The organism is Nostoc sp. UHCC 0302 (assembly GCF_038096175.1).
GTDB lineage: Bacteria > Cyanobacteriota > Cyanobacteriia > Cyanobacteriales > Nostocaceae > UHCC-0302.
In genome coordinates this window covers 6,347,848-6,405,518 of the sequence record NZ_CP151099.1, presented here as the reverse complement: position 1 = coordinate 6,405,518, position 57,671 = coordinate 6,347,848, and the positions used below count along the sequence as shown (strand labels likewise).

48 protein-coding genes and 1 tRNA gene (2 of these 49 only partly in view) are annotated in these 57,671 nt (G+C 40.4%); 16 read left to right on the top strand and 33 right to left on the bottom strand.

Annotation, left to right across the window (positions count from 1 at the left end; all coding sequences use genetic code 11):
- The 11 genes from WKK05_RS27640 to WKK05_RS27590 form a co-directional block, all read right to left on the bottom strand.
- On the bottom strand, positions 1–1,500 hold the 5' portion of the coding sequence (locus WKK05_RS27640) for an MFS transporter (RefSeq protein ID WP_341531212.1). 153 nt of this gene lie to the left of the window's left edge; the window shows 1,500 of its 1,653 coding nt (coding positions 1–1,500); it begins with the start codon at positions 1,498–1,500; the stop codon falls past the left edge of the window.
- Complete coding sequence (recO, locus tag WKK05_RS27635) at positions 1,487–2,419, bottom strand: DNA repair protein RecO (RefSeq protein ID WP_341526225.1); 933 nt, start codon at positions 2,417–2,419, stop codon at positions 1,487–1,489. Before recO ends, WKK05_RS27640 begins: the two co-directional genes overlap by 14 nt.
- Before the next feature lie 187 nt (positions 2,420–2,606).
- On the bottom strand, positions 2,607–3,287 hold the full coding sequence (gene deoC / locus WKK05_RS27630) for a deoxyribose-phosphate aldolase (protein WP_341526224.1): 681 nt from the start codon (positions 3,285–3,287) through the stop codon (positions 2,607–2,609).
- Between the two features lie 170 nt (positions 3,288–3,457).
- Positions 3,458–4,642 carry a DNA cytosine methyltransferase gene (locus tag WKK05_RS27625; RefSeq protein WP_341526223.1) on the bottom strand — a complete coding sequence of 395 codons (1,185 nt, stop codon included), beginning with the start codon at positions 4,640–4,642 and terminating at the stop codon, positions 3,458–3,460.
- A gap of 75 nt (positions 4,643–4,717) precedes the next feature.
- Complete coding sequence (locus WKK05_RS27620) at positions 4,718–6,151, bottom strand: DUF697 domain-containing protein (RefSeq protein ID WP_341526222.1); 1,434 nt, start codon at positions 6,149–6,151, stop codon at positions 4,718–4,720.
- Between the two features lie 102 nt (positions 6,152–6,253).
- Positions 6,254–6,330 (bottom strand) — tRNA-Met (locus WKK05_RS27615).
- Between the two features lie 47 nt (positions 6,331–6,377).
- A complete protein-coding gene (locus WKK05_RS27610) occupies positions 6,378–7,331 on the bottom strand; it encodes an asparaginase (RefSeq protein WP_341526221.1) in 954 nt (317 codons plus the stop codon).
- Positions 7,332–7,408: 77 nt separating this feature from the next.
- Positions 7,409–7,909: a CGLD27 family protein gene (locus WKK05_RS27605; protein ID WP_341526220.1), complete on the bottom strand. Its 501-nt coding sequence runs from the start codon at positions 7,907–7,909 to the stop codon at positions 7,409–7,411.
- The gene (rsfS, locus tag WKK05_RS27600) at positions 7,906–8,364 is read right to left on the bottom strand and encodes a ribosome silencing factor (protein WP_341526219.1); all 459 of its coding nucleotides are present in this window, start codon (positions 8,362–8,364) and stop codon (positions 7,906–7,908) included. The genes WKK05_RS27605 and rsfS overlap by 4 nt, the downstream gene beginning before the upstream one ends.
- An 819-nt stretch (positions 8,365–9,183) precedes the next feature.
- A complete protein-coding gene (locus tag WKK05_RS27595; RefSeq protein WP_341526218.1) occupies positions 9,184–10,452 on the bottom strand; it encodes a glycosyltransferase family 4 protein in 1,269 nt (422 codons plus the stop codon).
- Between the two features lie 610 nt (positions 10,453–11,062).
- A complete protein-coding gene (locus WKK05_RS27590; protein WP_341526217.1) occupies positions 11,063–12,112 on the bottom strand; it encodes an exopolysaccharide biosynthesis polyprenyl glycosylphosphotransferase in 1,050 nt (349 codons plus the stop codon).
- 197 nt (positions 12,113–12,309) lie between these two features.
- Between WKK05_RS27590 and WKK05_RS27585 the strand changes: the two genes are divergently transcribed.
- Positions 12,310–13,107 carry a 7-carboxy-7-deazaguanine synthase QueE gene (locus WKK05_RS27585; protein WP_341526216.1) on the top strand — a complete coding sequence of 266 codons (798 nt, stop codon included), beginning with the start codon at positions 12,310–12,312 and terminating at the stop codon, positions 13,105–13,107.
- Positions 13,108–13,326: 219 nt separating this feature from the next.
- On the top strand, positions 13,327–14,811 hold the full coding sequence (locus tag WKK05_RS27580; RefSeq protein WP_341526215.1) for an esterase-like activity of phytase family protein: 1,485 nt from the start codon (positions 13,327–13,329) through the stop codon (positions 14,809–14,811).
- A 49-nt stretch (positions 14,812–14,860) separates the two neighbouring features.
- Here the strand turns inward: WKK05_RS27580 and WKK05_RS27575 are convergent, their stop codons facing one another.
- Positions 14,861–15,505: a DUF3318 domain-containing protein gene (locus WKK05_RS27575; RefSeq protein ID WP_341526213.1), complete on the bottom strand. Its 645-nt coding sequence runs from the start codon at positions 15,503–15,505 to the stop codon at positions 14,861–14,863.
- 77 nt (positions 15,506–15,582) lie between these two features.
- A complete protein-coding gene (locus tag WKK05_RS27570; RefSeq protein ID WP_341526212.1) occupies positions 15,583–16,140 on the bottom strand; it encodes a hypothetical protein in 558 nt (185 codons plus the stop codon).
- Between the two features lie 559 nt (positions 16,141–16,699).
- Here WKK05_RS27570 and WKK05_RS27565 point away from each other — a divergent pair.
- The 4 genes from WKK05_RS27565 (at position 16,700) to WKK05_RS27550 (ending at position 20,755) form a co-directional block, all read left to right on the top strand.
- Positions 16,700–17,767 (top strand): amino acid ABC transporter substrate-binding protein, encoded by a 1,068-nt coding sequence (locus WKK05_RS27565; protein WP_341526211.1) that lies wholly within the window; start codon positions 16,700–16,702, stop codon positions 17,765–17,767.
- 65 nt (positions 17,768–17,832) lie between these two features.
- Positions 17,833–18,759: an ABC transporter permease subunit gene (locus WKK05_RS27560; protein ID WP_341526210.1), complete on the top strand. Its 927-nt coding sequence runs from the start codon at positions 17,833–17,835 to the stop codon at positions 18,757–18,759.
- 62 nt (positions 18,760–18,821) lie between these two features.
- Positions 18,822–19,973 carry an amino acid ABC transporter permease gene (locus WKK05_RS27555; protein WP_341526209.1) on the top strand — a complete coding sequence of 384 codons (1,152 nt, stop codon included), beginning with the start codon at positions 18,822–18,824 and terminating at the stop codon, positions 19,971–19,973.
- A 41-nt stretch (positions 19,974–20,014) separates the two neighbouring features.
- Positions 20,015–20,755: an amino acid ABC transporter ATP-binding protein gene (locus WKK05_RS27550; protein ID WP_341526208.1), complete on the top strand. Its 741-nt coding sequence runs from the start codon at positions 20,015–20,017 to the stop codon at positions 20,753–20,755.
- A gap of 123 nt (positions 20,756–20,878) precedes the next feature.
- Here the strand turns inward: WKK05_RS27550 and WKK05_RS27545 are convergent, their stop codons facing one another.
- Both WKK05_RS27545 and WKK05_RS27540 read right to left on the bottom strand, forming a co-directional pair.
- Positions 20,879–21,466: a methyltransferase domain-containing protein gene (locus tag WKK05_RS27545; protein WP_341526207.1), complete on the bottom strand. Its 588-nt coding sequence runs from the start codon at positions 21,464–21,466 to the stop codon at positions 20,879–20,881.
- A gap of 27 nt (positions 21,467–21,493) precedes the next feature.
- Positions 21,494–22,548 (bottom strand): IS630 family transposase gene (locus WKK05_RS27540; RefSeq protein WP_341525019.1). Its coding sequence is split into 2 segments (ribosomal slippage): positions 21,494–22,153 and positions 22,156–22,548, totalling 1,053 coding nucleotides; the frame shifts between segments, so codons are not numbered across the junction.
- Between the two features lie 543 nt (positions 22,549–23,091).
- On the opposite strand from WKK05_RS27540, the gene WKK05_RS27535 reads away from it, so the two are divergent.
- On the top strand, positions 23,092–23,976 hold the full coding sequence (locus WKK05_RS27535; protein ID WP_341526206.1) for a hypothetical protein: 885 nt from the start codon (positions 23,092–23,094) through the stop codon (positions 23,974–23,976).
- Positions 23,977–24,396: 420 nt separating this feature from the next.
- Here WKK05_RS27535 and WKK05_RS27530 read toward each other — a convergent pair whose 3' ends face one another.
- From WKK05_RS27530 to WKK05_RS27495, 8 genes are all read right to left on the bottom strand, one after another.
- The gene (locus WKK05_RS27530) at positions 24,397–25,434 is read right to left on the bottom strand and encodes an Npun_R2821/Npun_R2822 family protein (RefSeq protein WP_341526205.1); all 1,038 of its coding nucleotides are present in this window, start codon (positions 25,432–25,434) and stop codon (positions 24,397–24,399) included.
- A 25-nt stretch (positions 25,435–25,459) separates the two neighbouring features.
- Positions 25,460–26,350, bottom strand: a complete 891-nt coding sequence (locus WKK05_RS27525; protein ID WP_341526204.1) for an Npun_R2821/Npun_R2822 family protein — start codon at positions 26,348–26,350, stop codon at positions 25,460–25,462.
- Positions 26,351–26,353: 3 nt separating this feature from the next.
- Positions 26,354–27,331, bottom strand: a complete 978-nt coding sequence (locus WKK05_RS27520) for an Npun_R2821/Npun_R2822 family protein (RefSeq protein WP_341526203.1) — start codon at positions 27,329–27,331, stop codon at positions 26,354–26,356.
- Between the two features lie 3 nt (positions 27,332–27,334).
- A complete protein-coding gene (locus tag WKK05_RS27515) occupies positions 27,335–28,294 on the bottom strand; it encodes a glycosyltransferase family 10 (protein WP_341526202.1) in 960 nt (319 codons plus the stop codon).
- Positions 28,295–28,365: 71 nt separating this feature from the next.
- Entirely contained in the window at positions 28,366–29,577 is a 1,212-nt protein-coding gene (locus WKK05_RS27510) for a glycosyltransferase family 4 protein (protein ID WP_341526201.1), read from the bottom strand.
- Between the two features lie 4 nt (positions 29,578–29,581).
- Entirely contained in the window at positions 29,582–31,903 is a 2,322-nt protein-coding gene (locus tag WKK05_RS27505) for an ABC transporter ATP-binding protein (protein ID WP_341526200.1), read from the bottom strand.
- 255 nt (positions 31,904–32,158) lie between these two features.
- On the bottom strand, positions 32,159–33,322 hold the full coding sequence (locus WKK05_RS27500; protein ID WP_341526199.1) for a glycosyltransferase family 4 protein: 1,164 nt from the start codon (positions 33,320–33,322) through the stop codon (positions 32,159–32,161).
- Positions 33,323–33,338: 16 nt separating this feature from the next.
- Entirely contained in the window at positions 33,339–34,181 is an 843-nt protein-coding gene (locus WKK05_RS27495) for a putative nucleotide-diphospho-sugar transferase (protein WP_341526198.1), read from the bottom strand.
- Positions 34,182–34,607: 426 nt separating this feature from the next.
- Here WKK05_RS27495 and gloB point away from each other — a divergent pair, with 426 nt between their 5' ends.
- Together gloB and WKK05_RS27485 are read left to right on the top strand one after the other, a co-directional pair.
- The gene (gloB, locus tag WKK05_RS27490) at positions 34,608–35,381 is read left to right on the top strand and encodes a hydroxyacylglutathione hydrolase (RefSeq protein WP_341526197.1); all 774 of its coding nucleotides are present in this window, start codon (positions 34,608–34,610) and stop codon (positions 35,379–35,381) included.
- Positions 35,382–35,654: 273 nt separating this feature from the next.
- Positions 35,655–36,752 (top strand): DUF2817 domain-containing protein, encoded by a 1,098-nt coding sequence (locus tag WKK05_RS27485; RefSeq protein ID WP_341526196.1) that lies wholly within the window; start codon positions 35,655–35,657, stop codon positions 36,750–36,752.
- Between the two features lie 310 nt (positions 36,753–37,062).
- Here the strand turns inward: WKK05_RS27485 and clpB are convergent, their stop codons facing one another.
- Entirely contained in the window at positions 37,063–39,681 is a 2,619-nt protein-coding gene (gene clpB, locus WKK05_RS27480; protein WP_341526195.1) for an ATP-dependent chaperone ClpB, read from the bottom strand.
- 402 nt (positions 39,682–40,083) lie between these two features.
- Between clpB and WKK05_RS27475 the strand changes: the two genes are divergently transcribed.
- From WKK05_RS27475 to WKK05_RS27445, 7 genes are all read left to right on the top strand, one after another.
- Positions 40,084–41,502 carry a DUF2157 domain-containing protein gene (locus WKK05_RS27475; RefSeq protein ID WP_341526194.1) on the top strand — a complete coding sequence of 473 codons (1,419 nt, stop codon included), beginning with the start codon at positions 40,084–40,086 and terminating at the stop codon, positions 41,500–41,502.
- 19 nt (positions 41,503–41,521) lie between these two features.
- Positions 41,522–42,181: a GDYXXLXY domain-containing protein gene (locus tag WKK05_RS27470; protein ID WP_341526193.1), complete on the top strand. Its 660-nt coding sequence runs from the start codon at positions 41,522–41,524 to the stop codon at positions 42,179–42,181.
- A 105-nt stretch (positions 42,182–42,286) separates the two neighbouring features.
- A complete protein-coding gene (locus WKK05_RS27465) occupies positions 42,287–42,526 on the top strand; it encodes a TIGR02450 family Trp-rich protein (RefSeq protein WP_322658987.1) in 240 nt (79 codons plus the stop codon).
- A gap of 579 nt (positions 42,527–43,105) precedes the next feature.
- On the top strand, positions 43,106–43,972 hold the full coding sequence (gene bchL, locus WKK05_RS27460) for a ferredoxin:protochlorophyllide reductase (ATP-dependent) iron-sulfur ATP-binding protein (protein WP_341526192.1): 867 nt from the start codon (positions 43,106–43,108) through the stop codon (positions 43,970–43,972).
- Between the two features lie 28 nt (positions 43,973–44,000).
- A complete protein-coding gene (locus WKK05_RS27455; RefSeq protein WP_341526191.1) occupies positions 44,001–44,714 on the top strand; it encodes a DUF5331 domain-containing protein in 714 nt (237 codons plus the stop codon).
- Positions 44,715–44,849: 135 nt separating this feature from the next.
- Positions 44,850–46,253 carry a ferredoxin:protochlorophyllide reductase (ATP-dependent) subunit N gene (locus WKK05_RS27450; protein ID WP_341526190.1) on the top strand — a complete coding sequence of 468 codons (1,404 nt, stop codon included), beginning with the start codon at positions 44,850–44,852 and terminating at the stop codon, positions 46,251–46,253.
- A gap of 179 nt (positions 46,254–46,432) precedes the next feature.
- Complete coding sequence (locus tag WKK05_RS27445) at positions 46,433–47,194, top strand: ferritin-like domain-containing protein (RefSeq protein WP_341526189.1); 762 nt, start codon at positions 46,433–46,435, stop codon at positions 47,192–47,194.
- A 39-nt stretch (positions 47,195–47,233) separates the two neighbouring features.
- On the opposite strand, the gene WKK05_RS27440 is transcribed toward WKK05_RS27445, so the two are convergent.
- The 9 genes from WKK05_RS27440 to WKK05_RS27400 all read right to left on the bottom strand — a co-directional run.
- Positions 47,234–48,288 (bottom strand): IS630 family transposase gene (locus WKK05_RS27440; protein WP_341525019.1). Its coding sequence is split into 2 segments (ribosomal slippage): positions 47,234–47,893 and positions 47,896–48,288, totalling 1,053 coding nucleotides; the frame shifts between segments, so codons are not numbered across the junction.
- Positions 48,289–48,394: 106 nt separating this feature from the next.
- Positions 48,395–48,769, bottom strand: a complete 375-nt coding sequence (locus tag WKK05_RS27435) for a hypothetical protein (protein ID WP_341526188.1) — start codon at positions 48,767–48,769, stop codon at positions 48,395–48,397.
- A gap of 60 nt (positions 48,770–48,829) precedes the next feature.
- On the bottom strand, positions 48,830–50,554 hold the full coding sequence (locus WKK05_RS27430) for an AarF/ABC1/UbiB kinase family protein (protein ID WP_341526187.1): 1,725 nt from the start codon (positions 50,552–50,554) through the stop codon (positions 48,830–48,832).
- A 471-nt stretch (positions 50,555–51,025) separates the two neighbouring features.
- Positions 51,026–52,411 (bottom strand): oligosaccharide flippase family protein, encoded by a 1,386-nt coding sequence (locus tag WKK05_RS27425; protein WP_341526186.1) that lies wholly within the window; start codon positions 52,409–52,411, stop codon positions 51,026–51,028.
- A 349-nt stretch (positions 52,412–52,760) separates the two neighbouring features.
- The gene (locus tag WKK05_RS27420; protein WP_341526185.1) at positions 52,761–53,714 is read right to left on the bottom strand and encodes a glycosyltransferase; all 954 of its coding nucleotides are present in this window, start codon (positions 53,712–53,714) and stop codon (positions 52,761–52,763) included.
- Positions 53,715–53,749: 35 nt separating this feature from the next.
- Complete coding sequence (locus WKK05_RS27415) at positions 53,750–54,709, bottom strand: glycosyltransferase (protein WP_341526184.1); 960 nt, start codon at positions 54,707–54,709, stop codon at positions 53,750–53,752.
- 18 nt (positions 54,710–54,727) lie between these two features.
- Positions 54,728–55,930, bottom strand: coding sequence for a glycosyltransferase (locus tag WKK05_RS27410; protein WP_341526183.1), 1,203 nt, complete (start codon positions 55,928–55,930; stop codon positions 54,728–54,730).
- On the bottom strand, positions 55,927–57,348 hold the full coding sequence (locus WKK05_RS27405; RefSeq protein ID WP_341526182.1) for an O-antigen ligase family protein: 1,422 nt from the start codon (positions 57,346–57,348) through the stop codon (positions 55,927–55,929). The genes WKK05_RS27410 and WKK05_RS27405 overlap by 4 nt, the downstream gene beginning before the upstream one ends.
- Positions 57,349–57,350: 2 nt before the next feature.
- On the bottom strand, positions 57,351–57,671 hold the 3' end of the coding sequence (locus WKK05_RS27400; RefSeq protein ID WP_341526181.1) for a polysaccharide biosynthesis tyrosine autokinase. The gene runs 1,830 nt beyond the window's last position; the window shows 321 of its 2,151 coding nt (coding positions 1,831–2,151); its start codon lies off the right edge, out of view; its stop codon occupies positions 57,351–57,353.

Here is a 57,671-nt window from a genome sequence, read left to right as displayed (position 1 = left end):
ACCAAAGACTTTACCACGCATTTCTGGTGGGGTTTCTGTTTGGATTGCGGTTTGCATGGGTATACCCACCAGTGCGCCAAAGATACCCAACAGTGTCACCAACAGCAGGACTAATAAAAGATGTGTTGTGAATACTGATAGACCAATTAGTGATGCTGCCATGCCTAGACAACCGCATAGACTTAATTGAGTATAGGAGAAGCGTTGACCAAATTGTCCGAGAATTGTAGCTCCAGCAGCGATACCAACCCCACCAGCTGCTAGTAAAAACCCGAATTGTGAGGCTTTCAAATTAGGGATTATTTCTGCCATGCGAACGGCTAAAACAGTTAATGCCGCAAAGACAGAAAACAAAATGATCAGCTGAAATAAGGCATTACGTATGCGAGAATTTGCCTTGAGGTAGCCCAAACCATCCCGTAAGTCAGAGAATACGTGAGGAAATTCTGTTTCAGGGGCATGGGGCTTTTCATTAGTTCTCAAGAGGAATAAAATTATGCCTGCGATCGCATAACTGCCACCAACTAAAAATTCTTTACCAAGTCCATTACTACCAGTTACTTGTAGCCAAATACTATCAGCTATTGCTAACAAAGGTTCCCCGATAGCAAACCCAACTATTACCGATGCCATCATCGTCGTTGTGTACAGAGAGTTAGCAGAAAGTAAATGCTGTTCTTCTACTACTAAAGGAATTGCCGACTGTTCTGCTGGAGCAAAAAACTGCGTTAGGGTAGAAACTAAAAAAGTTACGCCCAGAATAATTAGAAAACCAACTGGTATCATTCCTATTGGTTTCCAATTATGAGTCAACCACAACAACAAAGGAATTGACAGAACCAAGATGCCGCGCCAAACATTAGTTGCCACTAACACAGCTTTTTTCGACCAGCGATCAACAAAAACACCAGCAACAGAACCAAATAATACAGCTGGAATAGTAAAAGACATCATCAACGCTGATACCCAACCACTAATGCTTTGATTGCCACTTTTAAATAGAGTATTAATCAAAGCAATCATCAGAACTAGATATACTTTATCTGCTAGTTGGCAGAAAACTTGACCACCCCAAAGAGCAAGAAAATTCGGGTTTTTCAACACAGGTAAAAACCCCTGCTGTTGCCCATTTTTTGATAAAGTATCTCTCCCCAAAGCAGATTTATCTAATTCCGGTGGCTCTTTTTCTGAAATAGTGTTTCCTGGCAAACTATACCCGTTGCTGCTGTTGCCACTATCTCCGTTATCATCAGTTAATTGGTCGTCAGATTGTTTTTCTGATTGACTATTAACATCAGTTTTTGGTATTTCTGCCGTACCTGTTTTTTCATTTTTAGAAATATCTTTTGGGGATATTTCTTCGCTATTGATTTGATTAGATGTAGACTTAGGAACGGTACTTAAGTGATTGGGTACTGTAGGATCTGATGCCCTATTCTGTTTTTTGACGTAGCTTGGTGATAAAGGCAGGATTTTTGTATCCAAATCAGACGGTTGCATCATGGTAGGGAGCAAAATAAGAGTCAATCAAGGTAGCGGAGCGAATAGGGCGACCTAAGTGATATTGAGTATACTGACGTAAAATGTGCTCAACAGATACCCAACCATAATCTGTGCTTGTATTGCTCTGCATGATCTCTGGTTGTGACAAAAGCTGAAGCATAGCCAGTTCTGTAGCACTCAGGCGACTAGAAATCACAGGTATTTCTTGCCGATGGACAACTACTGTTTGGTTGCTAGGTTTTGGCGAAGATGAACTTATATTAGGGTGATGAATTGATGAAGGCAAAGAAGGATTTTTTTGTCTACCCCTCTCTCCTTCTCCCCCTCTTCGCAAGCTTTCCCAAGTTTCTAAGCAAACTGTTCCACCCGCCGGGATGCTAAATCCTACTTGCCAGTTGGAATCTGTAAAGTCCGGCGTTATGGGCTGCTGAGTTAAGCAACAGACTTGTACTTGAGGCGTCAGTCCAGCCAAAGCTAAAAGGTGAAACACCGCATGAGCCAAATGCGCCAAGATACTATAACTTTCTGTCTTGGGCAATGCCTCTAATCGGTTGAGATGTTCATTGAGTATCTCATAAAGTTCTTCTTGAGGTTGTTCACTTAAAGCCTGACACAAGACTATTTCTGCTAAATACTGACTAGCAGCTAATTTTGCCAAATCTTTAGCCAGACCTGGATAAGTTTTTAACGTCTGTGCTTGAGTAATTTTATCGAGCGATCGCCCTTTGGCAATTAATAGTTCATTTACCACAAACATTCCACTTCTACCGCCCAGGCTGGAGTTGTGCTTGCGTGCGCCTGGGGCTACTGCTCGAATCAGACCAAATTCTCGTGTCAAGATAGTCACTATTTTATCCGATTCTCCCAGAGCTTGGGCTTTGAGATTAATTCCAGTTGCTGTATAGGTTCTGCTCATTTAGTCATTAGTCATTAGTCATGCGTCATTAGGCATCGGTTATTAGTCATTAGTCATCGGTTACTAGTCATTAGTCAAAGAACAAATGACAAAAAGAGAAGTCGGAGCGCCGGCTTCCGGCGTAAACGCGCTAGCGGCTTGCCGTAGGCATCTGAACTTCGGAGACAAATTGACAAAAAACAAATGACTACTCACCCTTTCCCAGGTTATCGCGCTGGCGGATTAAATCGATACCGCGAGATGTTCCTAATCTAGTAGCACCCGCTAATATTAAGTCTAAGGCTTGCTTAACGGTGCGAATACCACCTGATGCTTTAATTCCAACTCTTTCTTTTGCCAGTTGCTTTAATAGCTGCACATCTGCGACTGTGGCTCCACCATTCCAACCTGTACTGGTTTTTAAGAATGCGGCCCCCGCTTCCATAGATAATTCTGCTGCTAGTTTTTTCTCATTATCTGTCAGCAGATTAGTTTCCAAAATTACCTTGACTGTTTGCCCAGTCTCTTCACAAATGGTCGCTATTTCTCGGTGGACTTCTTCAGTTTTGCCAGCTTTTAACCAACCTAAGTTGATGACTACATCCAATTCTGTAGCTCCATTCTCTACTGCTTCTTGAGCTTCATACAACTTAACTGTTGAAGTAGTAGCTCCAATAGGAAAGCCAATAACTGTACAAATTTTAGGGTTTTTGCCGTGAAGAAGTTCCGCCGCTTGGCGTACATAAGAGGGGTGTAGACAAACCGCCGCAAAATGAAATCTGTCTGCTTCTTCACACCATTGCTCAACCTGCTCTGGAGAGGCCGTTGGCATTAATAGGGAGTGATCGATAAATGGCGCAATATCAATGTCTGGATAGTCTGCTGCCATCGCGTCTTCTGCCAGTGATTGATTATTAAACTTTATAAAAAATTAAAACATTTCTTATATATATATTAAACCACACTTATTACGAGTTTATCCCGAAAATAGACTGCTTGGTTAGCCTTGTATGCCAACTTTCCAAGCTTACCGAATTATTGTAAGTATTCGAGTTTACATTAAATCGATATTAGCGCAGGCAGATTAACAGTTTCTTTTTCGCCAGGGGCTAAAAATTCAAGAATATTTTGAGCTAACACTTTTGATGCCAAATATGGCACACCATTACCAATAGTTTTAAACATATTAGTAAGTGACATATTCTCTGGAAGTACAAAATTTGTAGGTAAAGATTGTATTGCTAAAGCTTCTGCAACAGATATTCGCCGGACTTTGTAGGGATGTAAATGTACTTCATTATTTCCATAGCAAGCTGTTGGAGAGTAACGCCATCTGTGCAGACGCTTGAAAGACTTTTTAGAATCATCTCCTTCATCAACAGCAGCAAATTTAGTAATACCCGCCCTTGGTTGAAAATAGTGTTCAGTATTAGGATGATTTAGCACATTATTTTTTCTGAACCAGTATTCAACTGTTAATTCTTCAGGAATATCATTAGGACAAGGCAATATAGAGTCTGCTTTAAATGGTTCGCACTTAGTCCAAGGATAAGCAAAAACCCTTTCTTGAGGATAAATAATCTGTTTTGTCCAAGGGAAAATACCTTTAGGTAGTAACTGTTCTTTCTGTAGTTTTATTCCTATATCATTAATAAAATTATTCCGAAAACCAATAAGAATAATTCTTTCTCTATCTTGTGGTACGCCATATTCAATAGCATTAATTAATCGCTCTGTTAATATATAGCCAGCTTTATGTAACTTTTGCTTCAGCAATTCAAAAAATAAACGGTGTTTTTTCGTTCTCCATAAACCTTTAACATTCTCGAATAAAAAGAAATCTGGTAAATTCTGACAAATTAATTCCACATAAGAAGCTGATAGCTTGCCATTATCTCCCAAATGTCCCTTATTTTTACCACCTATAGAAAAATCAGGACAAGGAGGGCCACCAATAAAGCCCACTATATTATTAGATTTGTGGCAGTCTTGTACTAATTGCCGTAGGTGTTGTGCTTGTACTCCATCAATAAGTTTTGATACGTCTGCCGCTTCCCCGTGATGATATCCGTATTCTGGTAATGCTAGCTTGAGAACTTCCCGTGAATAACGGTATGCTGCCATGAAAGGGGAGAAAATTTCATTAACATAAACAATATTAAAACCGCTGGTTTCAAAACCTAAATCTAGGAAACCTGAGCCTGCAAAAAAAGAGAATATACAAGGGCGATCGCTTGCCAGCATTATTTTTTGATATTAAAGAAACAAAAACACAAAGACACTAGGAAACTCTTAGCGCCTTTGCGTCTTTGCATGAAATTATTTCACTAGTTCAACTTGTTGCACTTCTGGCAACAAACGCTTCACACCTTGCTTAACAAACCCTTGCAGAAAACCCATCTGCTGATTTTGTTGAAATACCTTTTGCAAAGTTTGCCGCAAGTTATCGAGATTTAAAGCACTTCCAGAATCTATAGCTATTTCCTGTTGTTGGAAATACTCGATTAGACTTAACCCCGCTACCCTAGTAAGATAAGCCGCGCTAACTCCTTGCACCACGCCACCAGCAACAAAGGTTACGGCGTTGCTTTTCAAGACTGTGCCAATAGCTTTAGTAGAAATTTCCACTAAACCGAGTTTCAACATCAAACTTCCCATAGTTCCAGCTACGGTTTGCGCCTGTTCCAGGGAAAATTTCTGCTGATAGATATTACCCAAATCCATCACCATCTGGGCATTAATTGCCGCAGTTGCCAGGATATCAAGTGCTGGGACTGGGTTAGCAAAGGCAGCAGCAGCAGCTATCCATTGATATTGTTCAATAACTGGAGTAGCGCGATCGCGTCTGGTTCCATTTAGCCAGTTTTTAGCCTCAGCTTTCAAGAAACCAGCTTTCCTCATAGTGGTTCCCCACACCAGCTTTTCTCGTTGCTGTGCCAAAGTTTCAGTTAACTGCTGCGTCAACTGTTGGATGTCTGGTGCTGGTTGTTCCATCCACTCTTGTACAGAACCATCAGCTTCATGCTTCCGCACTTTGATGGGAATGGGAGAGGCCGCAGTTGCAATTACATTTTCTTGCATCCGCTGTTTCAATGACAGCAACACACTAGCGCGTTCATCTGCTAAATGCTGGTCTTGTTTATTAAAAACCAGGATTTTCGGCTGATTAGTTGCTTTTAGCTGCTGTAAACTTTGAAATTCTGAATCAGTCAAATCACCATTGGTGAGGAATAGGACAAAATCTGATTTTGTCAATTCTGCCAAAACAGCAGCATCTGATTTGTCACTAGCTTCTCTAAACAAAGGTGCTGTCTCTTGGAAATCTACAGAAGTTGCATACAACTTCTCTAACAGTTGAATCAAAGTACTTTTACCTACAGATTTACCGCCAGTAACAGCAATTTGAATTTTTTGCCTGTCTAATTCCACTAATAACTGGACAACTTGCCCTCGCAGTGTCTCTAAGGCTATGTGGTTTTCGGCTTCTTGTGCCAGTTGATTAATTACGACTTCAGCTTTAGCGATCGCACTTTCCACACTCGCCCGATCTACAGGCATAGCATTTAGCTGCTCTAAACTGTCTTTTGAGCGATGATGCTGGAATAACCACAAACCACCGCCTACTGCTAAAGCACTCAATAGACTAAACTCGCCTAACTGCACTATTGAATCATGCCAACTTTGTAGCATCCATAGGGAAAAGGACAGTCCCAGTCCTCCCACTAAAATTGGTCGCTGCAACTTCACAACCATGTTTCTCCGCGCTTTTTGGAAGGTTCCTACTCCAGAATAGATCAAAATAAAACAAACCCCTGCAAACTTTCTTTATTGCAGGGGTTTGTTTTATTTTTTATTTGGTGGCGGGAAGTGGATTTGAACCACTGACCTTCGGGTTATGAGCCCGACGAGCTACCAGGCTGCTCTATCCCGCGTCGCCTCTTGACTTTTAAAGTATAACCTAAAGTCAAAAGTTTGGCAACTACAAAAACGATAATTCTCCAATGACTTCTAAACGCTTGTATTTTCCCAAAGTCATAAACTTTTCTGACAAGCTTTCTGCTGCACTGGGGCTAATCCAACCCATCTGCTGGAGCAGGTGGATAGCAACAGCGTATTTTGCGCGTTTTGCCCCATCCATAACTTTAATTGCCAATCCCATACCCTCACCAAGCCTACCAATGCACTGCACTCCTTCAGCACCAGCTTTACTTACCAGTTCCCCTGGAGTTAAGCGCATCAGTTCCGTATCAAATTCTCCATCTCCTGCCACCATAGCCGGGTGATGAGTCATTGCCCGGACAATGCGTTCCATATCCAAATTATTACTAGAGGCTAGTAGGGCATACAAAGACGCCATTTGACTGAGTTGCATGAGATAAGTTGGTGCGCCGCAGTCGTCGTGAGCGCTGATAAATTCCTCTGCTGGCATTCGCAGCAACTCTGCTACTTTACCCAAAATCAATTGCTGTATTGGGTGCTTGCGTTCCAAGTAGTTATTCAAAGGCCAATGGCGTTGTTGACAAACGGCTAACATCCCTGCGTGTTTACCAGAGCAATTGTATTCCAGTGGACTTTGTTTACCTTCAGGAATCGGACATTGGAGGGCGGTAGGGTCAAGATCAGCCCGCCAAAGGATGTTAAATACCTGTCGTACTTGCTCTATTCTTCCTCTATGGGAACTAGTAATAATTGCTAGGTCGCGATCGCTCAGGTCGTAACGTTCCAGTGTACCTGTAGTAGTGACTGCCAGTGCCTGAAATGGTTTCAGTGCTGAACGGACAAATGTAGCAGTCTCAGAATTGCCTGCAACAGTCAACACCCGTCCTCGTTCATCGCATACAACAGCCTGGACTATATGCCTCGATTCAATAATACCTTCACGCAGCAGCCGGACTTCCAGTGCTGTAGCTTGAGTTCGTTTGCCCATTGTCATGGGTTAAATTTTATACCTTTTTCTTATTTATCATTAGTCATTTGTCCTTTGTCATTTGACTAATGACCAATGACTATTTACAGCAAATGCCAAACTATAGTACCAATAACGAACATTCCCGCCAAGCCAGCAAAGGTAAATTTTAACCGTTGGAGAATGGGTTTAATTTCGTAGGTGACAATTAAGCGATCGCGAGTTAAGACTTCTTGCGGCTTCGTCCAAATTTGACCGTCGTACCAGCCGGACTCTTCGTAAAATACTGTGGAATTGTAAAGGCGATCGCTCACGTAGAACCAGCCCAAGTACAATCGTACTAGCGCCAGTACTACCCCTACGGTCGCTCCTGCTGCACCAGAGAGGAGAAAATGTCCCAGATACTTGTGTGGCGGAAAACTCGCAGATGCTACAGGTCCTGCTACGAGCCAAGATAAACCCCAAATCCAAGCCATTTTTGTGATATATTCACGCCAATCTGAGGTGCTATCACGAAACAGCCAAGATGTTTTTAACTCTTCGTACTCATTTAGGGGTTGCTGCTCTGCGGGAACTGGACAATTGGAAACCGAAGACCTAATCATGTTGGCTTACCCCCGCCGTCATCGGATGTTGGCAGCGAAATGCGTTCTGCATGAATCCAGAATGCTTCTAAATTATAAAACTCTCGCTCCTTAGGCATCATGACATGAACGATCACTTCGCCGTAGTCTAGCAGCACCCAACTCCCTTCAGCTTTTCCTTCTGTTCTTAAGGGACGCCGTTGCCATTCCTTCTCAACTTTATCTTCAATTGCGTCAGCGATCGCCCTTACTTGTACCCGAGAATAGCCTGTCATCATCACAAAGTAATCAGCTAGGTAAGACACATCTGCTACTCTAAGCAATAAAATCTCACCAGCTTTGCGGTCTGATGCGGCTTCAGCAATGGTTATAGCTAATTTTCCACTCGCATCTTCTATTTCAGAGGGGCTTCGTAGCGCACTCTTAATTGCTGAGCCAGGTTGTACTTGGAAATCTCCTTGGAAATAATCAGACATTAAACCTCAGTGCTTTCTTCCTTTTGTAACAATTCTTACATCTACTTACAAAATTGAACTGCAACTGTGTAAATAGGTTTTTTTGAATACTAACAAAAAAACACGTGTCTATGCGGCTGATTATTCGATCGGTTATAGGGATTTTGCTACGAGCAAGCACTAACTGCGAGTCTGTATTATGTGGGGAGCAATGACGCAATGGCTTGTCAGCAAAAATCTTCAGAAATAATTATAAACGAACTAGACAACTTGATGGCTAAAGCTTGTAATTGTTTAGTGTGCCGCATCTTGGCTATCAGCTATAAGTTAAGAGTACGATACAGCAGACTAAATTATCCTTAATCTACCTAAAGTGTGGTTTACACCAGTGTTATAGCTATTAGCTAGCTTGTTATACTCCAGAATTTAGGCAAATTATGGAAAGAGATGAAGTCTAATTATTTACTAGGTTGGGTAGAACGAAGTCAAACCCTAAATAAAGCTTGGATATTTCCAAATCTCTTTTATGGTGACGTCTACTTAGTCATTCCATTAGAAGGCTTCAGCTATAGTCGGGTTAAATTGGACTCAGACCCCAAAATACCCTAGTAGATGCACTGAACAACTTAACTCTTCCACAGCTTTAATGAAGTGGAGCCGTCAAATTTTAGTTAGATGAAGTACCCAAAAACTTACGTTGTCTATTGCACTATGTTTTGAGAGCGAACTTCACGAGGCTTAAAATCTCTTGCTATCTAGATTTTAAGTCTATTTTTTTGACTCTTAGTACTATGATTTTACTGCAAAGAGTGGTATACAGTCTGACTCTGTTAGGGTAGGTTAAACTTCTTGTTTCCTCACAATTGCTGACTTAATTTCTCTATCTGCTATCAGCGAGTAACACAAATTCTCATACTGATTTAAAGCTTGCTCAAAAGCATAATGTTCTACAGCATATTGACGACTTTTATAACCTAGAGTTTTGACTTTTTCTGGGTTTTGATACAAGTTTAAAATTGCCATTGCTAATGATTGAGGATCTTCTGGCGAAACAATAATTCCGCCGCCACTTTGCCTAATAGCTCTAGCTGCCGTACCATTATCAGGAACAGATGCAACCAATGCCCGACCACTGGCTAGTAGGACTTGAATTTTCGAGGGCATATTGAAAGATACGACATTTTTCTTTTGCACCACTAAACCTACATCCGCAGCTGCCAACATCTGGGGCAAATCTTTTCGGGGTTGAAACGGCAGTAAAAGAACGTTATCTGCGCCACAGGCTAGACATTCCTTTTGCAATCGTTGCAAACCTTTTGGTTCTCCAACGATGACAAAGGCAATATCTGGGATATGCCGCAATAAAGAAGCAGCTTTAATAACGCTTTCTAAGCCTTGAGTCAGGGCAATGTTACCAGAATACTGCACTATAAATTTGCCATCTAGGTTATGTGCCGCACGGAAAGGGTTATTTTCTTTGGGCAAAGGGCGGATGAAATTCACATCAACCCAGTTGGGAATTTGCACAATTTTCTTAGCTTTGACACCCTTAGATAATAAGTTTTCCACAAACCCATCAGCGATAACGCTAATTTTGCTGGCACTGCGGTAAGCAAATTTTTCTAATGCTTTAAATACCTGAATCAGCAATTTATTTTTCAGTAGGCCGACGTGTACAGCGGCTTCTGGCAATATATCTTGTAAATTTAAGATTACTGGGCAGGCACGCAACCATCCTACTAGAGCAGCTGGTACGCAAACTGGCAGAGAAGGTGATGTTGAGAGAATAATATCTGGACGCCAGCCAAAAAGAGCTGGGATAAAACTGCTCACAACAAAACTAGCATCTAGCAATACCCGATCTAGTAAGTTGGGTTGCGGGCGAGTCCAAACATAACTGCGTTGAATTTCAACGCCATTTTTGTATTCTGTGACAAACCATTTACCTCGGTATTCTTGGTAAATTTGACGCTCAGGGTAGTTGGGCATAGCAGTAACTACGCGCACTTGGTGTCCGCGCTTAACCAATCCCTCTGCTAATTCAGTCATCAGCGGAGCGATACCAATTGGTTCTGGGTAGTAGTTGTATGAGTAAATTAAAATCCGCATAAAAAATTAGCCAGAAGTAGTCGAGGTACTTAATTTAATGACAATATGTTTTTTAAACATCTTTTGGTGCTTGGTAGCTCCTATATTTAATTGTCTCTTCTGACTCTTTTTATGTCAGGTATTTTAATTAAAGATTAAGTAAAATTTGATATCAAGTACTTAAAGTAATCTAATACTTTTTTTACTACTTTAGGAGCGTTTAAAGTGTTAAATTTAATCTATGTCTAAGTATAAATTCTGGTATCACTTGACATTCACTATTAGTTAAATATACTTTCAACAGTAATCAATAGAGCTTGATTAAAATTTGGAAATATTATATTGTGGTCAATTCTTGGGGAAAATTTCAAATTGAAAACGCTATCACTTACTCTGGAGAAGATAAAATTAATATAATTACTCAGAAAAAAGTAGGGCTTAATAAATAGCCCTAAACAGTAAGAAAATTTTCTCCTAGTAAGTTTTTAAAGAAGCATAAATAAAAAAAATATTCTTATAAGATTACTGTACGTAAAACTAATATACACCCAAGCCAAAATGGTCTTGGGTGTACTTAACGATTCTCGTAGGAGTTGCCAGTTCCTAGCAAATTGTAAATAAAGGTAATAGGCTAAACAGCACCACTGTTTTTGTGAAACAGGATAGCTACTGTTTTGAAAATTAGCTTTAAATCGTATACTAAACTCCAATTTTGTTGATACTGCAAATCTAGGCGAATTACATCCTCAAAACTACGTACTGTAGACCGACCATTAACTTGCCACTCGCCAGTCATCCCAGGTTTAACATCTAAACGTTGCCACTCTGGTACTTCATAGCGTTCTACTTCATCAGGTGTGGGTGGTCTAGTACCTACTAGGCTCATCTCTCCTTTGAGGACGTTCCAAAATTGGGGGAGTTCATCCAGACTAGTTCGCCGCAAAAAGCGTCCTATCTGCGTAATTCTTGGATCGTTCTCATTCTTGAAAAAAGCACCTTGCGCTTGGTTCTTGACTTGGGATTTCTTTGCTTCCGCATCTACACACATAGAGCGGAATTTCCAAATCTTAAAACGCTTCCCCATCCAACCACAGCGGGTTTGGCTAAATAAAATGGGGCCTGGATCGTCTATTTGAATAGCGATCGCAATGGGAATTAACAAAACTCCTGTAATAATTAAACCAATCAGTGAGCCAACAATGTCTATGAACCGTTTCATCCAAGACGCCATAGAAGGATGAGTAGTAGGTAACTGCTCTACCTGCCGAGAAGCTGTTTTACGAGTTTCTACGATATCATTTTGTTTTATTGGCGGCTCTTCATCAACAGATTCAATAGGAAAAACTTCATCCAAACCTGTGAGTTTTAGGACTGCCATTACCTGAGGGGTAACATTCCGGAGTGTTAATGCAATCCTTTTTTCCTGAGCATATTTAAAATTACTGACTAATGCGCCTAAACCACTACTATCAATAAAAGTAGTTTGGTGAAAGTCTATGATGATTTGCTGAGGATGTGAATTGGCTTGGGTTAAGCCTTGGCAGGTTTGCTTAAAGCTTACAGCCTCAAGTACGCTCAACCGCGCGGGTACCTGCACTATAGCCGTGTCATTTAGGGAAGTAACTGAAAAATCTACCTCAGTGGATTGGCTAGTCATGAAGCTCTGCACTTTCGTTGCCATGTATAATTTAATCTGCCAAACATTATTTTGTCCTAAAAACTTACCTAACCCAATGTTTAATTAGTAGGAATAAGGACTAATCGCTGGTTAACTTGGTTTGAGACTCGAGATCGCTAGCGACGATTCACAATAGAGAAGGAAGCCAAAAACATCCTTGCTGTTGTGCCGACGCAGCGCGATCGCGTTGCTCTCATCAAATGATTGCTAAAACTACGGTTACATCTAATGCACGCCTGGTTGAAGTCTTTTCTGCCATTCAAGGAGAAGGGCTGAATGTTGGGACACGCCAGATTTTTATTCGTTTTGCTCTTTGTGACTTACGCTGTCATTTTTGCGACAGTGCCCATACTTGGAATCCACCCTCTACCTGTAGGATAGAGCGGTACCCAGGATTACGCGACTTTGAAATTCACTCTAATCCTGTCCCACTACCCATATTAATAGAATGGGTTGAAAGGCAAAATCTACCTTGTCTACACGATAGCATTAGCTTAACTGGGGGCGAACCACTTCTTCATGCTTCATTCTTAACTCAATTTCTACCGGAAGTGCGAGCTAGAACTGGTTTACCTATATACCTCGAAACAGGCGGACATCGCCCAGAACAACTGGCTATGATTCTTCCATACTTAGATTCTGTAGGTATGGATTTTAAGCTGCCTAGTGTCAGTGGCGAAACTTATTGGCAAGAACACGGTAAATTTCTCCAACTCTGTCAATCATCAAATTTAAATGTTTTTGTCAAGATAATTGTGTCTCAACAGACAGATCCAGCAGAGTTAGAGGAGGCCGCTTTGCTGGTGGCAGAGGTAAATGAGGATATCCCAGTATTTTTACAACCTGTAACGCCTTTACCAGCCTCTGAACAATTCACTCAAATGCCTGCGCTTGCCCCTTCTCCAAATCAAGTTTTATCTTGGCAAGCTTTGATGAAGCGATCTGTCAAGCAAGTACGTGTGATACCTCAAACACATAAAATGCTGAATCAGCTTTAGGGGGCTGGGGGCTGGGGACTGGATAAGAGGTAGAGGTATTGTCAACGCCTCCTTTTAGGCATTTGCTTATGGGGTTTAATTTGAGTTTGACAAAGATAAAATCAAGAGAAACCAAGATTTTATGAAAATTTGAAGTCAAATTAAACACATTAATTTCTGGTTAACTTTTTCTTAATACGGAAGTCTAATGCTGAAAAAATTGATTGTTCGGACTGAGACATGATTCAAGCACAGCATTGGCTTTCTGTATTAAGCTGTTCGTTTTTGGCTGTTGTAGTTAGTATTACTGGATCTGTAAATTCTGCTAAGGCTATTTCCCTCACCAATTCCATAACTATACCTGGTGAAAGTACAGACTTGTATTCATTGGGTGGTAATAGCGCTAACAATAATCGTTTAGGTGGTTTTTTCTCGGATCTCTACTACGATCGCTACAATAATGTGTACTACGGTCTTGTAGATCGTGGCCCAGGTGGCGGCGTTATTTCCTACAATACGCGGGTACAAAAGTTTTCTCTGAATGTGGACTCAAACACGGGTGCAATTAGTAATTTCAAGCTACTGGATACTATTCTTTTCACTAAAAATGGTGAAAACTTTAGTGGGTTGAACCCTAGTAAACTCAACGGCAATGCTGGAGTTTTGGGGCTGAGTTTTGACCCAGAAGGATTTGCGATCGCCCCTAATGGCAATTTCTATGTTTCTGATGAATATGGGCCGTCTGTGTACGAATTTAGTGCCACTGGTTCCTTCCTCAGAGCATTAACCACTCCAGAAAATTTGATTCCCAAAGCTGGCAACGATATCAACTATGTCGATGGTCGCCCAACTATTACCAGCGGTCGCCAAGATAACCGCGGTTTTGAAGGAGTAACTCTGAGTCCAGATGGCAGCAAATTATTTGCAATGCTGCAAGACTCCTTAGTTAACGAGGGTTCACCAGATGGGCGGCGCAGCCCTAATTTGAGAATAGTAGAATTTGACACAAAAACAGGTCAAAGTACAGCTCAATATATTTATCAGTTAGAAAGTTTAGCTGATATCAATGCGCGTGTTCCTGAAGATACTTTTGGCGCAAATTCTCAAGGACGGAATATTGGTATTAGTGCTATTACGGCTTTGAATGACAAAGAATTTTTAGTATTGGAGCGAGATAATCGGGGTGTTGGTGTAGAAGATGTTACTAGTAAGAATTCTGTTGCTAGTAAGCGCGTCTACAAAATTGATCTGACAGGTGCAATTAATGTTAGTGGTATTAGCTTGGCAGGTACGAATAACCTACCTGTAGGAGTTACACCTGTAAGTAAGTCTACATCCCCGTTTATTGATATAGCTGAACTGCTAGAACAAAGTGGACAAAGCATCCCAGAGAAGTTGGAAGGTTTAGCGATCGGCCCTCAACTTGCTGATGGTTCCTATGCAATTCTAGTGGGTACGGATAACGACTTTAGTGTGACTCAGAATGATAGTGATGTGCAGTTTGATGTTTGTTCAGGTGGCACTCAAGTATCAATTGATAGCGCTTGTCCTGCCGGACAGAGTTTGATTCCCACTTATCTTTATGCTTTTAAAGCTACTAGTGAAGAATTGAAGGGATTTGTCCCGCCAGTAAAAGTACCAGAACCAACGGCAACTGCTGGACTCGTACTGCTTGGTTTGAGTGCATTCTGGCTGAAGCGGCAGTTCAAGCTAAATGAAAAGTAACTAAATATTTTTGGAGTGGGCGTTGCCCACCCAATTTACTTTCTGATATCTACAGTCCGCCTTCATCTATCGGTCTAGATTTAGCTTTTGCTTTGTTGGCACTGCGTTTAAGTGCAGAGAGCCGTGCTTCGTATTTAGAGCGTTGGCGCTTGCTTGGAGTGTTGTCGATTAGAGTTTTTAAGGCACTACCCAAACTCTTGTAGGCATTGGGGAGGCTGTAACCAAAACGAGTTGCTAGGGCGATCGCTTTTTCATCGGCATCGACCAATTCTACGAGTTGTTTGCCACCATTATTTTTTTGATATAATCGCCAGCCTGAGATGCCACACAGTGCCAAAGCTAACACCAGCAGCAATCCATCTTGTACCCACAACTCACCGACAGCACCACCTAAACCAATCGCTAGTGCTGCCATTTCCCAACCATCTTTCGGGATTGTGTCATTCTGCACGCGGGCTACTTCATGCCAGAACAGCAGATTACGCTGATCCATCGCGAGGGCATCCCATTTCACCAAGTCAATTTGAATTTCTACTTGGTCTTTACCAATTTCTTCGCTGCGGATCAGGGGTGGATTAACCTCAGTTGTGCCTTCAACCGTGACCCAGCTCTGCAATTCTGGCGGTAGTAGGCCTTTTAACCGCCTGAGTTCGCTCATTTCCGCTTTGGCAGAGGAGGTTGCATAGGATGTCATAAAATCCAGCCCCAGAAAAGTTCAGTATATTGTGAAGGTATCACTTAGGAGTATAGCTATTTCAGGGATGATCCGTCTCACTCGCTAGGAAAACTTCCCCGCTTCTTGCGTGCTTCCATTGCCTTCTCTAGCAATTCTAGTAATCCTGGAGCCTCTTCTTGAATACTGAGCAATAATCTTTCGCCAAGTTCTACGTTACCTGGATCAAGACCTGTTTTCATCACTTCTTTCAAGCGAGGTAACGCTATACCATCAACAATCTGAATTAATCCACTTAGGCAACGGTGAAATTGTTTTTCTGTGAGAATCGAGTCTTCTAGGGGAAACTCAATAATGGCACGGATTTCACCATCAGATGGGTCATACTCCCATTGCAGCATTTTGGTTTCCCAAGAAATGGCAAGCATTGTCTGTAAGATAGCTCCTTTATGAGGATGGTCTTGAACTCCCACCAGAACTTGAGGGGCAAATACCCGAAAAAATCTTCCATCTTCATCTAGTTGGACAACTATTAAGAAATCTTCTAAGTTGTCAGCTTCCACACCTGTTATAATACGGTCTTCTTCATCATCTATACGGTAGTCCCAACCAAGGTTATCTAGGTACTTGGTAATCTGTTTCAGATTAGCTCCCATAAAAGCCTCATAAGGAATGGTGGAGCAGCTGTTATCAGACCTAGTTTAACCTGCTAGGGGTTGTTGCTTGGGTTGGTGTCGCTACTTATGGTCACCTAGAAGTATGCAATAAAGCTAGGATGAAAATAGGAAGTTCGGCATTGGGCATGAAAAACATGAACAATATATTTTTATTCTGTGTTGTGAACGATAATTTATTGGTGTCTCTACTAATTAGTAAGAGAAACTATTAAGTGTTGCCAATAATTTATTTAGATGGGAAAAACACTAGATAATTTCCCAAATTTTAATATTACCTTCTAGGTTTGATCCATAGATTGCTATATAAAGCATAGAAAGAATATTTAATATCATATCCAGAAAATCCAGCCAAGTAGAAATAATTTCTATAAGCTCACAAGACTTTTGAGAAAATAAGTAAAAATCTCAACCACCGCTTTAATAGAGAAAAATATAACACAGAGGCTGATAAAGTTTTATATTACAAGGTTCAAATTGTTTTTACTAAATCCTTGTAGTGAGCAATACATTTTCTGTTTTTGAGTATCTATTGAAGTTTATGCGAAAATCATCTTTAATTTTAGCGATCGCACCTTTCATATTTGCCATCAGCGCTTGTAGTGGAGAGTCAGCACAAACAGCAAACTCAGCCAGTACTCCAGCGACACAAGCAACTCGAAATCGCTGGGATACAGTCAAAAACCGTGGTCAGCTAATTTGCGGTGTCAGTGGTGAAGTTCCAGGATTTAGCTTTGTAGGAACTGACGGTAAATATAGTGGTATTGATGTAGATGTCTGTCGCGCCGTCGCAGCTGCTTTGTTTGATAACCCAGATGCTGTAGAATTTCGTAATCTCAATGCAAAAGAGCGGTTTACCGCCTTGCAAACTGGAGAAGTAGACCTTCTCAGTCGCAACACTACCTGGACACTTGGTCGCGACACTTCACAAGGTCTTGAATTTGCACCCGTCGTCTTTTATGACGGTCAAGCCATAATGGTTCGCAAAAATAGCAATATTAAGTCCCTAGCAGAGCTGAAAGACAAAGCTATTTGTGTTCAAACTGGTACTACCACTGAACAAAATTTGGCTGACCAAATGCGAAAACGGGGCATTACCTACAAACCTGTTGTCTTTGAAGACGTTAATGTTACCTTTGCCACCTATAGTCAAGGACGTTGCGACGCCATTACAGCTGATCGTTCAGCATTGGTTTCTCGGCGCACGACTCTACCCAAATCAGAAGATAACGTGATTCTTAATGAAGTAATTTCTTCGGAACCGCTAGCGCCAGCAGTTTCTAAAGGAGACACTAAGTGGGGTGACACTGTCAAATGGGTAGTATATTCGCTGGTAAAAGCTGAGGAGTTGGGCATTAATTCTCAGAATGTGGGTCAATTCGCCACTAGTAATGACCCAGACATTAAGCGCTTCTTAGGAACAGAAGGTAACCTTGGTCAGGGTCTTGGCTTAACAAACGATTTTGCAGCAAGAGTAATTAAGCACGTCGGTAACTATGCTGAGATTTACGATCGCAACCTCGGCCCCAAAACAAAACTTAATCTAGCTCGCGGTCAAAATCAACTCTGGAACAAAGGCGGACTGCTTTATTCTCCACCATTTCGGTAAATGAGGAAGATGGAGATGAAGATCAAAGAAATAACCAATGCCCAATGCCCTATGCCCAATGACCAATGACAAATTCAAAACCACCTATATGGCGTGATAATCGCTTTTGGCGCATTGCTGGGCAATTAATTGCGGTATTTTTAGTAGCAGTTGTAATAACCATATTGTGGGGTAATCTCAACCGCAATTTACAGCGGTTGGGCATTCAGTTTGGATTTGATTTTCTCCAACAGCAAGCATCTTTCGATATTGGCGAAACGCCTATTAACTACAAACCGACTGACACCTATAGCCGCGCCTTGTGGGTGGGGCTAATTAACTCTTTGCGGGTGGCAGTCGCAGGAATTGTTCTTACAACAATTGTCGGAATAAGTGCTGGGATTGCTCGGCTATCTGATAATTGGTTAGTGCGAAATATTGCTATGGTTTACGTTGAGGTTTTCCGCAATACGCCCTTACTGCTGCAATTACTATTTTGGTACTTTGCCGTTTTCTTAAGTGTTCCTAAGACAGAAAATAAAATTTCCATTTTGGGCTTTTTATCCCTGAGTCAAAATGGCTTAGAACTTCCTTGGTTTACCTTGTCTCCAGAGTTTTCATCTCTACTTTTAGGCTTGACTTTTTACACAGGTGCATTTATCGCAGAAATTGTTCGAGGTGGGATTAAATCAGTACCCAAAGGACAATGGGAAGCAGCGCGATCGCTAGGCTTAAAACCAAGTTTGGTTATGCGGTTGGTGATTTTTCCCCAAGCTTTACGGGTAATCATTCCACCTTTGACAAGTCAGTATCTCAATTTAACTAAAAATTCGAGTTTAGCAATCGCGATCGGCTACCCCGATGTTTATTTTGTCGCCTCCACTACCTTTAATCAAACGGGGAGAGCTGTAGAGGTGATGTTACTGATTATGATCACCTATCTCACCCTAAGTTTGACTATTTCTCTAATTATGAATTTGTTCAATCGCACCGTGCAAATTCAGGAAAGATAGACGAAAGAAGGGGATAAAGGTGAGTAAGGGACAAATAACAAATGAAAAATGAAAAATGAAAAATGACAAATCCTCAATTATTGTGGCTGCGTAAAAATCTGTTTAGTACTTGGTACAACAGCTTGTTAACTGTTGTCTGCTTGGTACTACTTTTTTGGGTATTGCGGGGAGTCTTAATTTGGGCAATTACTCAAGCACAGTGGCAGGTAATTCAGGTTAATTTACGTTTATTTTTAGTGGGAAGGTTTCCCCAAACTCTATACTGGCGGGCTTGGATTGTATTGGTGATCGCTTCAACTTTGGGCGCTATAACTGTAGGTGCATTTTCTGTAAACCAAGAGTTTAAAAAGCTTTATCTTGCTCTATTTACTTTCATAGTCAGCGCCCTGCTGGTTATTTTACCGTTGGATTTGACATCTCGTGTTTGGCTACTATTAATTGCGGTTTTAATATTTGCAGGCTTTTGGGTTGGGAGAACTTTTACTAAAGTAATAACCCCTTGGCTTTCTCTATTATGGTTGTTATCTTTCCCAATTATTTTATGGTTAATTGGCGGGGGATTTGGCTTACAATCTGTACCTACTAATTTATGGAATGGTTTGCTACTTACTCTACTAATGGCAGCAGTTAGTATTGTCCTTTCTTTTCCAATTGGGGTTTTATTGGCTTTAGGACGTACGAGTAATTTACCCGTAGTTCGGTGGCTCTCTATTCTTTACATTGAAATTATTCGAGGATTGCCACTGATTGGGATTTTATTCCTCGCTCAGGTAATGCTGCCTTTATTTTTGTCAGCCGACGTACGTTTAGATAGAGTAGTGCGTGCGATCGCTGGATTAGTTTTATTTAGTGCTGCTTACATGGCAGAAAATGTACGCGGTGGACTTCAAGCAATCCCACGCGGACAAATTGAAGCCGCTAAAGCGTTGGGATTAAATACTGCCTTAGTGATTATATTAATTATCTTACCTCAAGCTTTGCGTGCGGTTATTCCTGCAATTGTTGGTCAGTTTATCGGTTTATTTAAAGATACTTCACTATTATCTTTAGTAGGATTAGTAGAACTTACAGGTATTGCCCGTTCTATCCTGGCGCAGCCGCAGTTTATTGGTCGCTATGCTGAAGTTTATCTATTTATTGGCTTAATTTACTGGGTATTTTGTTACTCCATGTCGTTAGCATCTCGGCGATTAGAAAGACAATTAAGTAATTAAAGGTTTAACTTTTTAAATTAATATTTATAAGGTAGAATACCATGACAGAACAAACACCAATAATTATTGCTGAAGATGTTCACAAGTGGTATGGAAAATTCCACGCTCTTCAAGGTGTGAGCTTACAAGTAAATCGTGGAGAAGTAGTAGTCTTAATGGGGCCTTCTGGTTCAGGAAAATCTACATTTATCCGCACATTTAATGCTTTAGAAGAATATCAACAAGGAAGGATAATTATTGATGGTATTACTCTGAGTTATGACTTGCGGAATATTGAGGCAATTCGGCGAGAAGTAGGAATGGTATTTCAGCAGTTCAATTTATTTCCCCATTTGACAGTACTGCAAAATATCTCTTTGGCTCCAATTTGGGTGCGTCGTTTCTCAAAAATCAAAGCTGAAGAATTAGCAATACAATTACTAGAAAGAGTGGGAATTTTAGAACAAGCACAAAAATATCCAGGACAGTTGTCTGGGGGACAACAGCAACGGGTAGCGATCGCACGTGCTTTAGCTATGCAACCCAAAATTATGCTGTTTGACGAACCCACCTCAGCCTTAGATCCAGAAATGGTAAGAGAAGTTTTGGATGTAATGCGAGGTCTTGCCCGTGATGGTATGACAATGGTAGTCGTCACCCACGAAGTCGGATTCGCTCGTGAAGTCGCCGACCGAGTTATTCTCATGGATAGTGGTTCTCTTGTGGAATCAGCCACCCCTAGCGCCTTTTTTAGCAATCCCAAAGAAGAAAGAACACGCAAGTTTCTATCGCAAATTCTTTAGTAAAAATTTTTATAAACCTCTGCGCTACTTTGCGATTAACTTTGCGCTCCCACCGTTCGCGTAGCGTCTCGGAGAAGTTATGATGGGCGGAAGCCGCCGCTCATACTTCTCTCTGCATTTAACTCATACTTTTTGCCCTACAACTTCGCACCAAGCTTGTGCAAAAAACCCATCTGGATGCTGACTCAATTCTCGTAAAGCGCGACTCATAGCTGTAATTGTCTGCTCATCAGTCCAACCTTTTTCAACAGCTTGCTCAATATTTTGTGAAGTCTCAATTCGCAGTGCTAAATATTCTGTAATCAAACTCAACGGTTCATAGCATTCATAAGAAGCTGAAGCATTGATATTAGTAAACCCAGCTTTTCTTAACAATGCTCGTAACTCTCTACCCACGTAAAGATTACCAGAATTCTGCTGTTGAATCCACTTGTAATAGGACATTACCTTTTCTAGTTCTGGTGTGGTAGGTGTAATCAAAAATCCACCCCAGTCAGGACTACGAAGACCAATAATTCCTCCTGGTTTCAAAACTCTTGACAGTTCTTGTAATGCCTTCACAGGTTCCTGAAGATGTTCAAATAGCGCATGAGAAAAGATAGCGTCAAACGAGTTATCTGGAAAAGGTAGAGCATAAATATTAGCCTCCAGAAAATTAGCATTGCTCACAGCTTGAGTTACAGCATTTTCCGCAGCTAAGTAGGTAGGCACCGAAATTTTCTACTATGTAACAAAATCTTAAGTTGATAATCTAGAGCTAAATTTTACACGATGTGTGTTGTGATTGTTTTTTTTTCCTCTAGCTTGAACACCATTGATGACGGCGTAAGCGAGATCTAGCTCATCATCAAATGCTTGCCCGGATAACTCATCTTTCTTGAGATGTTGCCATTCCAATTCAATTGGATTCATTTCTGAGCAATATTTCGGGAGAAAAAAGATGTACAAACCCTGACTTTCCCATTTTTTCCACAATTGTTGAACTTCTTGGCAGCGATGTATTGGCCCGTTATCTTGCACAATCACGCTGATACGTCCAGTTTCTTGGGCTTGTTTGGCTTCTTTCTCCATCATTTCTATATAAGATTTACGGTCAACACCACCGATAACTAAACCGTAAACAAAACTGATTAAAGGTTGGAGAAGCCCGATAATACTTAATCTGCGACCACGGCGTTTAGTCTGTTCTAACCGTTTTTGCTCACCTCTAAAGTAATATGTATAACTAGGTTCGCTCCACATACAGAACCCTGACTCGTCTAGGTATTTCAGGTCTATTTCACCAGTGGCAGCAGCTAATTCCAACATGTCTAGGTCTGCTTGCTTGTTTGCTCGTGCTACTGGGTCTTGTTTTCCTTTATGGCTTTTCCTTGTCCGTTTCCAATCGACCCCCTTTTTTTGAGTACCCGTCTTAATCTGTCGGCACTCATCTCAACGTTGCGTTCTGTTTTCAACTTCAAAGCTAACTGAGAACTATTGTATGTGCGTGGCTCGTTTCTGAGGCATTCTTCTAAAAATATCATGTCATCCTCAAGCCACTTTGGTTTCCCCCCTCGCCCAGGAGATTCCCAAAGCCCTTCTGTGCCCAGTTTTTGCCATTGATGCAAAACTTTTGTGACTGTTTTTTTGTGACAATCAAAGTGATCTGCTATCTTCTCTACATACCAACCATGTGCATTTAGCCTGATTATTTCCGCCCTGTCTTTGACTTTCTGTGGTACATCCTGTTTTCTCAGATTTAGTAAAGTTTGGTCTTGCTCAGGAGTCAGAAATACCCTTAAACGCGCACCCATACACCAACTACCTTGTAGATGCATTATCAGTCTTTACATATCTTAACATAGCTGACTTTTTTGGCACCTACCTACTTAATATAACTGTTCCCTGGGAATAAAGCGAATTTATTTCCAGTGAACAGTGATGCTTTTTTCAAAAATCTATTCACAAATAAATTTGCTATAGGGACGTACATCTGTAAGCCCCTACTTTTATATCTGTAGCAGGGATTTAAGGAAAGGATAGACCTATTAATTCAATTAAAAAATATTTATATTACTAACCCTATCAGACTTAGATAAATTGTTTAGCTCCCATAGGTAGGTGAAAGAGAATTATATAGTAGAAACGTCAGAATTTGGGTCTCTTCAAATGCGATATTAAATAATTTTTCCTCAGAATTTTTTATTAGTAAGAATTACGTAATCTCACTGTACTGAGAAGCATAATATATATGTGAAAATAATATTGTTTGGAAACTAGTAAAGCTCTTTTGCTATTATTTTTTCCTAATATTTCCAGCTAAAATTTTATGCTTAAAAAAAATATTTAAGAGAGTTATGAATCAAGAAGTACAGAGTTTTTGCTTTTGTAGCTTAGCTTTAGGCAAGAGATATCGTTCTCATGCATTTCTATTAGCTCAAGATATTGAACAACATTCACCAGGAACTTCTTTAATAATATTAACAGATAAACCGCAGGAATTTTTTAAATATCCTAATGTTTTAGCATTTAAGCATCGACAACAAAGCCTTGGTTGTTACCATGACAAAAGGTTTGTCATTGCTAAAGCATTATCCCTTTTTGACACCTGCATATTTGTCGATGCAGATATCAGAATATTAGCTAAGTTACCAGAAAAAATAACATGGCTGCCCGGTATAACAGCCAGAAGTTGTGCAAGTTTTGTAAAACATAATCAAGTTTATATTGATTCAGTAAATGATTTGCACAAACCAAAGAGAATTAAAGACTTAGAAATTCTTAGCAAAATAGCACAAAATTTGGAGTTGGACTTAGAAGATACTAATCTCCAGTTTGTAATGGAAATGTTATTTGTAGTCACAAGGCAAGATGACCGAGAAACAGAATTTATCAAATATTGGGAAATGATCGCACTTTACTGTGAATTAAACGGTTTTTATGGTGCGGAAGGCTATGTAATAGGATTAGCTGCTGCTAAAGCAGGATTGCCAGTTAGATGGGGTGCTATGGAAAATATTATTTATTTCAAGGATTGGGTAGAAAGACAGAAAATAAAAAGAGGACAAGCCAATCCAGATGCAACACTGATATATTTTCAACAGCATGAAGCGATTGAATATCAAAAAAATTCAATTTTCCAAAAATTGGTACGTAAAATAAATAAACGCATTGGCTACTACTATCGCGCATTGTCCTTAAGACTTACAACTTTGAAGAATTATAAATTTTATTACCGCTAATAGGATGTATATTAAAGTATTAAATATTTTTTATTTACTCTAATAAGCTGAAAGCAGTAGAAAATTTACTCAAATAAAAATTTGTTTATAATAATTTTATTAGTAATTTTCAAGAATCATACTCGCAAGACAAAGAATAATTTAAATTTACTGCTAAAGAATATCCTAACTTAAAATCCGCCGTATTTATTAAAGAATAAGTAACTAATGAAGCAACTATGTATGATATCTCTAGAAAATATTGTGTTATTGCTGGTGGTTGAAAAAAAAGGCGGAGAACTTTCTTACATACAAAATTTGCTCAATAAGCTGATGTAACCCATAGCAATTTTAAAACATTCATAAATAACAAGATACCCGACTTCTTTAAGAAGTCGGGTATCTGAGTATTGCCATTTTAAAAAACTCACTTTATTGGCTTTATCTACTAATTTTATCTTTAAAATTGCGATAGTTAAGCTTAATATTATTGACTTTTTGGTTGATAAAACTTGTCGTAGACTTTTGTAGACGCATTAGGGGATTCTGATGATTAAAGCTTTGAGGTCTTTGTTCTGGTGACTTTAAATAACGATAATGCAAAAACACATCTCGGTATGGAATACTAACATCTTCAGCAGCGCAAAGTTTAGTAAAGCTTGATGAACTAATACTCATATAGTGTAGATATGTCAGCCGCCGTCCTTGGTCATAAAGAACATTATCTATTACGTCAAAATTAGAACTCCAATGATTACCAGTTGCTTTTTGTCCTCCATGATAAGCAAAGTTATAATATGAAATTCTACTCCTTAGTACTAAGTAGTTAAATAAAGATTGATCAGGTGCAACAAAAGCCATTGCATCAACTTCACCAGTGTTTAACTTCTCAAAAATATTTCCTAAAAACTCTTGAGAAAAAATATGTTTTTTAGTAGCAAACCACCCAGCACAAAATATTTTAGATTGCAAGTTTTCTTCTGGAAAAACTTGTTGTATAAGCTCTGGCGAACCATCAAAAATATATTTTAAATCAGACTTATACTGAAAATCATTGACTACCCAATCATGACTATCTAACTTTTCATATATATAATCTATTTCCCCCATTAATAGTGTATCTGCATCAAAATAAATAAATTTATCAAAGGGGCCATCCAAAGCACAAAATTTGCGGTGCATTGGTAACTCATAAAGTTCCGAAAAGCCCCACTCTCGCCAATTTTTTTGCGCTCTGGGATAATTTTTCCATACCTGAGTGGCAAAATTATCCCAATAGGCTATGGAATCAGTGTCTTCAAATAAAGTGACATTATCTCTAGATGCAATCTCTGCTCGCACTTTGTCTAGCCGATCATTATAGGGAATTATACAAATCGGAATTTTCCTCCCAGCATTAACTTCTATACTATTGAGTAATGCAATTAATTGGTCATAGACTACATCATTGGCTAGGATGTAAATGCCATTGGTCATCATAATACTCCTAATATTAGTACTATATTTATGTGCGGGCAGCCACAAAAGGAAACAAGCGGCGAGTCAATTTTGGGATAAAGGCAAATTTACCTTCATGGAGATAACGATAGTGTTCCCACAATTGCCAATAGGGACTACCAGTTTTAATCCGTGTGCCAGCCCAGTGTAGATATTTGAGTCGCTGTCCTCGGTCATAAAGAGCGTAATCTTGCTGTTGAAAATTTCGTGAACCTGCCCAACTACCAGGCCCTCCCCCAGGAATTTTGACAAGATTGCCACGTTTAGCAATTAATTTCAGAACAAGATAATTCAGGATAGGTTGGTCTGTTACTCCTTCAGAAAAATCGAAATATTCGCGATGCATAGCACACTCACGCAAAGTTTCATCCATCTGTTGCTCCGTAATAGCTCCTTTTCTAGAAGCCCAAAAACCGCTGTTGAAAACATCTTTAAGTTGTACATCTGTAAAAATTTGCTGCTCTTTCACTAGTGGAGAAAAGATATTTCGCAACTGATCATTTGCATAATGATAATCGCAACAGAAAAAATCAATTTCTGAGAGTTTATCTAAATTGCCGGCAATTTTTTCAAAAACAACAATATCAGTATCAATATAAATAAACTCATCTAAAGGGCCAAACCAAGCCACCAGCTTACGCATTTTATTGGGTAAGGCTAAGAAATCTCTATCAAAAATCTCCCCAATACGGTTAGTAAATTTATTAATAAGTTCTAGTTCTGGAAAAATTTGTACATTGTGTAATGTGGCAAGTTGATTTGCTACTTTTTGATAATTGTCGTTAAATGGTATCAGATAAACTGTAACTTCTGGATCATAAAAACGAATGCTATTGAGCAAAGCGATCGCATTATCGATAACGTGATCATTAGCAACTATATAAATTCCTCGGCTCATATATTATCCTTGGTTAATTAACTTTAATTTTCGCAGAGCTTTGGTGAGCATATTTGGTGGAGGAGCATCATAACGCTGAGGAGGTTTTTTAAAGACTGGTCTCTTATCAGGTTCATGAATATAACGGTAGTAGAGAAATAAATCTCGATAAGGAAACTCAATATTTTCTCCAGCACATACTGCTTGGTTGATATGAGGAGGAACACCAATGTAATGGAGATAAGTTAGCCGATTACCTTTATCATAGAGAATATGTTCTCGCTCCTCGAAGTGCTTTGAAGTTGCGGAACAACCTGTTTTTTCACTATCTGGTAATTCCTGAGCAAAGTTATAAATAGCAAGATTAGACCTCATTACCATGTAATTAAGCAACGGTTGTTCACCAGCACCATCATACAAAATTTCCGTCTCACCACTTTGCAAACGAGATATCAACCAATCTCTTCGCTCTGTGTTAAAAATTCCTCGTTTTGCTCCATAGAAACCTGAACAAAATATTTCTGTATCAATACGTTTTTGCTCGAAAATATCTAATAATTTAGGAGAGTTTATATTATATATTTTGCTAACATCTTTAAATTGAAAATCGTAGACAATAAAATCATAATTGTCTAATTTTTCAAATACTGATGCAAGTGAGTTCATAACCACTGTGTCTGCATCTAAATAGATAAATTTATCGAAGGGAGCATCAAAGGCGCAAAAACGTCGATGAGCGCCATAAAGACGGTGTTTACTACGATTTAATCGTTCTGGGGCTGCTGCCAGCATAAATTGATCCCAGCGATTGATTGATTCTTGATCGTCGTAAATAAATACATTCGGGCGCTTAGCTATTTCATTAGTAATACGCTGTGTCTGGTCATCAAAAGGATAGATGCAGACAGGAGTTTGTGAACCTAAGATAACATCAATACTGTTGAGCAAAGCTACCAGTTGATCGAAAACATAATCATTAGCAAGAGTACAAATACCATTCATAATTTATGAGTGTTGATCAACAAAGTTTGATAACCAGTTTAGTAGATTTAACTTGTGTAAGATGATCTGACGCGCTTCTGCGATCGCATCTTTGGCAGCATACCAAGCATCAGGAGTAGCTGTCACTTCTTGGATGTAAGCGATGCCTTTTTCATCTAAGCTAGGCAATCTTAAAAAACTCCCAGGTGGCAATAATCTATCAGCAGCTGGCCCACCATAATAAATTGGCAAACACCAAGCAAGCAGTGCATCCCAAAGTTTCTCACTTACATACCAATTATTATCAGCATAGTTTTCAATCGACAGATTGTAATAATAGGGAGCCATCCCATACCACTTATTACCTAATTCTCCCGAAGTTTTCGCCCATGCAGGTAAATTGCGTCCATACAAATCAAACTTAATGCTGCTAGATTGTAAGGATTGTAAAAAATTCAACCGTTGACGATGGTTAACGGTGCGGCTAACTCCAGAAGTAATCCAGCTACATGGGGCAACCTTTTGAGGACATGGCATTTCGTTTAAATCCTGAAAGGAATTTGAGTGATACCAAATAGCAGGCATATAATCAGGAGTGGGAGCAAAATCATCAGGCCCAGAAACGTACCCACAATACTGCTGGGCTTGTTGATAATTATGTTGAGTGATGCCGACAATTTCGTCTAAAGGCGGTTCTCTTAGTAAATAAATAATCTGTTTTTTATCAACACCACGAAGTAAAGAATCGATATTTGCTGTTGATTTATTCTGCTGTTTGCGAAACTGATATAACCAAGAGTTTTTTGGCGATTCTTGAGGAAAATCAAACTGATACATCAGCAGAAAATCTGGTTGATTGGCTGTTGCTAACATTTGCATATTGCCCCAAATACCAAATTGATTTTGAGTCTGTTGCCACAGCCAATCGGCTCTTTCTTCAAGTCCTCCATAGCTGCTAATCATACCTACAGTTTTTATAGTCATTTTATTTTGGTTATTTGTTATTTTTCACTTTTAATTAAGTTCTAGTGATTAGCTTTTCGCTGTATTCTCACTTATGTAATAAGTAAGGGACGTAGAGATTCCTCAACGTAACTGAGAATTTTTGCTGCTCGATTTTCCCAAGAAAATTGCTTGACAAACTCGATACTATCTGAATAACCCTCTATTTTTCTGGGATGAGTTTCTAAAACTTGCTTTAGACATTCAGCAAATTTGTGGGAGTTATCTGGTTCACACCAAGCAGCGATCGCTCGCGTATCCTTAAACTCAATTAATGATGGAATTTCTGTGGCTACAATGGGAGTTCCAGAAGCGAAGTAATCAAACAGCTTCAGTGGAGATGTGAAAGTTGCTGCTTTACCTGAACAATGGGGATGAGCTAAAATATCTGCTGCTTGTAGCAAAGATGCTAACTCATGATGTAAGACATAGCCCAAAAATGTAATATTTTGAACCTGCTTCTCTTTTGTTAATTGCTGATAGTGTTCGACTTCTGGTGGCTTACCTCCTGCACAAACAAATTGCACATTTGGCATTTTAATAGCAACATCAATTAGTACATCAATCCCTTTAAATTGTTGTAGCGCTCCCGCATATACTACTAAATACGAACGTTCATTACTGAGCAATTTCTGGCGCCATTCTGCTGCTTTTTCTGGCTGTCTTTGCATAAATAAGCGGTTGAAACCATTGTGCAGCCTAATCACTTTATCTTCTGGCATACCATTTGCAATCATAGTTTCGCGGATACTATCTACAACTGTGACAGCAATTTGCAACAGGGGATTATTGACAATTTCTAACTCAAATGGTTTATCTTCATGGTGATGGTGTTCATAAATTGCGGGAACACCATTTTTAATAGCAGCTTTTACAAAATTCCAGTTGCGACTATGGACAAGTTTGGTAGTCGGAAGTATATGGAAAGGTAAATAATATTTACTAGCAATAGTGTTAGAGTCGGTGAATTTGCTCCGAAAATTGTCAATTGGCCAAGGCATTGGTAAGGGAACAACTTTTAATTTGTCATGAAGATTATAATATTTAACAAGTTCTGTTGGTGTTTCTCTAGGTTGAAAAGGACGAGCTAGATTAGCTGGTTTAATAGCCTTTAATCCTTTCTGAAGGTATACCAAAACTGTTGAGTATCCTAAATTAGCGGCTGCATTAGCTGCATTAGTAGACTGTACTAAATGAGCCTCTGGCTGGGGTAACTCTTCACCAATGAAAAAAATATAATGTTTTTTTAAATCAAGATTTTTCATAATTTTAACTAAGAATATTATTCTCAAATTTTTCTAAATTATCGAGTAAATATATACCGTATTCGTAATTTTCTTTAATTATTTGATTTTGTTTTGGAATCTCGTGTATTAAATTGTCAGCTAGAGAGCGGAGAGAACTGAGTATGGGATTAAGACAAGTCCGAAACTCAACAGATATATGATTAAATGTTTCATAATTGCTGCTTGCAAAATTCTGATTTTGCTCAGAAATTGACAAGAATTTACCCTTGATTTGCTGATTAACAACATCGTCAAAAACATCGATAGTATTAAGAATCCTCCAGGCAGATTTGTAAGATTCTTCAATTAATTCCTGCCGTTCTTGGGAATTATCGACTAGATCATCAAGTAATAAACGTAGGAACCCAATCATTGAATTTAATTGTGTTCGTATTTCGTGAGAGATACGGAGCAAACTTTGGTTGCGTTTGGTAACAGCTTCTGGGCTATCAGCAAATTTTTTTGAGTATAGACGTATTGCCTTAAGGATTTTTACTTCAGTCGAGTTTTTATTAGGGCGATCGCTAAATTGCATTGAGTACAGGCGTGAGTAGTAACCACCCTTCTGTAATAGTTCTTCATGAGTTCCTATTTCTACGACACGTCCTTGATCTAATACGGCAATTTGATCGGCTTTTTGAACTGTGGAAAGGCGGTGAGCAATTACTAAAGTTGTACGATCACGGCTGAGATTATCGAGTGCAGTTTGTACCAATCGTTCGGAAACAGTATCTAAAGCACTAGTAGCTTCATCTAATATCAGAATGTCTGGATTTTGTAGCAGTGCGCGGGCGATCGCTAATCTTTGTCTTTGCCCTCCAGACAACATCACGCCGCGATCGCCAATTAAGGTATTAAATTCTTGAGGCAATTTGCTAATGAATTCATAGGCATTAGCCTGCTTCGCTGCTGTAATAATTTCATCTTCTGTAGCCTGCGATCGTCCATAGGCAATGTTATTCCTTACAGAATCATTGAAGAGAAACGTATCTTGACTAACAATTCCCATTCGCTTACGCAGGGATATGATATCGAACTCACGCAAATCAATGCCATCAATAGTGATACTGCCTGAGATAGGATCATAAAATCTCGGCAAGAGGTCTGCCAAAGTAGATTTACCCGCACCAGAACCGCCCACTAGTGCTAAGGTAGTGCCACGCGGTAAATATAAATCCACATCTTTTAGCACTAATTTCTCATGACTAGGGTAGGCAAACGAAAGAGAATTAAAATGTATTTCCTTTTGTAACTTGGTGTAAGGAAGCTTACCGTTGCCCATAAACGGCTTATGATCTAAGCTCAAAAACTCGTTTACCGTATCTACACTACTAGCGGTACTAGCAAAATTACTGCGAATAGTATTTAACTGAGAAATTAATGGCAGTAATCGCAGCAGCACTAATAAATATGTCAGCAGAACAGCTGAAAATGAAGCAACTTGGTCAGCAAAGAAAGTTTTACTTAAAAATACTATTAGCAGTAAAGCTGTAATTCCCATAACCTCACTCAAAGGTGCGATCACTTCGGAATTTACTTGAGATTCAAAATCTGCTTTTTCGCGAGCGCGAATTAGTTTTTTAATCCGCTGATATTCTTTTTCTTCATTTCCTGTTGATTTAACCAATCGAATCCCGTTTAGGGTTTCTAATACAGAAATAGAATATGCTTTAGACATTTCACTGAGTTGCTTACCAAAATTTCTCGAACGGGAAATTGCATACTGATTGACTAAAGTCACTAATGAAAGTAAAAGCGTAGCAGCAACTGTTAACTGCCAAGAAATTGACAGTAATAACCCGACAAAAACTAAAATTGTAATCCCCAGTATAACTATCTTGACTGTACTGCCTACAGCACTTGCAGCACGTCCAATTTCTCCACCAAGGCGGTTAATTAAATCACCCACCTTTGTTTTGGCATAATAATCTATATCAATTTCTAGTAATAGTTTTAATCCCGCTTCCCGCATATCTGCTGTCAGCTTCCGCGTTAAAGAGCTTGATGCTAATGAGCTGGCATAAGTAGCTAAATTTTTTAATAAAATTGTTAATATAATTGCTCCAGACATTACCCCTATACGGTAATTGTTTGGAATATTATCAAACGGAGACATAATCGTTTTGAGAATTGGAGGAGCATTGCTTAAATCTACTTCTTGCCCCACAATTTTTAAAACTACTGGCACGATGAGAGCAGTGCTAACTCCATTAAATAAAGCTCCAGAAAATCCTAACAATATCGTCAGTAGAATTAAAGCTGGATAGGGTTTGGCAAATCTTACTAGTAACTTCCTGGTAGACATCGGATATCTTATGAGAATTTATTATTAATATTATTCACTAATTGCTGTATAAATTAACTAACGCTCAGATAAAAAAATAAGAACGATGCCTTGGCTGCATTGCAACATAGATAGTTCCAAAAAGGCATCAGTTTCTCTCACTTTCAAAAAAACAAACTTTTGGTTTACAATAAAGTATAAAACCTTTTTTTATTATTTAATTTTGATTTTTAACATAGTTAATTAATTTCACATACAAATATCCTTTGTGATTATTTATAACCTAGCAATTATCGACTTGAGCGTAGAAGCCATTGCCTCTGTACTATAGTGTTTGATACATCTTTCTCTTGCTTTAATTCCTTTCTGGTTTGCTGACTCTAAATCCTGGAATATAAATTGAATTTGTTCAGCAATTTGTTCAGGGCAAGCAGGCTCAACTAAATAACCAGTATCACCTAAAATTTCTGGAATATCTCCAACACGTGTTGATAATACAGGTTTAGCCATTGCCATGCCGTCTGTCAACTTTAAAGGAAATTGTGCGCGAGTTTCTAGAGTATCTCGCTGAGGAACAACAACGATGTGAGCTGCTGCTATTAAATCAGGGATGACATCGGCTGGGTACTTTGGTAATTTGATAATCCAGCGTCCCCACTGTTGCTGAAGTTGTTCATCATAATCATCATAAGGACTGCCCCCTACAATCACCAGTTTTAAGTCTGGTTGATTAATTTTATCCAGTGCTATGAGAACATCTTCTAAACCTTTATAAGGTCTTGGCGCACCAGGAAACATTAAAATTCGATATTCAGATAAACCATAGCGATTTCTACTAGACTCAGAATCGTATTGAATGGGGTCAAACAAGGAGGTATCTTTGCCGTTGGGAACCAATATACCGCCAAAACGCTGCTGTAAAAATTTAGTATGCACTGTCACGGCGTTAGCCCAACTTACCCAACCTTCCATCCATTTGACGTACAAAGGATGATGAGGATTCCTTAGCGCGCCATTTGCTTTTAATAATTCTCTATATAATTGTTTGGGTGTAGGATGATAATGCCAATCATCGCCACCATACCAGCTAAGTTCCCAATCATCTATATCTAAAATTACTGGTTTTTTACTATATAGCTTCTTTAAGAGTGCTACTCCGAAACTTGTTGTTTGTGGTTTAATTGCATAAATTATATCTCCGTTAATTTTTGGTAAAATTTTGCGAATTTCTCCAAGAAAAGCCGGGAAATCTTTACCAGGAAAATCATATACATTTAAATCTGGTGGCAAATTTCGATATAGATTTTTACCAAATAAAAATCCGATAATTTCCACATCTATTCCTAAGCTTTTTAGAGATGTTCCTATCAAGTATGCACGTAGAATCGCTGCACTTGATAAGTCAGAAACTAACAGTGATACTTTAGAAAAGTTTTTCACTATTTCTTACTTATTTTTATTTGGTTCGCCAAGGATTTGTAACTTGATTCGGTAAAAATACTTTAGCGAATCTGTCAAATATTCTAGTATACAAAGAACGCGTAACATTTTTAGCATATTGAGGCCTGTAAGGATACGTACAATGAAGTACTTTAATTTTCTCTTGGATATTGTAAGCGTCCTGCCACTTACTAAGATAGTTATATGTAGGTGGTAGTATTTTCATTTTTGGGTGTACAGATGCGATCGCTGACGCAAAAGCCCCTTGGTCTTTTAAAAGCAATTTATCTTGATTATTTTTAACAATCTCGAAATTTTGTTGAAATTCGTCAAAAAAATTCTGTGTTATTTCCGTTTTACGAAAAGCGATAAAACCGCCATTATACTGCACACTATCTTCTTGTAGTGGTAGACCCACCGATTGTAGAATTGGCAAAACATTGGGTAAAAGGTCTTGTTGGTTACCTCGCAATAAATTTGTGGCTTTAGAGATAAATGGTTGCACATCTTCTGTTAACAAAAAATCATATTCATCTAAATACTCAAACACATCATTTATATTAGAAAGTAAGCAAATATCTGAATCTAGATAAATCGTTTTCTCAAAATCAGAAGCTGCATATAGAGCTAGTTTTGCTTGCCTTGATGCTAAAACAGTATTTTCATTTGCAGGGGCTGGTTTTAAAGTTACATTTTTGAAAGCCTTGAGTAAAGGATAAAGAAGCTTAGGAACGCTATCTATTAAAATAATGATTGGTTCTTGATGAAATTTCCTGATGGCTGCTAAAAAATGAACGCAATCTTGAAAAGAGTAAAGTCCAGTTAAAATGGTGATAAATCCTCTAGTCTTTTGTACCATAAGTTACAAAGTTTTTTTTTTGAGTTTAATAATAGTTGTAATTACAAGTTATGATATTCGCTTCATCTTATAGAATAAAGTATGTTTTTTAATTACTAAACCTAGCTAATTTTGCTAACAATTGGAATATTCTATTTATAGAAAAAAAGACAGAATATTTGCTATCTTGAGAGGAGTAAATAACAAAATCAATCTAACTTCATATTTAGGGTTATTCCTAGAGGAAATTCACTGAGAAATATGGAGTAAATAAGCTTTTTCACTAGATATTTACCGTATTACTACGGTTGTATAGTATCATGGTAAATGATGCATTACAGATATAATAAACTAAAGTATCTGTGCAGTTAGCCTTGTAACTTGCTGAGGCTGTGAGGATTGTTAATCGATACTAAAGATTTATTTTTTTTTGAGGGAGGCAGAGAGATGCAGATAATCCGTCTTGAAGCACTATCGGACAATTACATATTCTTACTGCACGACCATAAACAAAATATTGCCGCAGTTGTTGATCCAGCAGAGGCTAAACCAGTATTAAAAAAACTGTCAGAACTCAAGGCTGAGTTAGTAGCAATTTTCAATACACACCATCATAACGATCATGTAGGTGGCAATAAGCAGTTAATACAACAATTCCCTGAAGTGACAGTTTATGGGGGAGCTGAAGATCGTGGGAGAATTCCAGGACAGCAGGTGTTTCTGGAACAAGGCGATCGCGTCGAGTTTGCAGACCGCACAGCTGAAATCGTCTTTGTTCCTGGGCATACCCGCGCTCATATCGCTTACTACTTTCCCCCGGAAAGAAGTGGTGAGACAGGTGATTTATTTTGTGGTGATACCCTATTTGCTGGCGGTTGCGGTCGTTTATTTGAAGGGACACCGACGCAAATGGTGGAATCTTTGAGCAAACTGCGATCGCTACCCGATGATACACGGATCTGGTGCGCTCACGAATACACTTTAAAAAATTTGCAATTTGCTCTTACCGTAGACGGCAACAACACCGATTTACAAAGGCGCTTCGATGAAGTAAAGGCGTACCGTAGTCGAGGAGAAGCTACTGTTCCTTCGTTGCTAGGAGTAGAGAAGCTTACCAATCCCTTTTTACGTTGGGAACAACCATCATTACAGTCAGCTGTCAAAAGTAGCGATCCGGTGCAAACCTTTGCTCGTATTCGGGGAATGAAAGACCAATTTTAGTCAAGGGTCAGTGATGAAAGGGAACAGGGGACAGGGGACAGGGAATAAGGGAAACTAAGCCGCCCACAAGGAGCGGGGTTTCTACCTGCCTTGAGAAATAAAGATTTTTCGCTCACAAGGGGTGTTAGCGCCGCGGGACGTACGGGTTCAAACCTTGTTTTGGGTCTGGTTTTCTCTTCTGTCCCCTGTTCCCGCCCCGAAGGAGCTTGTAAAAATGTCTGACACTCTTGTCAGAAAATCAGTAATGTAATGTACTCAACTGAGAAAAGCGTTGTGTCCTACGCCACCGCCTACAGTCCGAATTATGCTACAGCGCGATATCGCTTCCGTACCTCGGCGCAGGCGCTGGGATGTCGCTTGGAAGCATACCCAATTAATCAAACTGGCCCAGATGGCGAAGACCTCACCATTGATGTAGCGATTCTGGGAGACCCTAATCCTCAGCAAGTTGTAGTTGTTTCCAGTGGACTGCATGGCGTGGAAGGATTCTTTGGTTCTGCCGTCCAGTGTGCCTTGCTAGAGGATCGTCTTCTTGGTTGGGGTTCGGTTCAGGGGGCAGCTTTGGTGCTATTACACGCTTTAAACCCCTATGGATTTGCGTGGCGACGGCGGTGGAATGAAAATAACATTGACCTTAATCGCAACTTTCTGCTACCGGATGAAGAGTACACAGGTAGTCCAGAAAAGTACAGTGATTTCAATGCCTTTTTTAACCCGACTTCACCACCATCGAGTTTTGAGCCTTTTCTCGTTAAAGCGATCGCCACCATTCTCCGCTACGGTTTTACTACCTTGAAGAATACCCTACCCGTAGGACAATACGACTTTCCTCAAGGCCTATTCTTTGGTGGAAATAGCCAATCTCAGACTTATCGAATCTTGGCAGCGAATCTCCCTCGGTGGTTAGGGAATGCTACAGACGTTGTACACATTGACTTCCACACTGGATTGGGTAAAAAGGCAACATATAAACTTTTCATTGACAATTTACCAGATTCAGAGACTGTCAAGTGGGCGATTGAGAACTTTGGCTCTGATGTAGTGGAAACTTATCAGCCGGGGGGCAATGCTTACATAATTCGCGGTGGTTTAGGAACTTGGTGTCAAGCAATGTTTCCTCAATGCAAATACAAATTTTTCACAGCAGAGTTTGGCACATACCCTGTTATTGAGGTAGTTGAAGCATTGCGGGCAGAGAACCGCGCTCACTTCTTTTCACCGCCAGATCACCCATCTAGAGAGCGGACACGCCAGCGACTAGTGGAGATATTTGCACCAGCGGATCAAGTTTGGCGTCATACTGTGGTTTCCCAAGGACTGGATTTAGTAGAACAGGCAATTGAAGTCTGTTTTCCAGCCCAAGGACTGTAATTGCGATCGCCTTTTCATTGCCTTTTCATTAGTGATGAGTTCTGATATCACACAAAAACGCGAAAACCTTCTCTGCGCTTCTGTCTTGAAAAGTTATGAGCGGCGGATTCCGCCGCTCATAATTCTCTTTAGGTGGCCTGATCCTAGAATTAACGTGAGTTCGATAGCTCATGTAGTAAGCGCCTAATTAGCTTAATAAATAAACCTCTCCCTGGTTTTACTACCCAAAACTATCCCTCTCCGACTCGGAGAGGGACAGACTTGAACTTTAGTTCAAGGCAGGGAGAGGTTTGTCGAACTCACGTTAGAATTAACTGCTAAACACCTCAACAGGCAAACGGCTAAAAGAAAGACGTTCATTCTGCACATCGACAAAGATGGTATCACCATCATTAAATTCGCCGCGCAAAATGGCTTTCGCAATCTGTGTTTCCAACTCCCGCTGAATTGCCCGCTTCAATGGACGCGCCCCAAATACAGGATCATATCCTACTTCAGCTAAAAAGTCAAGAGCAATATCTGAGAGTCTGAGAGAAATTTTGCGATCGCTAAGTCTTTGCCGCAGTCTCTCAACTTGCAACAGCACAATTTGCCGTAATTCCTTCTTATCCAAAGCATGGAAGATGATAATTTCGTCAATCCGGTTCAGGAATTCTGGACGGAAGCTATTTCGCATCGCTTCCATTACCCGACGGCGCATTTCGTCGTATTGTGCGTTATCCCCAGCTATATCGAGAATGTACTGAGAACCGATGTTGCTGGTCATGATGATAATAGCGTTCTTAAAGTCCACCTTATGACCTTGGGCATCAGTGACGCGACCATCATCAAGAATTTGCAAGAAGATGTTGAATACATCCGGGTGTGCTTTCTCAATTTCGTCGAAGAGAATTACCGAGTAAGGACGACGCCGAATCGCTTCCGTTAGTTGTCCGCCTTCTTCGTAACCTACATATCCGGGAGGCGCACCAATTAAACGAGAAACAGCGTGTTTTTCCATATACTCCGACATATCAATCCGCACCAACGCGTCTTCGGTGTCGAACATATACGCCGCAAGTGCTTTCGCTAATTCGGTTTTACCGACACCCGTAGGGCCAAGGAAAACAAAGCTAGCAATGGGACGATTAGGATCAGCTAATCCAGCACGCGATCGCTGAATTGCATCCGCTACAGCTGTGACTGCTTCTTCTTGTCCAATTACCCGACGGTGTAGTTCATCTTCTAAGTGCAGCAGTTTCTCTTTCTCTGATTCCACTAACTTGCTAATCGGAATCCCTGTCCACTTAGAAATAATTTCGGCAATATCACCTTCAGTGACTTCCTCCCGCAACAGTGATTTCCCACTTCTTTGGGCATTTGCCAATTCAGTTTCTGCTGCTTCTAATCGACGATGCAAATCGGTTAATTTGCCGTATTTCAACTCCGCAGCTCGATTGAGGTCGTAGTCGCGTTCTGCTTGCTCAATCTCCAAGTTAACGCGTTCAATCTCTTTTTTAACAGCCTGAATTTTGTCAATGATATCTTTTTCAGACTGCCATTGAGCGTTTAGCGTTCTTTGATCTTCTTGGAGATCAGCAATTTCTTTTTCTATTCTTTCTAGACGTTCGCGAGAAGCTGCATCACTTTCTTTTTGCAGAGACAACCTCTCCATTTGCAATTGCAGAATCTTGCGGTCAATTTCGTCAAGTTCTTCTGGCTTGGAGGTAATCTCCATTTTCAGCCTAGCGGCGGCTTCATCTACCAAGTCGATCGCTTTATCTGGTAAGAAGCGATCGCTAATATATCGATCCGACAATGTAGCGGCTGCAACTAAAGCACTATCAGAAATCTTCACACCGTGATGGTTTTCATAGCGTTCTCTCAACCCACGCAAAATCGAAATAGTATCTTCCACACTGGGCTGATCTACATAAACTTGCTGGAAGCGTCTTTCGAGAGCCGCATCTTTTTCGATATATTTGCGGTATTCATCGAGAGTTGTTGCCCCGATACAGCGCAATTCACCTCGTGCCAACATTGGTTTTAATAAGTTACCAGCGTCCATCGCGCCTTGAGTTGCACCAGCGCCGACAACGGTGTGAATTTCATCAATAAATAAAACAATATTACCGCGAGATTCGGTAACTTCTTTTAATACTGCTTTGAGGCGTTCTTCAAATTCACCCCGGAATTTTGCCCCTGCAATCAAAGCACCCATATCTAGGGCGATTAGTTTGCGGTTTTCGAGGGATTTGGGTACATCACCCTTGATAATTCGCTGCGCTAGACCTTCAGCGATCGCAGTTTTACCAACACCTGGTTCACCAATTAACACTGGGTTATTCTTCGTGCGGCGTGACAAAATTTGGATAGTGCGGCGAATCTCATCATCACGTCCAATCACTGGATCAAGTTGACCTTGACGGGCTGCTTCTGTGAGGTCGCGCCCATATTTTTCCAGTGCTTCGTATTTGCCTTCTGGATTTTGGTCGGTCACTTTCTGGCTCCCACGAATTTGTTTAATAATATTTTTTAGCTTGCTTTCGTCTAAACCAAATTCTTGGAATAAACCTTTGCCAAGGCGGTCATCTTTGGCATAAGCCAGCAATAAGTGTTCAATAGAAATATATTCGTCTTGAAACTCTTTGCGATACCCATCAGCCCGATCTAAAAGTGTATCCAAGCTTCGTCCCAAGTATACAGAACTACTGGTACCTGATACTTTGGGCTGACGTTGCAGAAATTGTTCGGTGCGATCGCGCAGTTTTTGCAGGTTAACGCCCGCTTTAGTTAAAATACTGCTGCTGAGTCCATCTTGTTCTAACAGCGCTTTCAGCAGATGTTCACTTTCTATCTGCTGCTGTCCATATTGTTTAACGAGATCCGGTGTATGGGCGATCGCTTCCCAGGCTTTATCTGTAAATTGATTAGGATTAGTTGGTTGCATAAGCTTTTTGAGAAACCACTCCAGATACAGAGAGAAGGAAACTGATTTGTAAACACAAGTCTGAGGACAGCTTCCAACCCTCCGAACATCGCGGAAATACTTTTTGGGTAAAGCAAGCGTCCGTTGCAGACAGAACAAGAGTGAGTTTTGTTCTTATATCGTTATTGTAAAAAGACTGAGGCCACTAGCTGGATCGGTCTTCACATCTTTATAGAGTAGTAGTATTACCGTTCTTCAAAAAGGACACGCCGATCATCGGAACGAAAGACGAGAAGAAATTGTCTTAATACCTCACTATTACGAAATACGGAACATTAAACCTGAAAATATAATCAGCCTCCTTGAGATGGTAAGTGTAGTTTTTGTGCTACATTCCATTCACTTACAACATTAAATAAAATCATGATATTTGATAATTTTCGTCGCCAATTGCGCCAAGAAGCGCAACTATGGCAAGATGAAGGGCTTATTGATGCCGATTTTTACAAAGTACTGGCACAACGGTATCAATTTAACGAGCTAGAAAATGCTGCTCGCGATCGCTTCGTTTTTATCTTGATCGCAGTGGGTGCAACATTGTTAGGCTTGGGTGTAATCACTTTTGTGGCTGCAAACTGGCAAGCTTTAACGAGAGAAGCCAAGTTAATAATACTCTTAAGTTTATTCCTAATTACTAATATTGCAGGTTTTAGCTTATGGAGAAAACCTGCAAGAGGTAGAAAACGCCGCCAACAGGTTTTTGGCGAAGGTTTGCTAATCTTAAGCGCGTTAACAATAGGCGCAAATATGGGACTGTTGGCGCAGACTTTCCACGTTAGCGGTTCAAGTTATGAACTGTTCTTAGGTTGGGGATTTGCTGTGTTGCTAATGGCGTATAGTTTACGCTTAACTTCCTTGGGTCTTCTTGCCCTAATTTTAGCGATAATCGGTTATTTTTCAGGATATTGGTCTGCTTCCGGAGATGACTTTACATGGGCGCAGCTAGTAATAAAACATATGCCTTTAGTCTTAGGTGTAGTGTTTGTACCTTTAGCTTACTGGTGTCGTTCCGGTTGGATTTTCAGAAGTGCAGCGATCGCATTTGTGATATTCTGGCAAATCCATCTCAACTCGCTGCAAGTTGTAACATATACAGATGCTCCAGCTTGGATTGCGATCGCTGCCTTTGTGCTTCCACCAGCATTATTATGGAGTTACGATGATGTACTGTTTGGGCAAATTACTTCTAGAGTATTTCAGCCTTTTGCACGGACTCTAGCCATAGTATTTTTTAGCATTACTTTTTATTTCCTATCCTTCCATTTTTTGTGGGAAGCTCGATCTGATAGTTATCAAAATATAGTTAGGAATAACTCTTTTGCAACTTGGTTACCCCTCATAGATGTGGTAATTTTTACAGCTTTAGCCTTATGGCAATGGTGGCATTTAATGCGTCCAACACGCCGCGAGAGAATTGATTTCAAAACTATCGCTGTTGGCTGCTTAATTCTTATTACTGCTTTAGTTCTCTTTGTTCATCAAGCAATTACTCCCATTCCAGTCATTCTTATTTTTACTTTTAATGTGCTTTTAGCACTGTTAGGGTTCGGACTAATTCGCGAAGCGCTGGAATTAGGAGAAAGGCGAGTTTTTTGGGGTGGCATAGTATTAATAACACTACAAATTATCAGCCGAATGCTAGAGTACGAGACCGCCTTATTATTCAAATCCTTAGTTTTTGTTTTGTGCGGTGTAGCTGTAATTTTTGCTGGTTTGTGGTTTGAGAAATATTTATCATCTTTACCAGCTTCATCAACTTCTGAAACTCATCGTTCAACGTAATTCGTAATTCTTAGCCTTTATGGAAACTAATCAAGCATTACTTTTGCAAAATGAACCTTTAGAAAAACCGATAAGTCTTTGGCGGTTTGTGGTTCCTCTGCTCATTCAAACACTTTTAATATTAGGAGTACCAGCCCAATCAGTTTACACACTGCTTACAGGTAGAACCGCTATCTTGCAAACTCAACCTGTAGATCCTTATGATTTGCTGCGTGGTTACTCTGTAACGCTGAGTTATGAAATTTCTCGTGTGGACAAATTAAAACAACTTCCTGGTTGGACAGATTTGGTTAAGCAACATCCTGGTAGTAACAAACAATACGAGCCTTTAGCACCAGGAACCAAGTTATACGTAATTTTGGAAGAACAAAAATCTTCTAGTGCTGCTATTCCTCAAGCTTGGAAACCTGTGCGGGTGAGTGGACAGCCTCCGACTTCCCTAGCTGCAAATCAGATATCTTTACAGGGTTGGTACAGTGCCTATAATTTAATTTCTTATGGTTTGGAAACTTACTACATCCCAGAGGATCAACGGAACGATATCAATAAAGATATCTCAGCAGCCCGACCAATCAAGCCAGGAGAGGCGCAACCGATAGTAGTAGAAGTGAAAGTGAATGCACAAGGTAAAGCTGTACCTGTAAGTATGTGGGTACGCGATCGCAAATATCATTTTTAATTTTTCCCATAAGTCAATTTAGTTGGGAAAATAAGGAAGACAAGGAGGAATAATTACTGATTCCTACCTTCTTCCAAATGACCAATGACAAATGACCAATGACCAATGACTAAAAAGCAAAAATTCCCTTACTTAGTTGGTTCTAAGTGGACAGCACAGCAAAAAGTTGATGGTTGGCGACACTTCCAAGTGGTCAACCGAAAAAATCAGGGTAAGTGGGTGTACGCCGAAATGGTTGCCGCTTGTGACCCCAAAGTCCGCTTCTGGCTCAACGCCAAATTATTGCAAGATGGTTCCCAGTGGCAAGCTGGCTGGCAAACATTACAAGAAATAGAAGCACTTTAAGGTGATGTCTCCTGACTGGCTAAAGCCCTACAGCCCAAAGTTCCAATTTTAGAGAATATTTTTTAATTTAATAATATTTTACAGATTTGCAACTACTTGCTCATCAGCAGCAATTAAATCATCTTGGAACTAGGTTGAAACTGGCTAATTTACCTGCTACCTCAAATGGCAATGTTATTTCCAGCATGGGGCTGCCTATATCTCTTCGGCTTTAACCCTATGCCTTTATTACCTCAAATAAACTGATTTAACAATAAGCTAATCCGATTAAAACCATTTAAAACACAAGATTACAGGTTTTTGTATTTTGTAACTTATTTTATATAAAAAATATACAAAAACCTAATATAGGCTATATTTAGGCTTGAGTAGGATTTAAAAATTAACTTTCATGAAAATAATCTCCATTAAGTTATAATTCAGCAGCTTAGACTGTTATACATATTAAAAGCTTCTTTATTTTCCTTGTAATTTGGACAATAATGACATCAACAGACCTCACGCATCGCCATCTAAGGCTAGGTGAAGGAAAATGTTTAAGCCAAGAGTTTGATAAGAAACTATAAGAGGCAAACAACAGTGAAATTAGCAGTTTACGGAAAAGGTGGGATCGGCAAATCCACAACTAGCTGTAACATATCCGTCGCCCTAGCCAAACGAGGCAAGAAAGTTTTGCAAATTGGCTGCGACCCGAAACATGACAGCACCTTCACCCTCACTGGGTTTTTGATTCCCACAATTATCGACACTCTCCAGGAAAAAGACTATCACTACGAAGATGTCTGGCCAGAAGACGTAATTTACAAAGGCTACGGTGGTGTTGATTGCGTTGAAGCAGGTGGCCCACCAGCAGGCGCTGGATGTGGCGGCTATGTCGTAGGCGAGACCGTGAAATTACTTAAAGAACTCAACGCCTTTGATGAGTACGATGTAATTCTCTTTGACGTTCTAGGTGACGTTGTTTGCGGAGGTTTTGCAGCACCGCTCAACTACGCAGATTACTGCTTGATTGTTACTGATAATGGCTTTGATGCTTTGTTTGCTGCTAATCGCATTGCCGCTTCAGTACGCGAGAAAGCCCGGACTCATCCACTGCGTCTAGCTGGATTAATTGGCAACCGCACCTCCAAGCGCGACTTGATTGAAAAATATATCGAAGCAGTGCCAATGCCAGTTCTGGAAGTTTTACCTTTGATTGAAGATATTCGTGTTTCTCGCGTCAAGGGTAAGACATTGTTTGAGATGGCAGAGTCTGATCCTTCTCTGAACTACGTTTGCGATTATTATCTCAATATCGCTGACCAAATTCTGGCGTGTCCCGAAGGAGTTGTACCTAACGATTCCCCTGACCGCGAATTGTTCTCTTTATTGTCCGATTTTTATCTAAATCCGGGAAAACCCCAGGTTGTAAATTCAGAAGAGGAACTAGACTTGATGATTGTATAAATCACCAAGTTCTTAGGATGGGGTAAATATGGCTTTTTTTAATAGCTTTACAGATTCATTAAAGCAAAAGTGGTTGCAATTCTTCCAAGTGAATCGCGACTGGATTAACCTGCACATGGAAGTCGAATCAGTTTATACCCCCGATGGAGGGAAGCGGCCACCTTCTTACCTCATCCTGGGAGTGGTTAACGCGCTAGAACCAAAACTAGCGCAGTTAATGTTGCCCTTTGCCAAGCTGAATCCTGACGCTGACACCCTGATTGAAGTGCTGGATTTGCATTTTGACCCAGATATTGCTCTCGGTAACCGTATATTTCCCAAAGCAGAATCAGAGAAATATCAGGATGAGTTAGCAGTTGTCATTGATGACAACCCTGAAGATGAAACGCTGACACATCCTCATACAAATGGCTTTGCAGAAGTAGCGTTAGTTCAAGGATTTACCGTGGATGCTGACGTTCAAGGCTTTGGGGTAAGCGAGTCGCAAGAAACCCCAGCAGATGAATTTGGAGGTATTACCTTCGATACAGCAGATACCACAGAAGTAAACCAGGACAATGAGCAAGCGTTGGATGAGCTGAATGCAATAGACGAAAATGCATTTAGCGATGTGTTGTCAGATGTCTGGGGTGATGAAACAGCACTGCAAAAGGGTGAAGGGAATAACGACTTATTAGGGGAAGAACTACCAGCTGGCGTTTTTGACGAATCAGAAATCGCTCGTCTCTTCCCAAACTCTTAATTATTGCCGTTCCTGTTGAATTTAGGGGAAATACTCAGTTAAGAGTCAGGAGTTAGGAATTAGTAATCTAAACTCATAACTCATGAAATCCCCTACTTTCACCTGCCTTTAAATATCAAGGGGAGAAAAACCAAAATGACTGTCGCTCAACAACCAGAAGCTTTAAACTTTGAGTGCGAAACTGGGAATTACCATACCTTTTGCCCAATTAGCTGCGTGGCGTGGTTATACCAAAAAATTGAAGATAGCTTCTTTTTGGTGATTGGGACAAAAACTTGTGGCTACTTCCTGCAAAATGCGATGGGGGTGATGATTTTTGCTGAACCCCGTTATGCAATGGCAGAGTTGGAAGAAGGGGATATTTCAGCACAGTTGAATGATTATGAAGAGTTAAAGCGGTTGTGTTTACAGATTAAGCGCGATCGCAACCCTAGTGTAATTGTTTGGATTGGCACTTGCACTACTGAAATCATCAAAACTGACTTGGAAGGCTTAGCACCCAAGCTGGAAAGCGAAATTGGCATTCCCATCGTCGTAGCACGTGCTAACGGTCTAGATTATGCCTTCACTCAAGGGGAAGACACTGTTTTAGCAGCAATGGCTAATCGTTGTCCTGATAAGTCTCCTGTGGCGGAAACAGACAAGAACGAACGCAACGCTATTCAAAAGCTGCTTAACTTCGGCAAGAAGAAAGAAGATGTTGCTCAAGAAGAATCTGAGTACGCCGATCACCCACCTCTCGTTCTCTTCGGCTCTCTCCCTGATCCCGTAGTTACTCAGTTAACCCTGGAATTGAAGAAGCAAGGCATTAAAGTTTCTGGCTGGTTACCCGCGAAGCGCTTTACTGAACTGCCAGTAATAGAAGAAGGGTATTATGTCGCTGGTGTCAACCCCTTCCTCAGCCGCACTGCTACAACTTTAATGCGTCGCCGCAAGTGCAAACTCATCGGCGCACCTTTCCCCATTGGCCCCGATGGTACACGTGCTTGGATTGAGAAAATCTGCTCTGTGTTTGGCATTACTCCCCAAGGTTTGGATGAACGGGAAGCCCAAATTTGGGCAGGCTTGGAAGATTACGTGAAACTGATTCGCGGCAAGTCTGTGTTCTTCATGGGTGATAACTTGCTAGAAATCTCCCAGGCAAGGTTTTTAATCCGCTGTGGGATGACGGTTCACGAAATTGGCATTCCCTACATGGATAAGCGCTATCAAGCTGCTGAGTTGGCACTACTGGAAAAAACTTGCCAGGAAATGGGTTCACCCCTGCCAAGGATTGTGGAGAAGCCAGATAATTACAATCAACTTCAGCGGATTTATGAGTTGAAACCAGATTTGGTAATTACTGGTATGGCGCACGCTAATCCACTGGAAGCGCGCGGTATTAATACAAAATGGTCTGTGGAGTTCACTTTTGCTCAAATTCACGGCTTTACAAATGCGCGTGACATTTTAGAGTTGGTAACTCGTCCGCTACGTCGGAATAATAATTTGAAAGATTTGGGTTGGGATAAGTTGGTGAGAGAAGAAGCGAAGATTTAGATTTGGATTTTAATCGAGCAATACAATAACACGATATTATTAGGCGAACTTGGTTCGCCTTTTTTATGGATATTTAAGGACGCAAAGTAATCACACTGTTTATCCAAGCCCCAAATCTTCTGAGATTTCGCAGTTAATTTTGGGAAAAATCAGATGGTAGCACTCTATAAACAGTCAGTATGTTGATGAATCCTCACCAACTTTTACCCACTTCGGCTTCACTAACCACATCTGCTCAGTGGTATGTTTACTATAAAGCTAATGCAGAGTTTCAGTTGGATATTCCTTGGGAACGAGGAGCAGAAATTACAGAAGATGAACGGAATACAATAGCTGCTTCACTGGCAGCTTGGCAATTGGGTGAAACATCAGATGGTTCGCACTTACTTGCTGCTGCTAAAAATTACTCAAAGCGAATCAATGATCCTAAATATGTTGATGTTATCGAACTATTTATTAAAGAAGAGCAACGCCACGGAAACGACTTAGGAAGATTTCTTGATCTTGCCCACATTCCACGACTAAAACGTAACTGGGGTGACACAACGTTCCGTTTAGTACGTTATTCAACGCCAAATATGGAGATTTGGACAACACCAGTCATTATTGTAGAAACACTTGCTTTAGTTTATTACAAAGCAATACAAAAAGCCACGAACTCTATCGTTCTACGTCAGTTATGCCAGCAGATATTAAGAGATGAAGTTAAACACATCCGCTTTCAATATGAACGGTTAGCAATTATTTACAAAAATCGACCCATTTGGTTACAGCAGCTAACCTATCTAATACAACGAATGCTCTTTTTAGTAACAGTAATTTTGGTATGGATCGGTCATCATCGTGCGCTCAAAGCAGGAGGGCATGACTTCAGAACTTATTGGCAAGATGCATGGGTGAAAATGAATTTTGCTTGGCAGCGGATGAAACCAGACAAGTAAGTAGGTAGGCACCGAAATTTTCTACTATGTAACAAAATCTTAAGTTGATAATCTAGAGCTAAATTTTACACGATGTGTGTTGTGATTGTTTTTTTTTCCTCTAGCTTGAACACCATTGATGACGGCGTAAGCGAGATCTAGCTCATCATCAAATGCTTGCCCGGATAACTCATCTTTCTTGAGATGTTGCCATTCCAATTCAATTGGATTCATTTCTGAGCAATATTTCGGGAGAAAAAAGATGTACAAACCCTGACTTTCCCATTTTTTCCACAATTGTTGAACTTCTTGGCAGCGATGTATTGGCCCGTTATCTTGCACAATCACGCTGATACGTCCAGTTTCTTGGGCTTGTTTGGCTTCTTTCTCCATCATTTCTATATAAGATTTACGGTCAACACCACCGATAACTAAACCGTAAACAAAACTGATTAAAGGTTGGAGAAGCCCGATAATACTTAATCTGCGACCACGGCGTTTAGTCTGTTCTAACCGTTTTTGCTCACCTCTAAAGTAATATGTATAACTAGGTTCGCTCCACATACAGAACCCTGACTCGTCTAGGTATTTCAGGTCTATTTCACCAGTGGCAGCAGCTAATTCCAACATGTCTAGGTCTGCTTGCTTGTTTGCTCGTGCTACTGGGTCTTGTTTTCCTTTATGGCTTTTCCTTGTCCGTTTCCAATCGACCCCCTTTTTTTGAGTACCCGTCTTAATCTGTCGGCACTCATCTCAACGTTGCGTTCTGTTTTCAACTTCAAAGCTAACTGAGAACTATTGTATGTGCGTGGCTCGTTTCTGAGGCATTCTTCTAAAAATATCATGTCATCCTCAAGCCACTTTGGTTTCCCCCCTCGCCCAGGAGATTCCCAAAGCCCTTCTGTGCCCAGTTTTTGCCATTGATGCAAAACTTTTGTGACTGTTTTTTTGTGACAATCAAAGTGATCTGCTATCTTCTCTACATACCAACCATGTGCATTTAGCCTGATTATTTCCGCCCTGTCTTTGACTTTCTGTGGTACATCCTGTTTTCTCAGATTTAGTAAAGTTTGGTCTTGCTCAGGAGTCAGAAATACCCTTAAACGCGCACCCATACACCAACTACCTTGTAGATGCATTATCAGTCTTTACATATCTTAACATAGCTGACTTTTTTGGCACCTACCTACTTAATTCATTTATAAGTGTTTTGTTCTATCTCTAAGACAAAGAATCTAAGTCTAGAGATTGCATTCCTTGGCGTTCGGCAAAAGCCAGCATACTTCCCAACTGTATCCAAACTAACAAACAAGTAAGCAGACTAATAGGCAGACCGACTCCTAAAGCTAGGAATGAGGGAAAGCCAAATATCTCTAAGCCTGAAGAGAGAAATAGACAAATACCACCAGTTATACCGAGAAATGGTACAAATAATTGCTTCCATGAAGAACGCGGTTTAGAATTTTCTGAACGTTCGCTTGGCCATTTCTGGACAATTACTTTCAAAGTCCCAGATAATGCAAAACCGGAAGTTAATGCTGTTAGGAAACCAACAAGTAGCAGGAAATAAGGCGGTTGCAGAGAGTAATAGTACATGAAAACTCCTAGTTTATTTTAAAACAAGCTTTCTCTAAACAAATTTTGCAGTTTGATTTTTTAATTTTTACCTGCTGAGTCGGTTCCAGCAAAAGGCGTAAGAAATGTAGCTTTTGGTAGGATAGCAGTTACGCCTTCTTTGGATAAATCTGTAAAAATGCCGATCGCTACATTTAACAACCGATTTGGTTTTAAATCCTCTTTAACTAGGTTCCATAAGCGTTGGACTTCTTCGGTGTGAAGGTGGTCATCTTCTGTCAGAGCAAGTACGAACTGTCTGCGGAGAAACTTGCCTTCATCTGATAGCAAAAATTGCAACCCCATCTGTGCTGTGGGTAAAACATCAAAATTGCTATCAGTACGAGCGATCGCAATTAAATTCTCTAACCGCTGCCACTGGAATTTACCATCTTTAAACAAGACGTTCAATAAACGTCGCCGCAATTCGGGTGATTCTCCCGTCAGCAACCGCCGTGCTATATATGGATAACCCACCTCGATAATTTTAAAATCCGGGTTGAGGCTTAGGGCAATACCTTCTTGTGTCACTAGGGAACGAATAATTAAAGCAAACTTTGCCGGCACTCGGAAAGGATACTCATACATCAGTTCTGAGAATTCATCGGTAATAGTTTTGAAGTTAAAATCTCCAACGTTTTTACCAATAGCGTTCCCTAGCACCGCTTCTAATGCTGGCACAATCGGGCAAATATTTGTGTCTGGAGTCAGAAAGCCCAATTTTACAAAGTCTTCGGCTAAGTCGGTGTAGTCTTTATTCACCAGATGTACTAATGCATCGACTAGCGTTTCTTTGGTGGTTTCCTCTAACTGATCCATCATCCCAAAGTCAATGTAAGCCATGCGCCCATCGGGCATAGCAAACAAATTACCAGGATGGGGATCTGCATGGAAGAAGCCATGTTCCAACAACTGCTGCAAACCCGAAGTAACACCTATTTGGATGATTGTCTCTGGGTCTAAACCGGCTTCGCGAATGCGTTTAGTATCTGTTAGCTTGAAGCCGTTAATCCATTCCAGGGTTAAAACGTGAGTGTTGGTATAACGCCAGTAAATACCTGGAACTTTGACTTGCGGGTCGTTACGGAAGTTAGTAGCAAATTTTTCCGCGTTGCGACCTTCATTTATATAGTCGATTTCTTCGAATAACTTAGTCCCAAACTCGTCGACTATTAAAGTCAGGTCGTGACCAAGATTGAGAGGTAACCAGGGAGCTATCCAACCCGCCGCCCAACGCATGAGATATAAGTCGCGTGTGAGGGTTGGGCGTAAATTGGGACGTTGTACCTTGACTGCAACTTCTTCGCCGCTTACCAAACGACCACGGTATACTTGACCCAAACTGGCAGCAGCTACTGGGTTAGGTGAGAGTTCACTGAAACTTTCGGGAATTGGGCGATCTAGTTCGGCTTCAATAATCTGGAAGGCGATCGCATTATCAAATGGTGGCAACTGGTCTTGTAACTTCACCAGTTCTTCTAGAAAATCTTTGCGTATTAGATCAGGTCGAGTTGATAGGGCTTGACCAACTTTAATAAAAGTCGGGCCGAGGCGAGTGAGCAGTTCTCGCAACTGGATTGCTCGTTTACCCTTGTTCTGCTCAACTTGATCTTGCCATTCGTCCCACTTGAGACTGAGTATAAATCCTGCAAAAGACCAGACAATTTTTATCAATCGTCCCCAAGCTAGCCAAGGGCGGTGACGATAGTAACGAGCGATCGCGTCTGGATTGTAGCGCTTTAGCTGAGCAGGTTGATACTGACCCACGCCTTTACTTGCCTCTTCAAACTCGGAAATTTACACTTTTTGCTTGTCTCCTGACCCACAAGCTGGTTGCAAGCACAGGAAAACTGTACTCATCTAAGCAGCTATAACTTTACCCATTTTTGAGTAGCGTTCGAGGCGAATTCAGCCTACTTTAACTGCTTAGATTTATTTATCTTTTTCTTAATTATACTTTATAAAACTACAAGTACTTAACCAACTTTTAGATGATTTTATTTTTTCTTAACTATACTTAATGGAAATATAAACATTTACTTTTGGAAGAAAATACTGTAACTTAAGTATGATAATTTAATATCGGTTACATATAACAACAGTAGTATTACAGCTTTAGCTTAAATCTATTTTGAGAGATTGCAACGGTTAATTAGCGATCGCCGATTCAGTGCCATCAGAGATTGTAGTTATTAATCAAAATGCTAATTCAGCATAGATGTACCTTTAGCAACATCTCTAAGATTTAAATATTTGAAAGTAGCCAATTAGGCTATTTCTCTCTTTAGTTGAGACCAGTGGAAGCAGGAGCAATAAGCTAGATAGGTAACGAGCTTCGTTGTTGATTGCACTCAGAATTAAAACAGCGACCAAGATAGTGTACCAAATCAGTGCTTCAGTGTAATTTAGGCTGCCTACCTCTCTAATGGTGTAGAGATGAAGGATAAAGCAGCTGGCTAGTGCAAAGATTTCAGCCCAGCCGTAACCAATCATTCCTAAATGCGGCATCAACAAAAATGCACTTCCCGCAAACAAAGCTACGTGTACGAGGTTAAACCAAGCAACCTGAAGATTTTTCTCCTTGAGATACAGTACTGAAGAATGTAGATTGAAAATGGTACGAGTAAGATAGCTAACGGCAATCAGCGGAAATATTTGCAGCACCGGATTCCAATTTTTACCAAAAACGAGCGTTATCACCACAGGAGCTACGAGGGCGAAACTCACCATTGGGAGACCAACTGCTAGCACTTGTAGGCGCATTCCCTCTTGAATACTCTTGCGTAGGCGAGACTTGTTATCTCCTAGCTTGGCAAGTGCTACGACCGCTAGCCGCGCGGTTACTGCTTTAGCAAAAGAAAGCATTTCCACTAAACGAATGCATAGAGCCACAAAGGCGACAGCTTCAGCCCCAGCAAAACGCCCTACAATCACTGGATTAACTAACGTACGCAGTTCCCAAATCCAAATTGAAGTCGCATAGCTTAGGCCATATTTGAGCATTGTCCGAATTAAACTTGAATTCCAGCATAAGCGCGGTCGAAAATTGCTAGAGCAGTAATTTAGTGTTATTTGGCTAGCTTGTTGTGTGAATAAGCCAAAAACCGGAGACCAAGCACCAAATCCACGTACTGCTAGCGGTATTGCTACGAGATAATAGGTAATTTGGCTAAGTAATTCAATGTATGCTATTCGCTGATAATTTAGGTCGCGTTCCAGCTTTACGACCCAAGGCATATTTAAGGTACTTAGAGGTATCGTCAAAGCCAAGATTCCTATAAGAGGTGCAACTTCAGGAAGCCTCAGCAACTGAGCAATCATCTGTCGTCCCAGCACTAGAACAACAACACAAATGATATTGATGCATAACAATAAAGTAAAGGCTTGATTGTATTCCTGCTGCTCTGGATTAGCCTGTTTGCGAAGTAGATAAGCATCCAGACCCGAAGGAGCTAAGCGGTAAAAGAAAATAATAATTCCGGTACTTGCTCCGAAAAGCCCATACTCATTTGGCCCAATTACTCTAGTAATAAATATCATACCTACCAAGCTGAGTAATATGCCCAAACTTTGGCGGATAAGCATGATAAATCCGCCTTTTAAGGCTTGATGGCGTAGCCCCATAATTACTTCCTGAATTAAGTGAATTTTTGCTGATGTTTGCGTGATGAATGGTGGAATATCAGTAGCATTTTGTTAGCCTTTCAACACTATTCATCAATCACGTTATATCTAGTAAATTGAATGTATCTACAGATATCTTATTTAGGCTGTGAAGAGAGATTTTAATAATTTCACGCAGAGACGCAGAGGCACAGAGAAGAGAGATTAAGAGAAATCTTTAGTTTTTACAAACAATTTAGAATTGCTGTAGTTGCCATTTGGAATAAAAAGTAAAATTTTGGATTTTGCCAAGGCGGTTTACTCTAGGAGCAAGGAAAAGAAAATCGCCTCTTTTTTCATACCTTTCGTGTCACTGTGGAATTATTGATGTGATTCGCCGACGTAAGGCATATATAAGTGATAGAACATTGTTAAAGCCTTCAAATCCTAACCATTGCATGACTGTAATTGCTACATTTAAACGAAGGCAGCGAGTAGAGTAGCGTAGCTGAGGATAGTGAGTGATCGCTTGATTGCGAAAATATATTGCTTGTTGGCGATCGCCACTTTGTAATGCTTTCCAAGCTAAGTAGATATTCGCATAACCATAGCTGCGATTTTTTAAATACGTTAACTCTTTTGGAACCGATTGAAAAATTGTTTCAATCATTTCAAAACCTTGTTCTAACATCTGCCAGTTTCTTGTTGCATTATTGGGATGTTGGCGATAGCAAACTAGAGGTTCTTTAATTACAGCAAAGGGATAGCGAGCAGCAATCCGCACCCACATATGCCAATCTTGTGAATAACGTAATTTTCTATCAAATTCACCGACGGTTTTTAAACAAGAAGCACGGACTATTACAGAAGAAGTAACTACTGTGTTTTGCTCTAGTAATTGTTTTAAAACATTACCTTCTGCATTAGATATCATGACTCTGCCTGATGACTTACCGTACTGGTCAATTAATACCATACCTGTATGCAAAAAGCCGATTTCCGGATGAGCTTCCAGATAATTTACTTGTTTTTCTAACTTAGTTGACTTCCACAAATCGTCAGCATCTAAAAATGCTATATACTCTCCTGTTGCATACGTAATGCCTGTATTACGTGCTACAGATACACCTTGTTTATTTTGCGAAATCAGTTGCACACGCTGGTCTAGTAACTGATTCGACCATTGCACAATATTGTCTGTGCTTCCGTCATTAATAATTAATATTTCAAAATTTGTGAAAGTTTGCTGCAAAACACTTGTTAAAGTTTCTGGCAGATAAGCCATCGCATTGTAGGCGGGAATGATCACAGAAACTTTTGGCATATTTTGTAAACTCATGATGAGCAGTAACCTTTGTTTCAAGGTTGTTGTGCAATAAGTGATGTAACTCGTTTACGTAACGTGTATGTGAGTGACAGTACTTTTGTAAAGCTGTCAAATCCCAAGAATTGGATGATTGCAATAGCTATATTCAGACGAATGCACTGAGTAGAGTAGCGTAGGCGAGGATGGAACGCGATCGCTTGCTTTTGAAAATACCTTGCTTGTTGGCGATCGCCGTTTTGTAGTGCTTTCCAAGCTAAATTCATATTGGCATAACTATAGCTACGATTTTTTAAAGATATAAGCTCTTGTGAAACTGATTGGAATACTCTTTCCAATAGCTGCAAATCTTGTTCTAGTATCTGCCAGTTTTTTTTGGGGTTATTAGTACGTTCTCGATAGTAAACTAGAGGTTCTTTAATTACAGCACAGGGATAACGAGCAGCAATTTGCACCCACATAGCCCAATCTTGTGATGAGCGTAAATTTATATCAAATTCACCAACACATTTTAAGCAAGAATGACGAACCATGACAGAAGAAGTCATTACTGCATTTTGTTCTAATAATTGTTTTAAAGCATCACCTTCGGCATTAGATGTTGTTACTCTGTCTGAGGGCTTATCTTGCCAATTAAGCAACACTATATTTGTATGCACCAAGCCGATCTTTGGGTTATCTTCCAGATACTTTACTTGTTTTTCTAGCTTAGTTGACTCCCACAAATCATCAGTGTCTAAAAATGCTATGTACTCACCTTGTGCCTCAGCAATACCTGTATTGCGTGCTGCCACTATACCCTGATCTTTGTGGAAAATCAATTTCACTCGCGGATCTACTAGCAAATTCGCCCATTCAATAAGATTATCTGTACTATCATCACCAACAATTAAGACCTCAAAATCTATGAAAGTCTGCTGCAAAACACTTTTTAAAGTTGCTTGCAGATAATTTATCGCATTGTCAGCAGGAATGATTACAGAAACTTTTGCCATATTATCAAACTTATAAAACTAAGATTTCCTAGACTGAATAATTGTCTGTAAAATGACATTCCGGTAGTGTAATGCAATAGCATCCCAGCTAAAACGTAAGGAATTATTTCTGGCTTTTGCCTGCCAATCTCTATTCAAAACTTTGGCAATAGCCGCAGCATATTTGTTGGCATCCGTGACATCGCAGACAATTCCAGCATCTCCAACAACATGGCGACGCATTTCATCGTCTGTAGCAACCACTGGTAAACCACTTGCCATTGCTTCCAAATAAGAAAGCGCACATGGCTCATTTATAGATGGCAGTGTAAATACGTCTGCACTGCGATAAACTTTAGGCATCTCCTCAGTGGGAAAACTTTTAATTGCAAAGCGATCGCTTCCCAACAACTCATTGCCTAATGATTGAAAATACGCCCGGTCAGTACCATCCCCACAAATTAGAAAATTTACTTGTGGTAGCTTTGCTACAGCCTTGATTGCCAGTTCAACACGCTTGTGACTGTCGCGGTTGAGAGAAGCTACACACAACACCAGAGGTTTGCTTAAACCCAAGGTCATCTGTTCTCCTATTGGTGTAAAGCGTCTCGTATCTACACCGTTGTGAATGATGGTGGTAGCTTGAGATGGTTGTAAGCTTCGGGCTAAATTAGCCATCTTTTGCGAAAAAACTACAAGATGATCGGGGCGAAACAGCAAGTTACGTGCCAACAATCGCCCACTGCTCAATAATCCAGCGTGTTCGGTATAAAGAATCGGTGTACCAATCAAGGCGCGAACAAAAGCTGCCATTGCCAAGCCACCGTAATCATTGCAAGGAAAAATTAGGTCAGCTGGGTGTGTCAGTAACCGCATTGCACAAGGCAAAAAGCTGGTCAGGTGTTCAATAACAATCTCAGAATGAGTAAAAAAATGTTTCAGTAGGGGAGTTAACGGAGAACTACCGAGAATTTCATGTGCCTGAGTGCGAGGAATACCACCAGCAGGATAGTAAAAGGGGCTACAAGGAGCGCCTGCTAATAATTCCACTTCAAAGTAAGAACTGAGGAAATGAGCCAGCTCAATGGCAAATCTTTCTGCGCCTCCACTCCAATTAACTCCGGCGCTGGGATGAACCAAAACCACTCGATAGGTTTGTTTACGTTCCTTTGCCCGCTGAACGTTACTGTTAAAGTCAATCATCTGCTGGATCATGGCTGCATAACTTAATAGAGGGTTCATAAGGCATTTAGCTCCCTGGACTGATTCCAGTTCCAACCAGCGATCGCCAACAGAGTCCACCAGTAGAAAAAGAAGGTTGTGTGAGTCCAAATATTCTCGGTAATCATGCCGACAAACATCGAGAGAAGCAAAGCTAACAATACCCAACACAGCTTGTTTTGAGCGCTGTTAGGGGGAGTGTGTCGTATTAAACGAATTAAATGTGTAGCCTGAGTACCGAGAAAGGCTAGAAAAGCTAAAATGCCTATGACTCCGCCTTCTGCTATGGCGCGGACATAATCGTTGTGGGCGTAGTTATTGTAAATAGTTAAATAGCGGCTAGTCGATAGACCATAACCAAAAATCGGATACTGTTCCCAAGCTTTTAGTAGATAAGTCCATTGAGATAGCCGCCAGTTAAAACTGTTGTGATCTCCCTGTGCCAGAAGAATCGCCCGTGATATGTCCATGTCTGGATTGAGGAGTGGTGTTTGCACTAGCGAGCCGAGGCGTTGTTGTCCAAACTCTGTGCTGGCAAATAGTCCTATGACTAGCGCAAATAACAATACTCCACAAATGAGATTAATCAGATTTAATCTTGGCAACATCAGTACCAGAATAAAAACACCCAGCATCATCAAGCTGAATAAAGCTTTAGTACCGACATAGATAAAAGCGAGTAAACCCAATAACACTAGCCAAGGCCAACGTTTTTGAGACTGACCAAGCTGCCACCAAGCCAAACCAATGAACAGTAACAGAAAAGTGGCGAAGGTATTAGAAAGGCCGAGAGTACCATTAATCCGAGATATTTCTCCAGAAATCGGGTCTACAGTGACTTGGAGTATAGTTGGTAAGAGCGAAACCGGAAGGAATATCTGCATCAGCGCTGCCGTCAAGGGTATGATCAGGGCAAAAAATAGCGCAGATATCATCTTTTGCGGTTGGAGTCGGTCTTTAAGCTGCATCACTAGTAAGTAGACCATCAGCCAGGAAAAAAGACGTACCCACTCGCGGATGCTGTCTAGCAAAACAGCATCATCAAACTGCAATTCTTGTAAAGGTATGAGTATCACCCAGAAACCCTGTAGAGCTACCCAGGCTGCAAATAACCACCAGAATTTGTCTGTATGCACTCTCTGACCGATTAATAATGCCACCACTACATAAAGTAAAGTTAGGAGATCAAGAGCAATGGCAAATGCAGCTGGAACCTGCTGATCAGAGAAAGGATCGAGAGCGCTACGTATGATTAATAGACCAATAACCGCTTGCTCAAATTTGGCAAAGAAGTAGAAGGCGATCGCGATCGCACCTACAGCCAAACCCAGGTAAAGAGGTTCTGCACCTGCAAGAAAACCTGCTACTATCCCAACTCCCACACCAGCTAATCCAACCCAGAACGACATCAGAAAGCTTGAGCTTTGATTAGTTAACATCGTCACTTAGCCCTCGAACCGTTAGACGAATTAGCGGTGTCTGCTATAGCTGTTAAACGTTTGCGGGGACGGGATAAATAGTGGTAAGGCTTTTCAGTTTGAGTTGTCATGCAATTGACAACTACCCCTAGAATCGGTAATTGATTCTGTCTGAGTTGTGCTACGACTTTTTGCAGTAACTCTTTGGGTGTGAAACTAGGACGAGTCACTAGCATGATGCCATCACTATATCGAGCCAAGGTAGCAGCATCAGCGCTAACGTCCAAAGCGGGTGTATCAATAATTACAAAGTCGTATTTATTAGTAGCTTCTGCCACCAACGA

Coding starts and splice junctions, on each gene's coding strand:
- WKK05_RS27590 (WP_341526217.1), bottom strand. CDS start 12,112: ATGGCAACGAAAGTGCAGAGCTTCATGACTAGCCAATCCACTGAGGTA.
- WKK05_RS27455 (WP_341526191.1), top strand. CDS start 44,001: ATGGCTTTTTTTAATAGCTTTACAGATTCATTAAAGCAAAAGTGGTTG.
- WKK05_RS27470 (WP_341526193.1), top strand. CDS start 41,522: ATGGAAACTAATCAAGCATTACTTTTGCAAAATGAACCTTTAGAAAAA.
- WKK05_RS27570 (WP_341526212.1), bottom strand. CDS start 16,140: ATGGGAGCTAATCTGAAACAGATTACCAAGTACCTAGATAACCTTGGT.
- WKK05_RS27560 (WP_341526210.1), top strand. CDS start 17,833: ATGACAAATTCAAAACCACCTATATGGCGTGATAATCGCTTTTGGCGC.
- WKK05_RS27525 (WP_341526204.1), bottom strand. CDS start 26,350: ATGAGCCGAGGAATTTATATAGTTGCTAATGATCACGTTATCGATAAT.
- WKK05_RS27550 (WP_341526208.1), top strand. CDS start 20,015: ATGACAGAACAAACACCAATAATTATTGCTGAAGATGTTCACAAGTGG.
- WKK05_RS27435 (WP_341526188.1), bottom strand. CDS start 48,769: ATGTACTATTACTCTCTGCAACCGCCTTATTTCCTGCTACTTGTTGGT.
- WKK05_RS27565 (WP_341526211.1), top strand. CDS start 16,700: ATGCGAAAATCATCTTTAATTTTAGCGATCGCACCTTTCATATTTGCC.
- WKK05_RS27450 (WP_341526190.1), top strand. CDS start 44,850: ATGACTGTCGCTCAACAACCAGAAGCTTTAAACTTTGAGTGCGAAACT.
- recO (WP_341526225.1), bottom strand. CDS start 2,419: ATGAGCAGAACCTATACAGCAACTGGAATTAATCTCAAAGCCCAAGCT.
- WKK05_RS27535 (WP_341526206.1), top strand. CDS start 23,092: ATGAATCAAGAAGTACAGAGTTTTTGCTTTTGTAGCTTAGCTTTAGGC.
- WKK05_RS27580 (WP_341526215.1), top strand. CDS start 13,327: ATGATTCAAGCACAGCATTGGCTTTCTGTATTAAGCTGTTCGTTTTTG.
- WKK05_RS27505 (WP_341526200.1), bottom strand. CDS start 31,903: ATGTCTACCAGGAAGTTACTAGTAAGATTTGCCAAACCCTATCCAGCT.
- WKK05_RS27575 (WP_341526213.1), bottom strand. CDS start 15,505: ATGACATCCTATGCAACCTCCTCTGCCAAAGCGGAAATGAGCGAACTC.
- WKK05_RS27495 (WP_341526198.1), bottom strand. CDS start 34,181: ATGGTACAAAAGACTAGAGGATTTATCACCATTTTAACTGGACTTTAC.
- WKK05_RS27530 (WP_341526205.1), bottom strand. CDS start 25,434: ATGATGACCAATGGCATTTACATCCTAGCCAATGATGTAGTCTATGAC.
- WKK05_RS27465 (WP_322658987.1), top strand. CDS start 42,287: ATGACTAAAAAGCAAAAATTCCCTTACTTAGTTGGTTCTAAGTGGACA.
- WKK05_RS27420 (WP_341526185.1), bottom strand. CDS start 53,714: ATGCCAAAAGTTTCTGTGATCATTCCCGCCTACAATGCGATGGCTTAT.
- WKK05_RS27585 (WP_341526216.1), top strand. CDS start 12,310: ATGATTGCTAAAACTACGGTTACATCTAATGCACGCCTGGTTGAAGTC.
- deoC (WP_341526224.1), bottom strand. CDS start 3,287: ATGGCAGCAGACTATCCAGACATTGATATTGCGCCATTTATCGATCAC.
- WKK05_RS27555 (WP_341526209.1), top strand. CDS start 18,822: ATGACAAATCCTCAATTATTGTGGCTGCGTAAAAATCTGTTTAGTACT.
- clpB (WP_341526195.1), bottom strand. CDS start 39,681: ATGCAACCAACTAATCCTAATCAATTTACAGATAAAGCCTGGGAAGCG.
- WKK05_RS27620 (WP_341526222.1), bottom strand. CDS start 6,151: ATGGTTGTGAAGTTGCAGCGACCAATTTTAGTGGGAGGACTGGGACTG.
- WKK05_RS27625 (WP_341526223.1), bottom strand. CDS start 4,642: ATGCTGGCAAGCGATCGCCCTTGTATATTCTCTTTTTTTGCAGGCTCA.
- WKK05_RS27425 (WP_341526186.1), bottom strand. CDS start 52,411: ATGGGGCTACGCCATCAAGCCTTAAAAGGCGGATTTATCATGCTTATC.
- WKK05_RS27415 (WP_341526184.1), bottom strand. CDS start 54,709: ATGGCAAAAGTTTCTGTAATCATTCCTGCTGACAATGCGATAAATTAT.
- WKK05_RS27445 (WP_341526189.1), top strand. CDS start 46,433: ATGTTGATGAATCCTCACCAACTTTTACCCACTTCGGCTTCACTAACC.
- WKK05_RS27510 (WP_341526201.1), bottom strand. CDS start 29,577: ATGAAAAATCTTGATTTAAAAAAACATTATATTTTTTTCATTGGTGAA.
- gloB (WP_341526197.1), top strand. CDS start 34,608: ATGCAGATAATCCGTCTTGAAGCACTATCGGACAATTACATATTCTTA.
- WKK05_RS27595 (WP_341526218.1), bottom strand. CDS start 10,452: ATGCGGATTTTAATTTACTCATACAACTACTACCCAGAACCAATTGGT.
- WKK05_RS27610 (WP_341526221.1), bottom strand. CDS start 7,331: ATGACAATGGGCAAACGAACTCAAGCTACAGCACTGGAAGTCCGGCTG.
- WKK05_RS27520 (WP_341526203.1), bottom strand. CDS start 27,331: ATGAATGGTATTTGTACTCTTGCTAATGATTATGTTTTCGATCAACTG.
- WKK05_RS27405 (WP_341526182.1), bottom strand. CDS start 57,348: ATGTTAACTAATCAAAGCTCAAGCTTTCTGATGTCGTTCTGGGTTGGA.
- WKK05_RS27605 (WP_341526220.1), bottom strand. CDS start 7,909: ATGATTAGGTCTTCGGTTTCCAATTGTCCAGTTCCCGCAGAGCAGCAA.
- rsfS (WP_341526219.1), bottom strand. CDS start 8,364: ATGTCTGATTATTTCCAAGGAGATTTCCAAGTACAACCTGGCTCAGCA.
- WKK05_RS27410 (WP_341526183.1), bottom strand. CDS start 55,930: ATGAACCCTCTATTAAGTTATGCAGCCATGATCCAGCAGATGATTGAC.
- WKK05_RS27515 (WP_341526202.1), bottom strand. CDS start 28,294: ATGACTATAAAAACTGTAGGTATGATTAGCAGCTATGGAGGACTTGAA.
- WKK05_RS27475 (WP_341526194.1), top strand. CDS start 40,084: ATGATATTTGATAATTTTCGTCGCCAATTGCGCCAAGAAGCGCAACTA.